Source organism: Paragemmobacter ruber (assembly GCF_009908315.1).
Taxonomy (GTDB): Bacteria; Pseudomonadota; Alphaproteobacteria; order Rhodobacterales; family Rhodobacteraceae; genus Paragemmobacter; species Paragemmobacter ruber.
Genome location: NZ_JAAATW010000001.1, coordinates 1,573,942 through 1,630,218 on the forward strand (window position 1 = coordinate 1,573,942; position 56,277 = coordinate 1,630,218).

The 56,277-nt window shown below is 65.1% G+C and carries 56 protein-coding genes, 1 tRNA gene and 1 riboswitch (2 of these 58 cut by a window edge); of the genes, 19 read left to right on the top strand and 38 right to left on the bottom strand.

Annotated features, from left to right (window positions below):
• Positions 1-1,148, top strand: the final stretch of a protein-coding gene (infB, locus tag GU920_RS07705; protein WP_161766331.1) for a translation initiation factor IF-2. Its footprint begins 1,447 nt before the window's first position; the window shows 1,148 of its 2,595 coding nt (coding positions 1,448-2,595); its start codon lies off the left edge, out of view; it ends in the stop codon at positions 1,146-1,148.
• A gap of 70 nt (positions 1,149-1,218) precedes the next feature.
• Here infB and GU920_RS07710 read toward each other — a convergent pair whose 3' ends face one another.
• From GU920_RS07710 to GU920_RS07725, 4 genes are all read right to left on the bottom strand, one after another.
• Positions 1,219-1,374 carry a hypothetical protein gene (locus GU920_RS07710; protein ID WP_161766332.1) on the bottom strand — a complete coding sequence of 52 codons (156 nt, stop codon included), beginning with the start codon at positions 1,372-1,374 and terminating at the stop codon, positions 1,219-1,221.
• A 104-nt stretch (positions 1,375-1,478) separates the two neighbouring features.
• Positions 1,479-1,877: an 8-oxo-dGTP diphosphatase MutT gene (mutT, locus tag GU920_RS07715; protein WP_161766333.1), complete on the bottom strand. Its 399-nt coding sequence runs from the start codon at positions 1,875-1,877 to the stop codon at positions 1,479-1,481.
• On the bottom strand, positions 1,874-3,232 hold the full coding sequence (argJ, locus tag GU920_RS07720; RefSeq protein ID WP_161766334.1) for a bifunctional glutamate N-acetyltransferase/amino-acid acetyltransferase ArgJ: 1,359 nt from the start codon (positions 3,230-3,232) through the stop codon (positions 1,874-1,876). Before argJ ends, mutT begins: the two co-directional genes overlap by 4 nt.
• Before the next feature lie 17 nt (positions 3,233-3,249).
• The gene (locus tag GU920_RS07725; protein WP_161766335.1) at positions 3,250-4,110 is read right to left on the bottom strand and encodes a peptidylprolyl isomerase; all 861 of its coding nucleotides are present in this window, start codon (positions 4,108-4,110) and stop codon (positions 3,250-3,252) included.
• A gap of 179 nt (positions 4,111-4,289) precedes the next feature.
• On the opposite strand from GU920_RS07725, the gene secA reads away from it, so the two are divergent.
• The 3 genes from secA to GU920_RS07740 all read left to right on the top strand — a co-directional run bounded on the left by secA (position 4,290) and on the right by GU920_RS07740 (position 9,548).
• Positions 4,290-7,052, top strand: coding sequence for a preprotein translocase subunit SecA (gene secA, locus GU920_RS07730; RefSeq protein ID WP_161766336.1), 2,763 nt, complete (start codon positions 4,290-4,292; stop codon positions 7,050-7,052).
• 96 nt (positions 7,053-7,148) lie between these two features.
• Complete coding sequence (locus tag GU920_RS07735; protein ID WP_161766337.1) at positions 7,149-8,024, top strand: hypothetical protein; 876 nt, start codon at positions 7,149-7,151, stop codon at positions 8,022-8,024.
• Between the two features lie 15 nt (positions 8,025-8,039).
• The gene (locus GU920_RS07740) at positions 8,040-9,548 is read left to right on the top strand and encodes an OmpA family protein (protein ID WP_161766338.1); all 1,509 of its coding nucleotides are present in this window, start codon (positions 8,040-8,042) and stop codon (positions 9,546-9,548) included.
• Here the strand turns inward: GU920_RS07740 and radC are convergent.
• From radC to dnaK, 3 genes are all read right to left on the bottom strand, one after another.
• Positions 9,520-10,290, bottom strand: a complete 771-nt coding sequence (gene radC / locus GU920_RS07745) for a RadC family protein (protein WP_161766339.1) — start codon at positions 10,288-10,290, stop codon at positions 9,520-9,522. The two genes, GU920_RS07740 and radC, sit on opposite strands and share 29 nt — an antisense overlap.
• 107 nt (positions 10,291-10,397) lie before the next feature.
• Positions 10,398-11,549, bottom strand: coding sequence for a molecular chaperone DnaJ (dnaJ, locus tag GU920_RS07750; protein ID WP_161766340.1), 1,152 nt, complete (start codon positions 11,547-11,549; stop codon positions 10,398-10,400).
• Between the two features lie 77 nt (positions 11,550-11,626).
• Complete coding sequence (gene dnaK / locus GU920_RS07755; protein WP_161766341.1) at positions 11,627-13,534, bottom strand: molecular chaperone DnaK; 1,908 nt, start codon at positions 13,532-13,534, stop codon at positions 11,627-11,629.
• Positions 13,535-13,723: 189 nt separating this feature from the next.
• Between dnaK and GU920_RS07760 the strand changes: the two genes are divergently transcribed.
• The gene (locus GU920_RS07760; protein WP_235933110.1) at positions 13,724-14,359 is read left to right on the top strand and encodes an alpha-ketoglutarate-dependent dioxygenase AlkB; all 636 of its coding nucleotides are present in this window, start codon (positions 13,724-13,726) and stop codon (positions 14,357-14,359) included.
• On the opposite strand, the gene GU920_RS07765 is transcribed toward GU920_RS07760, so the two are convergent.
• Positions 14,337-15,110: an ABC transporter permease gene (locus GU920_RS07765; protein ID WP_161766342.1), complete on the bottom strand. Its 774-nt coding sequence runs from the start codon at positions 15,108-15,110 to the stop codon at positions 14,337-14,339. The two genes, GU920_RS07760 and GU920_RS07765, sit on opposite strands and share 23 nt — an antisense overlap.
• 205 nt (positions 15,111-15,315) lie before the next feature.
• Here GU920_RS07765 and cysQ point away from each other — a divergent pair, with 205 nt between their 5' ends.
• The 8 genes from cysQ to GU920_RS07805 all read left to right on the top strand — a co-directional run bounded on the left by cysQ (position 15,316) and on the right by GU920_RS07805 (position 23,888).
• Positions 15,316-16,110 carry a 3'(2'),5'-bisphosphate nucleotidase CysQ gene (gene cysQ, locus GU920_RS07770; RefSeq protein WP_161766343.1) on the top strand — a complete coding sequence of 265 codons (795 nt, stop codon included), beginning with the start codon at positions 15,316-15,318 and terminating at the stop codon, positions 16,108-16,110.
• Entirely contained in the window at positions 16,107-16,553 is a 447-nt protein-coding gene (locus GU920_RS07775; protein WP_161766344.1) for a hypothetical protein, read from the top strand. The genes cysQ and GU920_RS07775 overlap by 4 nt, the downstream gene beginning before the upstream one ends.
• Positions 16,550-17,338: a 3-deoxy-manno-octulosonate cytidylyltransferase family protein gene (locus GU920_RS07780; RefSeq protein ID WP_161766345.1), complete on the top strand. Its 789-nt coding sequence runs from the start codon at positions 16,550-16,552 to the stop codon at positions 17,336-17,338. Before GU920_RS07775 ends, GU920_RS07780 begins: the two co-directional genes overlap by 4 nt.
• Before the next feature lie 244 nt (positions 17,339-17,582).
• On the top strand, positions 17,583-18,476 hold the full coding sequence (gene galU / locus GU920_RS07785; RefSeq protein ID WP_161766346.1) for a UTP--glucose-1-phosphate uridylyltransferase GalU: 894 nt from the start codon (positions 17,583-17,585) through the stop codon (positions 18,474-18,476).
• A 17-nt stretch (positions 18,477-18,493) separates the two neighbouring features.
• Positions 18,494-19,519 carry a glycosyltransferase family 2 protein gene (locus GU920_RS07790; protein ID WP_161766347.1) on the top strand — a complete coding sequence of 342 codons (1,026 nt, stop codon included), beginning with the start codon at positions 18,494-18,496 and terminating at the stop codon, positions 19,517-19,519.
• Positions 19,520-19,736: 217 nt separating this feature from the next.
• The gene (locus GU920_RS07795) at positions 19,737-20,747 is read left to right on the top strand and encodes a glycosyltransferase family 2 protein (protein WP_161766575.1); all 1,011 of its coding nucleotides are present in this window, start codon (positions 19,737-19,739) and stop codon (positions 20,745-20,747) included.
• Complete coding sequence (locus GU920_RS07800; RefSeq protein ID WP_449301111.1) at positions 20,744-22,486, top strand: DUF5927 domain-containing protein; 1,743 nt, start codon at positions 20,744-20,746, stop codon at positions 22,484-22,486. The genes GU920_RS07795 and GU920_RS07800 overlap by 4 nt, the downstream gene beginning before the upstream one ends.
• Before the next feature lie 4 nt (positions 22,487-22,490).
• Entirely contained in the window at positions 22,491-23,888 is a 1,398-nt protein-coding gene (locus GU920_RS07805) for a nodulation protein NodH (RefSeq protein WP_161766348.1), read from the top strand.
• Positions 23,889-23,894: 6 nt separating this feature from the next.
• Here GU920_RS07805 and GU920_RS07810 read toward each other — a convergent pair whose 3' ends face one another.
• The 11 genes from GU920_RS07810 to thiB all read right to left on the bottom strand — a co-directional run bounded on the left by GU920_RS07810 (position 23,895) and on the right by thiB (position 32,174).
• Entirely contained in the window at positions 23,895-24,359 is a 465-nt protein-coding gene (locus GU920_RS07810) for a PTS sugar transporter subunit IIA (RefSeq protein ID WP_161766349.1), read from the bottom strand.
• Positions 24,360-24,396: 37 nt separating this feature from the next.
• On the bottom strand, positions 24,397-24,975 hold the full coding sequence (gene hpf / locus GU920_RS07815; protein ID WP_161766350.1) for a ribosome hibernation-promoting factor, HPF/YfiA family: 579 nt from the start codon (positions 24,973-24,975) through the stop codon (positions 24,397-24,399).
• A 250-nt stretch (positions 24,976-25,225) separates the two neighbouring features.
• Positions 25,226-25,969: an LPS export ABC transporter ATP-binding protein gene (gene lptB / locus GU920_RS07820; protein WP_201744064.1), complete on the bottom strand. Its 744-nt coding sequence runs from the start codon at positions 25,967-25,969 to the stop codon at positions 25,226-25,228.
• Between the two features lie 14 nt (positions 25,970-25,983).
• Entirely contained in the window at positions 25,984-26,484 is a 501-nt protein-coding gene (gene lptA / locus GU920_RS07825) for a lipopolysaccharide transport periplasmic protein LptA (protein WP_161766352.1), read from the bottom strand.
• A 23-nt stretch (positions 26,485-26,507) separates the two neighbouring features.
• Positions 26,508-27,122: an LPS export ABC transporter periplasmic protein LptC gene (lptC, locus tag GU920_RS07830; RefSeq protein WP_161766353.1), complete on the bottom strand. Its 615-nt coding sequence runs from the start codon at positions 27,120-27,122 to the stop codon at positions 26,508-26,510.
• A complete protein-coding gene (locus GU920_RS07835; protein WP_161766354.1) occupies positions 27,122-28,087 on the bottom strand; it encodes a KpsF/GutQ family sugar-phosphate isomerase in 966 nt (321 codons plus the stop codon). The genes lptC and GU920_RS07835 overlap by 1 nt, the downstream gene beginning before the upstream one ends.
• Positions 28,068-28,682 carry a ribonuclease D gene (locus GU920_RS07840; RefSeq protein ID WP_161766355.1) on the bottom strand — a complete coding sequence of 205 codons (615 nt, stop codon included), beginning with the start codon at positions 28,680-28,682 and terminating at the stop codon, positions 28,068-28,070. Before GU920_RS07840 ends, GU920_RS07835 begins: the two co-directional genes overlap by 20 nt.
• Positions 28,683-28,817: 135 nt before the next feature.
• A tRNA-Leu gene (locus GU920_RS07845) sits at positions 28,818-28,902 on the bottom strand.
• A 65-nt stretch (positions 28,903-28,967) separates the two neighbouring features.
• Positions 28,968-29,666, bottom strand: coding sequence for a thiamine ABC transporter ATP-binding protein (locus GU920_RS07850; protein ID WP_161766356.1), 699 nt, complete (start codon positions 29,664-29,666; stop codon positions 28,968-28,970).
• Complete coding sequence (locus tag GU920_RS07855; RefSeq protein WP_161766357.1) at positions 29,653-31,209, bottom strand: ABC transporter permease subunit; 1,557 nt, start codon at positions 31,207-31,209, stop codon at positions 29,653-29,655. The genes GU920_RS07850 and GU920_RS07855 overlap by 14 nt, the downstream gene beginning before the upstream one ends.
• On the bottom strand, positions 31,185-32,174 hold the full coding sequence (gene thiB / locus GU920_RS07860) for a thiamine ABC transporter substrate binding subunit (protein WP_161766358.1): 990 nt from the start codon (positions 32,172-32,174) through the stop codon (positions 31,185-31,187). The genes GU920_RS07855 and thiB overlap by 25 nt, the downstream gene beginning before the upstream one ends.
• A gap of 36 nt (positions 32,175-32,210) precedes the next feature.
• Positions 32,211-32,311: riboswitch (TPP riboswitch) on the bottom strand.
• Positions 32,312-32,511: 200 nt separating this feature from the next.
• Between thiB and aroC the strand changes: the two genes are divergently transcribed.
• Complete coding sequence (gene aroC / locus GU920_RS07865; RefSeq protein ID WP_161766359.1) at positions 32,512-33,612, top strand: chorismate synthase; 1,101 nt, start codon at positions 32,512-32,514, stop codon at positions 33,610-33,612.
• 9 nt (positions 33,613-33,621) lie between these two features.
• On the opposite strand, the gene GU920_RS07870 is transcribed toward aroC, so the two are convergent.
• From GU920_RS07870 to GU920_RS07880, 3 genes are all read right to left on the bottom strand, one after another.
• Positions 33,622-34,500, bottom strand: a complete 879-nt coding sequence (locus tag GU920_RS07870; protein ID WP_161766360.1) for a DMT family transporter — start codon at positions 34,498-34,500, stop codon at positions 33,622-33,624.
• Positions 34,501-34,569: 69 nt separating this feature from the next.
• Positions 34,570-34,857, bottom strand: a complete 288-nt coding sequence (locus GU920_RS07875) for an HU family DNA-binding protein (protein ID WP_161766361.1) — start codon at positions 34,855-34,857, stop codon at positions 34,570-34,572.
• Between the two features lie 160 nt (positions 34,858-35,017).
• Entirely contained in the window at positions 35,018-36,496 is a 1,479-nt protein-coding gene (locus tag GU920_RS07880) for an AMP nucleosidase (protein WP_161766362.1), read from the bottom strand.
• Positions 36,497-36,623: 127 nt separating this feature from the next.
• On the opposite strand from GU920_RS07880, the gene GU920_RS07885 reads away from it, so the two are divergent.
• The 3 genes from GU920_RS07885 (at position 36,624) to GU920_RS07895 (ending at position 39,582) form a co-directional block, all read left to right on the top strand.
• A complete protein-coding gene (locus GU920_RS07885) occupies positions 36,624-37,463 on the top strand; it encodes an SDR family oxidoreductase (protein ID WP_161766363.1) in 840 nt (279 codons plus the stop codon).
• A 235-nt stretch (positions 37,464-37,698) separates the two neighbouring features.
• Complete coding sequence (locus tag GU920_RS07890) at positions 37,699-38,694, top strand: TerC family protein (RefSeq protein WP_161766364.1); 996 nt, start codon at positions 37,699-37,701, stop codon at positions 38,692-38,694.
• Positions 38,695-38,760: 66 nt separating this feature from the next.
• A complete protein-coding gene (locus GU920_RS07895) occupies positions 38,761-39,582 on the top strand; it encodes an ion transporter (RefSeq protein WP_161766365.1) in 822 nt (273 codons plus the stop codon).
• A gap of 40 nt (positions 39,583-39,622) precedes the next feature.
• Here GU920_RS07895 and GU920_RS07900 read toward each other — a convergent pair whose 3' ends face one another.
• The 8 genes from GU920_RS07900 to GU920_RS07935 all read right to left on the bottom strand — a co-directional run bounded on the left by GU920_RS07900 (position 39,623) and on the right by GU920_RS07935 (position 46,278).
• Positions 39,623-40,396, bottom strand: a complete 774-nt coding sequence (locus tag GU920_RS07900; protein WP_161766366.1) for a hypothetical protein — start codon at positions 40,394-40,396, stop codon at positions 39,623-39,625.
• Between the two features lie 73 nt (positions 40,397-40,469).
• Entirely contained in the window at positions 40,470-42,383 is a 1,914-nt protein-coding gene (dxs, locus tag GU920_RS07905) for a 1-deoxy-D-xylulose-5-phosphate synthase (RefSeq protein ID WP_161766367.1), read from the bottom strand.
• Between the two features lie 28 nt (positions 42,384-42,411).
• Positions 42,412-43,281, bottom strand: a complete 870-nt coding sequence (locus GU920_RS07910; protein WP_161766368.1) for a polyprenyl synthetase family protein — start codon at positions 43,279-43,281, stop codon at positions 42,412-42,414.
• Complete coding sequence (locus tag GU920_RS07915; RefSeq protein ID WP_161766369.1) at positions 43,278-43,517, bottom strand: exodeoxyribonuclease VII small subunit; 240 nt, start codon at positions 43,515-43,517, stop codon at positions 43,278-43,280. Before GU920_RS07915 ends, GU920_RS07910 begins: the two co-directional genes overlap by 4 nt.
• On the bottom strand, positions 43,514-44,434 hold the full coding sequence (locus GU920_RS07920; protein ID WP_161766370.1) for a histone deacetylase family protein: 921 nt from the start codon (positions 44,432-44,434) through the stop codon (positions 43,514-43,516). The genes GU920_RS07915 and GU920_RS07920 overlap by 4 nt, the downstream gene beginning before the upstream one ends.
• A gap of 77 nt (positions 44,435-44,511) precedes the next feature.
• Positions 44,512-45,006, bottom strand: a complete 495-nt coding sequence (locus GU920_RS07925) for a hypothetical protein (RefSeq protein ID WP_161766371.1) — start codon at positions 45,004-45,006, stop codon at positions 44,512-44,514.
• 73 nt (positions 45,007-45,079) lie between these two features.
• A complete protein-coding gene (locus GU920_RS07930) occupies positions 45,080-45,781 on the bottom strand; it encodes a response regulator (protein WP_161766372.1) in 702 nt (233 codons plus the stop codon).
• Positions 45,778-46,278, bottom strand: coding sequence for a MarR family winged helix-turn-helix transcriptional regulator (locus GU920_RS07935; protein WP_161766373.1), 501 nt, complete (start codon positions 46,276-46,278; stop codon positions 45,778-45,780). The genes GU920_RS07930 and GU920_RS07935 overlap by 4 nt, the downstream gene beginning before the upstream one ends.
• Before the next feature lie 163 nt (positions 46,279-46,441).
• On the opposite strand from GU920_RS07935, the gene GU920_RS07940 reads away from it, so the two are divergent.
• Positions 46,442-47,308 (top strand): branched-chain amino acid aminotransferase, encoded by an 867-nt coding sequence (locus tag GU920_RS07940; protein WP_161766374.1) that lies wholly within the window; start codon positions 46,442-46,444, stop codon positions 47,306-47,308.
• A gap of 6 nt (positions 47,309-47,314) precedes the next feature.
• On the opposite strand, the gene GU920_RS07945 is transcribed toward GU920_RS07940, so the two are convergent.
• From GU920_RS07945 to GU920_RS07955, 3 genes are all read right to left on the bottom strand, one after another.
• Positions 47,315-47,491, bottom strand: coding sequence for a hypothetical protein (locus tag GU920_RS07945; protein WP_161766375.1), 177 nt, complete (start codon positions 47,489-47,491; stop codon positions 47,315-47,317).
• 111 nt (positions 47,492-47,602) lie between these two features.
• Positions 47,603-48,601 carry a dimethylarginine dimethylaminohydrolase family protein gene (locus tag GU920_RS07950; protein WP_161766376.1) on the bottom strand — a complete coding sequence of 333 codons (999 nt, stop codon included), beginning with the start codon at positions 48,599-48,601 and terminating at the stop codon, positions 47,603-47,605.
• A 90-nt stretch (positions 48,602-48,691) separates the two neighbouring features.
• Positions 48,692-49,120: an organic hydroperoxide resistance protein gene (locus tag GU920_RS07955; RefSeq protein ID WP_161766377.1), complete on the bottom strand. Its 429-nt coding sequence runs from the start codon at positions 49,118-49,120 to the stop codon at positions 48,692-48,694.
• A gap of 113 nt (positions 49,121-49,233) precedes the next feature.
• Here GU920_RS07955 and GU920_RS07960 point away from each other — a divergent pair, with 113 nt between their 5' ends.
• Positions 49,234-49,671, top strand: a complete 438-nt coding sequence (locus tag GU920_RS07960; RefSeq protein ID WP_161766378.1) for a MarR family winged helix-turn-helix transcriptional regulator — start codon at positions 49,234-49,236, stop codon at positions 49,669-49,671.
• On the opposite strand, the gene GU920_RS19315 is transcribed toward GU920_RS07960, so the two are convergent.
• From GU920_RS19315 to gltB, 5 genes are all read right to left on the bottom strand, one after another.
• Entirely contained in the window at positions 49,668-49,835 is a 168-nt protein-coding gene (locus GU920_RS19315) for a hypothetical protein (RefSeq protein WP_201743995.1), read from the bottom strand. The genes GU920_RS07960 and GU920_RS19315 overlap by 4 nt on opposite strands.
• 80 nt (positions 49,836-49,915) lie before the next feature.
• Positions 49,916-50,950, bottom strand: a complete 1,035-nt coding sequence (gene queG / locus GU920_RS07965) for a tRNA epoxyqueuosine(34) reductase QueG (protein ID WP_161766379.1) — start codon at positions 50,948-50,950, stop codon at positions 49,916-49,918.
• 83 nt (positions 50,951-51,033) lie between these two features.
• Positions 51,034-51,699, bottom strand: a complete 666-nt coding sequence (gene fzlA / locus GU920_RS07970; protein ID WP_161766380.1) for an FtsZ-binding protein FzlA — start codon at positions 51,697-51,699, stop codon at positions 51,034-51,036.
• A gap of 73 nt (positions 51,700-51,772) precedes the next feature.
• Positions 51,773-52,510 (bottom strand): monofunctional biosynthetic peptidoglycan transglycosylase, encoded by a 738-nt coding sequence (gene mtgA / locus GU920_RS07975; protein ID WP_161766381.1) that lies wholly within the window; start codon positions 52,508-52,510, stop codon positions 51,773-51,775.
• Between the two features lie 153 nt (positions 52,511-52,663).
• Positions 52,664-56,277, bottom strand: the 3' portion of a protein-coding gene (gene gltB, locus GU920_RS07980) for a glutamate synthase large subunit (protein WP_161766382.1). 925 nt of this gene lie beyond the right edge of the window; only the last 3,614 of its 4,539 coding nucleotides appear in the window; its start codon lies off the right edge, out of view — the gene reads right to left on this strand; its stop codon occupies positions 52,664-52,666.

The following is a 56,277-nucleotide window of genomic DNA, read 5'->3' on the forward strand; positions in this document are numbered from 1 at the left end:
TTCGCACCGATCTGCTGCAGCATGAGGTGGTCGTCGAACAGATGTCAGGCGAAGTGCAGGATGTCGAGGTTTCGGCCAAGACGGGCAAGGGTCTGGACAACCTGCTGGAGGCGATCGCCCTGCAGGCCGAAATCCTTGAACTCAAGGCCAACCCGAACCGCGCCGCCATGGGCGCCGTGATCGAGGCCAAGCTGGACGTGGGTCGCGGGCCTGTGGCCACCGTGCTTGTCCAGAACGGCACCCTGCGCAAGGGCGACATCTTCGTTGTGGGTGAAAAGTGGGGCAAGGTCCGCGCACTGATCAACGACAAGGGTGAAACCGTCCCCGAGGCCGGTCCCTCCGTCCCGGTCGAGGTGCTGGGTCTGAACGGCACGCCCGAAGCGGGCGACGTTCTGAACGTCGTGGAAACCGAGGCGCAGGCGCGCGAGATCGCGGATTACCGTGAAAAGGCCGCCAAGGACAAACGCGCCGCTGCCGGTGCCGCCACGACGCTGGAACAGCTTATGGCCAAGGCCAAGGCGGATGCTGACGTGGCCGAACTGCCCGTTCTCGTCAAGGCGGATGTGCAAGGGTCGGCCGAGGCGATTGTTCAGGCTTTGGAAAAAGTCGGCAACGATGAGGTGCGCGTTCGCGTGCTGCATTACGGCGTGGGTGCAATCACCGATTCCGATGTCGGTCTGGCCGAGGCGTCCAAGGCCCCGATCATCGGCTTCAACGTGCGCGCCAATGCCACGGCCCGCAACGCGGCCCAGCAGAAGGGCGTGGAGATCCGCTACTATTCGATCATCTACGACCTGATCGACGACATCAAACAGGCCGCCTCTGGCCTGCTCAAGGCGGAAGTACGCGAAAACTTCATCGGCTACGCACGCATCCAGGAAGTGTTCCGCATCACCGGCGTCGGCAACGTCGCGGGTTGCCTTGTCACCGAAGGTGTGGCCCGCCGCTCGGCCGGTGTGCGCCTGCTGCGCGACAACGTGGTCATCCACGAGGGCACGCTCAAGACACTCAAGCGCTTCAAGGACGAGGTCAAGGAAGTCCAGTCCGGGCAGGAATGTGGTATGGCCTTCGAACGCTACGAAGACATCCGCGCGGGCGATGTGATCGAAATCTTCGAACGCGAAGAGGTGCAGCGCACGCTTGCCTGATGGCAGCAGCGCCTGAAAACGAAACAGGCCGGGCAGCGATGCCCGGCCTGTTTCGTTCGCGCGGTGGTGATCAGTTGGCGCTGGCCATCTCCCCCTTGGCCGGTGCAACGGGCAGACCGACGAAGGTCTTTTCATCCACGCGCACCATCAGCTTTCCATCCGAAAGCTGCCCAACAAGAATCCCCTGCACCGACACGCAGCTACCGATCGTGATTGTTCTAAGCATACTGTTCCCCCCATACGGAAAGAAAGATTAATACGAATTGTTGCCAAATCCAGAACAATTCTGTCCGCGTCGGGGGTAAGCCGAGAAATTTCGTATAGATTGCGCTACAGCCAATCCCGCAGGATCGGGATCAGCGGAATGTCCGCCGGTGGCATCGGGTAATCCCGCAGGTTCTGCGCCCGCACCCAAGCCAGACGCTGGCCTTCGCGCCCCTGCACGATTCCCTCCCACTTGCGGCAGGCGAACAGCGGCATCAGCAGGTGGAACCCCTCATAGCTGTGGCTGGCAAAGGTCAGCGGTGCCAGGCAGCTGGACCAGGTGTCGATCCCCAATTCTTCCTTCAACTCGCGGATCAGCGCGGCCTCGGGCGTCTCGCCCGGTTCCACCTTGCCGCCGGGAAACTCCCACAGGCCGGCCATGGATTTCCCCTCGGGGCGCTGCGCCAGCAGCACCCGGCCCTCCACATCAATCAGCGCGACGGCCGAAACCAGAACGACCTTCACGAACGGTAATCCGCGTTGATCTCGATATACCGGCTGGTCAGATCGCAGGTCCAGACCGACCGCTTCCCCCGGCCCAGCCCCAGATCCACCCCGATCACCAGTTCCTCGCCGCGCATATAGGCCGCGCCGTCCTCTTCCCGATAGTCGGGGTTGCGCCAGCCCTTCTGCGCCACAAGGATATCGCCGAAACGGATTGTCAGCCGGTCACGGTCGGCCTCGGCCCCCGATTTGCCCACGGCGGCGACGATGCGCCCCCAGTTCGGATCCTGCCCCGCGATGGCCGTCTTCACGAGCGGCGAGTTCGCCACGGCAAAGGCCACCCGCGCGGCATCGGCATCATCCTTTGCCCCGGTCACCCGCACCTCGACAAACTTCGTCGCACCCTCGCCATCGCGCACCACCTGATGCGCAAGATCCATCATCACGCCCCGCAGCGCCGCCTCAAAGGCCTTGGCGACCGGTCCCTTCACCTCGGCCGCAGCCGACTGCCCCGTCGCCGCGACCAGCAGCGTGTCGGAGGTTGAGGTATCGCTGTCCACGGTGATGGAGTTGAAGGTCGCATCCACATTCCGCGACAGCATCTTTTGCAGATTGGCCGCCGAAATCGTTGCATCGGTAAAGATATAGACCAGCATCGTCGCCATATCCGGCGCGATCATGCCCGATCCCTTGGCGATCCCGGCGATGCGGATCTCGCCGCCATCGCCCTGCACGATGGCAGAGGCGCCTTTGGGAAAGGTATCCGTGGTCATCATCGCATGGGCGGCCATCTCGATGGCATCCTCACGCAGATCGGCCACAAGGGCCGGGATCTGCGAGGTGATCCTTTCAAAGGGCAAAGGCTCGCCGATCACCCCGGTAGAGGACGAGAACACCCTGCTCGCCGGTATCTCCAGTGCTTCGGCCACGCCCCCGGTCACGGCGGCGACGGCCGCATCGCCCACCTTGCCCGTAAACGCGTTGGAATTGCCGGAATTCACGATGATCGCCGCGCCCGCACCGCCAGGCACCTTCATAGCCAGCTTGGCCTGGCAGTCCCGCACACAGCCCGACCGGGTGGAAGACCGCGTGAACACGCCCGCCATCGCCGTTCCCGGCGCCAACCGCACCAGCATCACATCCTTGCGGTTCTGATAGCGCACCCCCGCCTCGACCGCGGCAAACTCCACCCCTGCGATCACAGGCAGCTTGGGAAAACCATCCTTCGGGGCCAGCGGCGATACGGGCTTGGCCTTCTTCTTCACCGGGGCGGCCGTCAGCGCCGCCCCGATCTCTTCTCCCATCACACGGGCCTTCAGCTTGCGGACCTTCTTCTTCAGCGCCCGCGCTTCTGCCTTCCAATCGGTCTTTGCCATCGGCCCGTCTCCCGGTTTTACTTGTCCAGCAGAGTTGCATCCCGAAGCAGGGCCGGGTCAATACCCTCGCCGGGGCGGGTGATCTCGGCGGCGCCGGTCAGTTCCGCCAGCTTCGCCTCGACTGCCTTTTGCTCGATCTCGGCCGCCAATTCCTCGCGCACCTCGTCAATCGTGGGCTTGGTGGCATCGCGCACCTCGTTCACCTTGATCAGGTGCCAGCCAAAATCCGTCTGCACCGGGTCGGTCACCGTGCCGGGCGTCGCCGCCACGACCGCCGCCTCGAACGGGGCCACCATCATGCCTAGCCCGAACCAGCCCAGATCGCCGCCATTCACCGCCGAACCGGTATCGCTGGAATTGGCCTTGGCCAGTTCCGCGAAATCCGCCCCGCCGTCGATCTGCGCCTTCAACTCCTTGGCCTTCTCCTCGCTGTCCACAAGGATGTGCTGCGCCGAATATTCCTTCGATGCCGGGGCATTGGCGTATTTCGCGTCATAGGCCGCCTGCAGCGCCTCATCCGTCACGGCCGCATCCACGATCTCTTGCAGCGCCTTGCCCGCCAGATAGCTGCGCGCGTCGGTGCGCATCCACAATTCATCGCGCTTCGTCGTGCCGGCGGCGGCAACCGACTGCTCCAGCGCCGCCTGCTGGATCGCCTGATCCATCAGCCCGGTGAACAGCATGTCATCGGGCAGCGCCTGATACTGCGGCGGCAGCTTTTCCCGCAGGATGATCAACTCGCCCAGCGTGATCTCCGTGCCGTTCACCGTGGCCACTACCGTATCGGCTGTGGCCGCGGCGTCATCCTGCGCCAGTGACGGCAAGGCCATGGATCCGGCAAGCAAAAGCCCCGCCCAGAACCCGCTATGTTTCGCCATCTCACCTTCTCCTGATCGGGCCGCTTCCCTCAGCGACGTTGACTATCCCCGGCCTGTCCCTTATTTCGCGGGGGTCGCGTGCGACGGGGCCTGCCGGGCCACTTGGCTCTTCTATGGAAGGCGTTGGGGTCGGGCAAGGCCACTGCCTCACACGATGATGTCAGGTAGGCGGAGAAAACATGCTGGGTCTTGGAACACTTGCACGGAAGGTGTTCGGAACGCCGAACGACCGCAAGGTGAAGTCGGTTCGTCCCCTCGTGGCGAAGATCAACGCGCTCGAGCCGGAATTCACGGCGCTGAGCGATGACGCGATCAAGGCAAAGACCGCCGAATTGCAAAAGCGCGTGCAGGAAGGCGGCGAAAGCCTGGATGCCGTGCTGCCCGAAGCTTTCGCCAACTGCCGCGAAGCCGCGCGCCGCGCGCTGGGCCTGCGCGCCTTTGACGTGCAGCTGAAAGGCGGCATCTTCCTGCATCAGGGCAATATCTCGGAAATGAAGACGGGCGAGGGGAAAACCCTCATGGCCACCTTCCCCGCCTATCTGAACGCGCTGGCGGGCAAGGGCGTGCATGTCGTCACCGTCAACGACTACCTCGCCAAACGCGACGCCGAATGGATGGGCAAGGTCTACGCGGCCCTCGGCATGACCTGCGGTGTCGTCTACCCCTATCAGGGCGATACGGAGAAGCGCGCCGCATATCGCTGCGACATCACCTATGCGACGAACAATGAACTGGGCTTTGATTACCTGCGCGACAACATGAAAATGTCGATCGAGGATATGGCCCAGCGCGGCCATTTCTTCGCCATCGTGGACGAGGTTGACAGCATCCTGATCGACGAGGCGCGCACGCCCCTCATCATCTCCGGCCCGTCGCAGGATCGCAGCGACCTGTATCAGAAGGTCGATGCCCTGATCCCGCTCCTGCGGGACGAAGATTACAAGATCGACGAAAAGACCCGCACCGTCACCTATACCGAGGACGGGAACGAAAACATCGAAAAGCTGCTGCAGGAAAACGGCCTGCTGCCAGAGGGCCAGTCGCTTTACGATCCCGAAAGCACCACGCTGGTTCACCACGTCTCACAGGCGCTTAAGGCGCACAAGCTGTTCCACAAGGATCAGCAATACATCGTCCGCGACGGCGAGGTGATGCTGATCGACGAATTCACCGGCCGCATGATGCGCGGTCGCCGCCTGTCCGAAGGCCTGCATCAGGCGATCGAGGCCAAGGAACACGTCACCATCCAGCCGGAAAACGTGACGCTCGCCAGCGTGACGTTCCAGAATTACTTCCGCCTTTACGAAAAGCTGGCCGGGATGACCGGCACCGCCCAGACCGAGGCCGAGGAATTCATGGAAATCTACGGCCTTGGCGTGGTGGAGGTTCCCACGAACCGCCCCGTCGCGCGCCTGGACGAACATGACCAGGTCTACCGCACCGCAAAAGAAAAGTACGAAGGCATTGTCCGCACGATCCAGGGGGCGCATGAAAAGGGTCAGCCGATCCTTGTCGGCACCACCTCCATCGAAAAGTCGGAACTGCTGTCGGGCATGCTGACCAAGGCCGGCATCGCCCATAACGTGCTGAACGCGCGGCTTCACGAACAGGAAGCCAAGATCGTGGCCGATGCTGGCCGTTTCGGCGCTGTGACCATCGCCACCAACATGGCCGGTCGCGGCACCGACATCCAGTTGGGCGGCAATGTCGAGATGAAGGTGATGGAGGCTATCGCCGCCGATCCCCACCTTCACCCCGATGAGGTGCGCGCCCGCATCGAAGCAGAGCACGCCGAGGAAAAGGCCAAGGTCATCGCTGCCGGGGGCCTGTTCGTGCTGGGCACCGAACGCCACGAATCCCGCCGCATCGACAACCAGCTGCGCGGCCGCTCGGGCCGTCAGGGCGACCCGGGCCGATCGTCCTTCTTCCTGTCGCTGGAAGATGATCTGATGCGCATCTTCGGGTCTGACCGGCTGGATTCAGTGCTCTCCAAGCTTGGCATGAAGGAAGGCGAGGCGATCGTTCACCCGTGGGTCAACAAATCGCTGGAACGCGCGCAGGCCAAGGTCGAAGGCCGCAACTTCGACATCCGCAAGCAGCTTTTGAAATTCGACGATGTGATGAACGATCAGCGCAAGGCGATTTTCGGCCAGCGGCTGGACATCATGCAGTCCGACGACATCAACGACATCGCTGGGGACATGCGCCAACAGGTGGTGGAAGATCTGGTTGATTTCCACATGCCGCCGAAAACCTATTCGGATCAGTGGGATATCCCGGGCCTTGTCACTGCGGTCAAGGAAAAGCTCAACCTTGATCTGCCGATTGGCGACTGGGCCAACGAGGAAGGCGTCGATCAGGACGTGATGCGGGAACGCATCGCCGAGCGGTCCGAGGCTGCGATGGCCGAAAAGGCCGCCGCCTTCGGGGCCGATACGATGCGCAACATCGAAAAGCAGGTCCTTCTGCAGGCCATCGACAGCAAATGGCGCGAACATCTGCTGAAACTGGAACACCTGCGCTCTGTCGTGGGTTTCCGGGGCTATGCGCAGCGCGACCCGCTTTCCGAATTCAAGACCGAAGGCTTCATGCTGTTCGAATCCATGCTGAATTCGCTTCGTCAGGAGGTGACGCAGAAACTGTCGCTGATCCGCCCGATGACCAAGGAAGAGCAGGACGCGATGATGCAGCAGATCCTTGCCCAGCAGCGCGCCGCGCAGGCGGCCGCCCCGGCCGCGGCACCGGCCCCTGCTGCAGCGCCCGCGGCGGCAGCGGCACCCGCCACTGCAGCCGCTGGCGCAGGTGTCGCTGTGGCCGAAGCCGCCGCACGGTCCGGGTTCGATCCGGCCAATCGCGCGACGTGGGGGAACCCGTCACGCAATGATCCCTGCCCCTGCGGTTCGGGTCTGCGGTTCAAGCACTGCCACGGGGCGAATGACTGATCGGCGCACCGTTTCGTAAATTGCCACAATCCTGCCCCGTGCAGGACGCGATCCCGTGGCACCTGACGCATCTGTAACGGTGCGTCAGGGGCTGACATGGATCGTAAACGTAGTTTCATCATGGCGGGTGGCACGGTGCTTCTGGCGCTGGGCGCCGGTCAGTACATGCAATCGGGAACCGCGCAGTCATCTGCCGCCATGGTTCCAGTCCCACAGGTCGCTCCGCCGCCACCCCTGCGGCAGGCCGCAGGCACACCCCTTGGCGCGCATGATCCGATGCCGCCCATGGCCGCCCCGCAGGTAACGCCGGTCGCCTTGCCGACCGCAGCGTCGGCCGATGCCCCTGCGCCAGAAGCAGGGGCCGCCCTGCCGCGTCCCACGCCCATGGCCGACACCTGCCCGATCGCGCTGGATGCCTTCGCCACCGCCGATGCCGTGCTGTCCATCAGCCTTGCCGCCCCATGCCAACCCAATCAAACCGTCGTACTGGCCCATGCGGGCCTTGCCGTCACCTATCAGACCACCGCTACGGGTGCGCTCTTTGCCGATATCCCGGCGCTGGATCCGGCAGGGGTTTTGTCGATCCGCTTTCCCGACGGGCAGTTGGCCGAGGTGGCCGCGCCGGTGCCTGAAGTGGCCAGCCTGCGCCGTCTGGCCGTGCAGTGGATGGAAGGCGACACCTTCAACCTCACCGGCGCCGGTCCTGTGACCACCCTCGGAACGCTCTCCGGCCCGGTCCCGATGCAGGCCCGCCTCATCGACCTGCCCGACACGACGGCGCCCCTCGCCATCGAGGCCGAGGTGACCGCCCGCACCTGCGGACGCGAACTGCTGGGTGAAGTCCTGTTCAGCGAAGGCGGCCGCGTCACGCGCGCCGACCTCACCCTCGCCATGCCCGAATGTGACGGGGCCGGCGGTTTTGTGGCCTTGAATAATCCCCTGCCGGACATGAAACTCGCCGCCGCAAGGTAAGGGCGGCGGATTGGAATGCAGCGTGTCTGGTGGTGTGCGGCGGCGGTTACGGCCTGTCTGGTGGCGTCGGGGGCGTGGGCACAGGATGTGACGCTGACCGCGCGCGACGGTGGCCTGGCGCTGACCGGCACACTGCAGGGCTGGGATGGTGAGTTCTACCGCATCGAAACGGAATACGGCGCACTGACCGTGGACGGGCAGGGGGTCATCTGCGATGGTCCCGGCTGCCCCGATCTGACGGCGCCCCGTATCCCCGTTCGTATCGTCGGCGAAGGCGATCCCGGCCGTGCCTTGCTGCCGCCGCTTGTGGCGGCCTTCGCCCGCGCGCGGGGTCTCGATCATGTGGTTGACGGTGATGCCACCATCCTCACCGATCCCACCACGGGGCAGGTTCTCGCCGAGTTTTCGTTTCAGCCCATGGATCAGGACAGCGCCCGCGCGGCGCTGATGGCCGGGCGGGCCGAACTCATCCTTTCCGCCGGGACAGAGCCGGATCTCGGATCGCGGACGCTGGCGCTGGATGCGCTGGTGCCGATCATCGCCGCCGATAACCCGGTGGCGCAGCTGTCCTCTGCCGATCTGGCCCGCGCCCTTTCGGGCGAGGTGCAGAACTGGTCTGAAATCGGTGGCCCCGACATGCCGCTGGTCCTGCACGGCCTGCCTGCCACCAACGGCCTGCAACGTGCCCTGTCGGGGCGGCTGGGGCGGGATGTGGTCGCCAGCGTGATCCATCCGGATTTCAACACCCTCGCCGCCGCCGTCGCCCGCGACCCATGGGCGCTGGCCGTCACTGCGCGCGCCGTGGCAGGCCCCGCCCGGATCGCGACCCTGACCGATAGCTGCGGCTTCCCCCTTCTGCCCACGTCCCTCGCCGTCAAGGCCGAGGATTACCCCCTTGCCCTGCCGCTGCACCTGCTGACGCCCCGCCGCCGCCTGCCGCTCATGGCGCGCGAGTTTCTGGAGTTTCTGAACCTGCCACAGGCGCAACAGGTTATCGCGCAGCAGGGATATGTGGACCGCCAGCCGGAACGCCAGCCCATGACGGCGGATGGCCTTCGCCTGATCAACGCAATCCAGGGCGCAGGCGCCGAAACCACGCTTGCCGATCTGAAGCGTCTGGTCGATGTGATGGACGGCGCGGATCGCCTGTCCTTCACCTTCCGCTTCGAGGATGGGTCCAGTACGCTTGACGCCCATTCCCGCACCACGTTGGAAGATCTTGCCCGCCTGCTCGAAGCGGGCGGCTTCACGGACGAGACGCTGATCCTCGCGGGTTTCTCCGATGGGTCCGGCGCCGCCGAGGCAAACCTCTCCCTATCCCAAACGCGGGCGGAAACCGTTCAGGCCGCCCTGCAGGCCGCGGCCCCCGGGCTGGAAGCGGACCGCCTGCCACAGATCATGGCCTTTGGCGAGGCGCTGCCCATGGCCTGTGATGAAACTGGGGCAGGCCGCCGCCTGAACCGCCGGGTGGAGCTTTGGCTGCGCCCCGATTTCCTCAGATCAGACGTTCCGCCCGCAGACTGACCTCACGGCTTTTGCCGATGATCAGGTGGTCGTGCAGCGTGATGCCAAGCACCGAACAGGCCTGCACGATCTGGCGTGTCATCTCGATATCCGCCGCCGATGGGGTAGGGTCACCCGACGGGTGGTTGTGAACAAGGATCAGCGCCGAAGCACCTAGTTCCAGCGCGCGTTTCACCACCTCACGCGGATAGACCGGCACATGATCCACGGTCCCCTTCGCCTGTTCCTCATCGGCGACCAGCACGTTCTTGCGATCAAGGAACAGGATGCGGAAATGTTCCTGCTCGGCATGGGCCATGACCGTGTGGCAATAATCCAAGAGCGCGTTCCAGGATGAAAGGACTGGGCGCTGGATCACCCGCGACCGGGCCATGCGTTGCGCAACCACTTCCATCAGCTTCAACTCCATCACCACGGCGTCGCCCACCCCGTGCACCTGCAACAGCCGTGCGGGCGAGGCAGAGGCGACCCGGGCCAGATCCCCGAACGTATCCAGCAGCCGCCGCGCCAGCGGTTTGACGTCCTGCCGCCCGATGGCACGGAACAGGATGAGTTCGAGAAGCTCATACTCCGCGACGCCCTGACCGCCACTTTCCATGAAGCGCATCCGCAGCCGTTTGCGATGGTCGGCGATATAGCTGGGCAGCCGTCCCGTCAGAGGTTGGGCCGTGACAGCCTCATCCTCATCCCCGATGGGGAAGAGCGGAAGCGTTGCCTCATGGAACTGGTGCTGCGGTTTCATGCGGACAATTTGCCCCAAACTCATGAACACGCCCTTAACGCGATCCCGCCCATGCAAAGGGGGCGACGGTCACCCGTCGCCCCCCCCCTTTTCCGCCGCTGGTGGGATCAGCTTTTCATCCCGTCCCAGAAACCCTTGACCTTGGAAAAGAAACTTTTCCCCTCGGGGTTGTTCTCTTCGCTCAGCTTTTCGAACTCTTGCAAAAGCTCTTTCTGCCGCGCCGTCAGGTTGACGGGTGTCTCAACCGCCAGTTCCAGCACCATATCCCCGAGGCCGCCGCCGCGCAGGGCGGGCATCCCCTTGGCGCGCAGGCGCATCTGTTTGCCCGTCTGCGCGCCGACCGGCACCTTCACGCGGCTGCGGCCCCCGTCGATGGTGGGTACCTCCACCTCGCCGCCCAAGGCGGCGGTCGTGATGCTGATCGGCACACGACAGAACAGATGGATCCCGTCGCGCTGAAAGATCGGATGCTCGCGCACCTCAATGAAGATGTAGAGATCGCCCGAAGGCCCGCCCCGCAGCCCTGCCTCGCCTTCACCGGCCAGCCGGATGCGGGTGCCCGTCTCCACCCCGGCGGGGATGTTGACGGAAAGCGAACGCTCTTTCTCGATCCGTCCCGCGCCGCCGCAGGACCGGCAGGGGTTCTTCACGATCTGGCCCATGCCGTTGCAGGTGGGGCAGGTGCGTTCCACAGTGAAGAAACCCTGCTGCGCCCGCACCTTGCCCATGCCGGAACAGGTGGGGCAGGTGACAGGCTCCGCCCCGCCTTCCGCCCCGGTGCCACGGCAGGTGTCGCAGGCCACAGATGTGGGGACGTTGATCGTCTTCTGGACGCCCTGATAGGATTCCTCCAGCGAAACCCGCAGGTTGTAGCGCAGGTCCGATCCGCGCTGCGCGCGCGACCGTCCGCCGCCACCGCGGCCGCCCATGAAATCGCCGAACAGGTCTTCGAACACATCCGAAAAGGCGCTGGCGAAATCGGCATTGCCGCCGCCGAACCCCGGACCGCCGCGCCCACCGCCGCCCATGCCGCCTTCAAAGGCTGCATGGCCATAGCGATCATAGGCGGCCTTGCGGTCGGCGTCCTTCAGCACATCATAAGCCTCGTTCACTTCCTTGAACTGGGCCTCGGCATTCGGATTGTCCGAATTCCGGTCAGGGTGAAGCTCCTTGGCCTTCTGCCGATAGGCCTTCTTCAACTCTTCGGCTGAAGCTCCGCGCGCCACGCCGAGGATTTCATAGTAATCTCGTTTTGCCATTCGGGACAAAATCCCCTCTCAGAACCGGGTGGGGGCGGTTCGTTGCCGAACCGCCCCCTCTTCCGATTCACGCGGTGTCACTTCCGCTTGTTTTCGCCCAGATCCTCGAAGTCCGCATCGACGATGTCGTCATCCACCGGACGCGGCCCATCTTCTTCGGCCCCGCTGGCCTCGGACTGGCTGGCCTTGTAGATCGCCTCGCCCAGCTTCATCGCGGCCTCGGTCAGGTTCTGGATGCCGCCCTTGATCTTGCCGACATCCTCGCCCTTCAGCGCCTCTTCCAGCGGCTGCATCGCCAACTCGATCGCTTCCACGGTCGAGGCATCGACCTTGTCGCCATGCTCGGTCAGCGACTTCTTTGTCGAATGCAGCAGGCTTTCGCCCTGGTTCTTGGCTTCTACCAGTTCGCGCCGCGCGCGGTCAGCCTCGGCATTCGCCTCGGCGTCCTTGACCATCTTTTCGATGTCCTCGTCGCTGAGGCCGCCCGACGCCTGGATCGTGATCTGTTGCGTCTTGCCGGTGCCCTTGTCTTTCGCGCTGACGGACACGATGCCGTTGGCGTCGATGTCGAAGGTCACTTCGATCTGCGGCATGCCACGCGGTGCCGGGGGGATGTTCTCAAGGTTGAACTGGCCCAGCATCTTGTTGTCTGCCGCCATCTCGCGCTCGCCCTGGAACACCCGGATCGTCACGGCGTTCTGGTTGTCCTCGGCGGTCGAGAAGATCTGGCTCTTCTTCGTCGGAATCGTGGTGTTGCGGTCGATCAGCCGGGTGAACACGCCACCCAGCGTCTCGATCCCAAGGCTGAGCGGCGTCACGTCCAGCAGGACCACGTCCTTCACGTCACCCTGCAGCACGCCCGCCTGAATCGCGGCCCCGGCGGCCACGACTTCATCGGGGTTCACGCCCTTGTGGGGTTCCTTGCCGAAGAACTTCGTCACTTCCTCGATCACGCGCGGCATCCGCGTCATCCCGCCGACCAGCACCACCTCGTCGATATCGCTGGTGGTCAGACCGGCATCCTTCAGCGCAGCAGCGCAGGGCTTCATCGACTTCTTGATCAGGTCATCGACAAGGCTCTCCAGCTTCGCCCGCGTCAGCTTCACCACAAGGTGCAGCGGCTGCCCGGTGTTCTTGTCCATCGAAATGAACGGCTGGTTGATTTCCGTCTGCTGGCTGGACGAAAGCTCGATCTTCGCCTTCTCAGCCGCTTCCTTCAGACGCTGCAGCGCCATCTTGTCCAGCGTCAGGTCGACGCCATGCTCTTTCTTGAACTCGTCCGCCAGATAGCTGACGATCCGCATGTCGAAATCTTCACCGCCAAGGAACGTGTCCCCGTTGGTGGATTTCACCTCAAACAGGCCATCGTCGATCTCAAGGATCGTGATGTCGAAAGTGCCGCCACCAAGGTCATAGACCGCGATGGTGCGGGTTTCCTTCTTGTCCAAACCATAGGCCAGCGCGGCCGCCGTCGGTTCGTTGATGATCCGCAGCACTTCCAGACCGGCGATCTTGCCTGCGTCCTTGGTCGCCTGACGCTGCGCGTCGTTGAAATAGGCAGGCACCGTGATCACGGCCTGCGTCACCGTCTCGCCCAGATAGGATTCGGCGGTTTCCTTCATCTTCTGCAGGATGAAGGCCGAGATTTGCGACGGCGAATACTTCTCGCCCCGCACCTCAACCCAGGCGTCGCCATTGCCGCCGTTGATCACCTTGTAGGGGATGTTCTTCTGATCCTTCGTCACCGCCGGATCGTCATGCCGGCGCCCGATCAGGCGCTTCACGGCAAAGATCGTGTTGGCGGCGTTCGTCACGGCCTGCCGCTTCGCCGGCTGGCCCACCAGTCGCTCGCTTTCCGTGAAAGCGACGATCGAGGGCGTGGTGCGCGCCCCTTCCGAATTTTCGATGATCCGGGGCTGCGACCCATCCATGATGGCCACGCAGGAGTTCGTGGTCCCGAGGTCAATCCCGATGACTTTGGCCATGATATGCTACCTCTTCTTTCGGCGATGTTTTGGCGCTGGACCCTTGCAAGGCATCCAGCCCCGATCCCAAGTGCATCCGGGGCAGGCGGCCCGCCCACATCCCGGCCTGCGCTGTATATAAGGGGGGTGTCGGGGGCCTGCAAGCGCCTGCCCGGGTGGAAAGTCGTACCAATACGAAGGAATGTCTCGATGGAACCAGCCATGGCCGAACCGATGGAAATCAGGGGGTTTCGCTACTGGCCGGGGCTTCTCGATGCTGCGGCGCAGGCCGCGCTCGTGGCGGAACTGCGGGCCGTTGTCGCGGCGGCGCCGCTTTACGCCCCGGTCACGCCCGGGGGCCGCCCGATGAGCGTGCGGATGACTTCGGCTGGTCGTCTCGGCTGGGTGACCGACAGGCGCGGCTATCGCTATGAGGCCGCCCATCCATCAGGCGTGGCATGGCCGCCGATCCCGGCATCGGTGCTGGCGCTCTGGCATGGTCTGACGGGCCTCGACCGCGCGCCCGACTGCTGCCTTGTGAACTTCTATGGCGAAGGGGCGAAGATGGGCCTGCATCAGGATCGGGATGAGGGCGATTTCACCTTCCCAGTCCTGTCCATCAGCCTGGGGGATGAGGCGCTCTTCCGCGTCGGCGGCACCGATCGCCGCGATCCGACCGAAAGCCTTTGGCTGCGCTCTGGCGATGTCCTCTTGATGGGCGGCGCGGCGCGCCTTGCCTGGCACGGGATCGACAGGCTGCGCTTCCGGTCCTCGCGCCTTTTGCCCGGGGGCGGCCGCATCAACCTGACGCTGCGGGTGGTCGCTACTTCCCCATCGTCCAGCTGATCGAGGCGCGCTTGCCCGTGTAATACTCTCCGATCAGGCCCAGTGTGACGCAGGTCAGCATCACATAGACCGGGTATTCGATGCTGGTGTAACGCGGCGCATAGTTCAGGAACAGAAAGCCCCGCCCCTGATCAATGGTGTGGAACAGGGGGTTCCAGTCGAAAAAGGACAGCACGATTGTCGGCATGGCATTGGCGACAAACATCTTTCCCGACGCGATCATGTTGATCCGTGCATAGACCGTGGCCAGCGTGCCGAAAAACCTCGGCTGCCACGGCGATGCCGCGCGGAACAGCATCCCGACACTGATTCCCGTGGCCCAAGCCAGCAACAGCATCGCGACGGTGCCCACCGGATCGTCAAAGGTCAGCGGGTTGATCACGGCGTGATAAATGAACAGGATGATCGCCGCTGAAAACACCTGAATGTACAGCGCCCCCAGCGCGGCTGACGACACCGCGATCAGCGTGTTCATTGGCGCGTGCTTCATCATCGCCGATGTGGGGCCGTCCGCCTTCATCACGCTGTTCATCGTCTTGACATGCGTCATGAACATAAACACGCCCGACATCAGGAACAGGATGTAATCCCCGCGTATGGCGTTGGGCCGCGCCCCGGCAAAGGTGAACATCAGATAGAAGCCGACGATCATGAGCGTCGACTGCACCACGTTCAGGACCAGCCCGATCACTGCGCTCGTATGGCTTTTCCGCACGTTGTGGACCGCGCCATGGAACACCAGTTCCAACATGCCCAGCGCCGTCCTCGACCGTGTCCGCCTGACTTCCGCCTGAAACCGCACGCCTGCCGATCCTCGAAATTCTGCCCGCAGCCCATTGATGTGGCCCGCGCCTGCGCCGGGAAACCTTGCCCTTGTCGTTGCGTCGGATGATAAGGCGGCCCAGTGTCCAGTTCAACTGTGGCGTCCCTTCCGCCACAAAGATGCGAGGTATTCTATGCAGTTTGATCACCTGATCCCCGTCATCCGCCGCCTTGCGCTGCAGGCCGGGGATGCGATCCTCGCCATCTATGAAAGCCCGGATTTCGAGGTGAAGTCGAAATCCGACGCCTCCCCCGTCACCGAAGCGGATGAAGCGGCCGATGCCCTCATCTCTGCCGGGCTGCGCGCGGCCTTTCCTGACCTGCCCCTCATCACCGAAGAACAGGCCGACAGCCATGCCCTGTCCGCTCGCACCTTCCTGATCGTGGATCCGCTGGACGGGACAAAGGAATTCGTCCAGCGCCGCGGCGATTTCACCGTCAACATCGCCTATGTGCAGGATGGCGTGCCCCTGCGCGGGGTCGTCTATGCCCCGGCCAAGGGGCGGCTGTTCTACACCCTGCCCGATGGCACCGCGGTAGAGGAGACGGGCGCCTTCGACAAGGAAACCCCCGGTCCGGTCACGGCCCTGCGCGTCTCCACCCCTGACAATGCCGCGCTGATGGTCGTGGCATCCAAGTCGCACCGCGATCAGGCGACGGATGACTACATCGCCCGCTATGCCGTGCGCGACATGACCTCGGCCGGGTCCAGCCTGAAATTCTGCCTCGTGGCCACCGGAGAGGCCGATCTCTACCCCCGTCTCGGCCGGACGATGGAATGGGATACGGCGGCGGGCGATGCCGTGCTGCGCGGGGCAGGGGGGCAGGTCGTGCGTTTCGACACGCACCAGCCGCTGGAGTATGGCAAGCCGGGCTGGGACAACCCTTTCTTCATCGCCTTTGCCCCCGGCGTGGATCTGCGCAAATGACCCTGCGCCGCGGCCTTGCCCTTTGCGCGCTGCTGGCCACCCCGGCGCAGGCCGATTTCATCGACACGACATGGACCGTGACCGCCTTCACCGGCGAGGCATGGTTCATTGATCCCGATGCGTTGACCGGCGCCACCCAGTACTTCGAGGCAGGCTTTGCCGAAGGCGCCTTCTACGGCTGCGATTTTGCAGGCCAGTCTGCCACCTACACCAGCTACGACCCGGCCGCCTTCTTCGAGAATCCGGAATTTGCAGCCTTCGCCGCGCTGGAAGACACGCGCCTGACCGGGGCTTCCACCCTCTATGTCCACCGCATCACTTGCGAAGGACAGGGCGACCCTGCCGCCCGTCGCGTCCTTTATCCCTTCGTCACGACCGATGGCCGCGACGTGGCCTTCTACCCCTTCGAAGGCGGCATCTTTACGCTGGAGCCCGACCGTTGACCGTTCTCATCGCCATTCCCGCCCGCTACGCCTCATCCCGCTATCCCGGCAAACCGCTGGTCGAGTTGAACGGTCCCGACGGGCGCAAATCGCTCATCCGCCGCTCGTGGGAGGCGGCGATGGCCGTGCGCGGTGCCGACCGCGTGGTGGTGGCCACCGATGATGCCCGCATTGCCGATCACGCCACGGCCTTCGGGGCCGAGGTGGTGATGACCTCCACCGCCTGCCAGAACGGCACCGAACGCTGCGCCGAAGTGGCGGCAAAGCTGCCCGGCTTCGACATCGTTGTAAACCTGCAGGGTGACGCCCCCCTCACCCCGGCCTGGTTCGTCGAAGACCTGATCGCCGGGCTTAATGCCAACCCGCAGGCCGAAATCGCGACCCCGGTCCTGCGCTGCGATGGCGCGATGCGGGCCAAGCTGCTGGAGGATCGCCGCCACGGGCGCGTGGGCGGCACCACCGCCGTGTTCGGCGCGGGTGGGCGCGGGCTGTATTTTTCAAAGGAAGTCATCCCCTTCACCGGGCGCGACTATGCCGATGACGAACCCACCCCGGTCTTTCACCATGTCGGCGTCTACGCCTACCGTCCCGCCGCCCTTGCCGCCTATCCCAGCTGGCAGGTGGGCCCCCTCGAGACGCTGGAAGGTCTGGAGCAGCTTCGCTTTCTGGAAAACGGCCGTTCCGTCCTCTGCGTGCAGGTCCAGGCGCGGGGGCGCCAGTTCTGGGAACTCAACAACCCCTCTGACGTCCCGGTGATCGAGTCGATGATGGCCGCCATGGGTTAATGCCTGTTTTTCGGGCGCAACCGCCGCTGAACGGCCAAATGCCGCCGGATTTTGTGATGCTTTTTCGTGCAGATCAAAGGGACGCTTGCGCTGAAACGCGCCGCGCGTTAGCGGCTGCGAGATAAGGTGTCAGCAGGAAATCGCTGTTATTCTGCCATAATGCTGCAATATGTGGCATGAGATACCAAGTAGTGGGTTCCGATGTTACAACCCCGTTGGACGCGGGTAAGAATTGGGTGAAGACATGAAGATCAAGAAGGTCACAAAGGCAGTTTTTCCCGTGGCCGGGCTGGGAACGCGGTTCCTGCCAGCCACCAAGTCGATCCCGAAAGAGATCATGACGCTCGTCGATCGCCCGTTGATCCAATATGCGATTGATGAGGCCCGCGCAGCAGGCATCAAGGAATTCATCTTCGTCACCTCGCGCGGGAAATCCGCGCTTGAGGATTACTTTGACAGCGCCCCCGAACTGGAAAGCGCCCTGCGCAAATCCGGCAAGGAAGACCTTCTTGAGGTGCTCAAGGAAACCAACATGGATTCGGGCGCCATCGCCTATATCCGCCAGAACCGTCCCATGGGTCTGGGCCACGCCGTCTGGTGCGCGCGCCGCCTGATCGGGAACGAACCCTTTGCCGTGCTCTTGCCCGATGACGTGATCGCCGCTGAAAAGCCCTGCCTCCAGCAGATGGTCGAGGCGTATGAGCAGACCGGCGGCAACATGGTCGCCGCGATGGAAGTGGCGCCGGAAAAAACGAAATCCTACGGCGTGCTCGACATTGCCGATGACATGGGCGCCATCGTCAAGGCCAAGGGCATGGTGGAGAAGCCTGCCCTGGGAACGGCACCCTCGAACCTCGCCGTGATCGGCCGCTACATCCTGTCGCCGCAGGTGCTGACCAACCTCAACAAGGTCAAGCAGGGCGCGGGCGGTGAAATCCAGCTGACCGATGCCATCGCGCAAGAGGTGGATGCCGGTGGCGTCTATGGCTATCGCTTCCGCGGTCAACGCTACGATTGCGGCTCCAAGGCGGGCTTCCTGCAGGCAACCGTCGCTTTCGGCCTGTCGCGCCCTGATCTGAGCGAAGAATTCTCGTCCTATCTGCATGAGATGATCGCGCTGCAGAAAGCCGCGCAGTAACCCGACGCGGGGGTCCTTTGACCGCCGCGCCGCGTGATCTTTTTGCCGCCTATCGCCTGCGCTGGAAACGGCGCAGGTTTCTTGCCCGCGCTTTCGCGCGCCGCCGCGAACTCAATCCCCTTAACGACCGCACCGCCACGATCCGTCAGGGCGATATTCTCGGCTTTTCCACCGTGCGGAACGAGGCCGTCCGCCTTCCGTGGTTTCTCGATCACCACCGGCGCCTTGGCGTTGCCCATTTCCTGATCGTCGATAACGGCAGCGATGACGGCACGACCGATTTCCTTGCCGCCCAGCCAGACGTGTCGCTCTGGGTGACGCAGGCCTCATACAAGGCGTCGCGCTTCGGGATGGATTGGATGAACTGGCTCCTGATGCGCCACGGTCACGGGCACTGGTGCCTTACGCTCGATGCCGACGAACTGTTCATCTATCCCTACCATGACAGCCGCGACCTGCGCGCGCTGACGCAGTGGCTGGATCGGCAGGGCCGCCCGATGCTGGGCGCGATGATGCTCGACCTCTATCCCAAGGGGCCGGTGGGCGATCACCCCTACCGGGCGGGCGAAGATCCCTTGGCCGCGCTCCACTGGTTCGATCCGTCAGGCTATGGCATCCGCGTCCAGCAACCGATGGGCAATCTCTGGATTCAGGGCGGCCCCCGCGCGCGCGCCTTCTTTGCCGCCGAACCGCGCCGCGCGCCTACGCTGAACAAGGTGCCGCTGGTGCGCTGGCACTGGCGCTATGCTTACGTGAATTCCACCCATTCCCTGCTGCCGCCCCGCTTGAACCGGATCTACGAAACCGACGGGTCCGAGGCACCGTCGGGCCTTCTGCTGCACACGAAATTTCTGCACACGGTGGTGGACCGCGCCCGCGTCGAACAGGCGCGGGGCGAGCATTTCTCCAACTCCGCCCTCTATGACCGCTACTACGACGCGCTGACCGAAAACCCCGATCTCTGGTGTCCCCACTCCCGCCGTCTTACGACATGGCGCGCGCTGGAATCCATGGGGCTGATGTCGCGCGGTGGCTGGCTGTGATGCGTGGCATTTGCATCAATCCGGGGGCAACGAACTATACCAATGTCTAGCAATTGTTTACTTATGCCGACCCAAATACTAAGCTTATCCACAAGATGTGGCTGGGTAAGCGCCGGGACCCCCGCATGAAGGCAAGGAAACCGGGCGACAGATTGGGTGCGTGCTGCTGTCGGCGCCGGAACGGGCGGTGCGGTGGATTGGAAAGCGGGCAGGTTCGGTGGGATTGATCGGGGCATATCGTCTGCGGCTGCGCCGAAGGAGCCTGCATCTGCGCGCTTGGGTAAAGCGGCGCGAAATGACGAATGTCGTGAATCGCACGGGCGCCATCCGGGGCGATTCCATCATCCTGCTCTGCACGCTGCGGAACGAACGCATCCGCCTGCCCTATTTCCTGCGCTATTACCGCGATCTGGGGGTGAACCACTTCCTCTTTGTCGATAACGGATCAGAGGACGGGTCGGCCGAATATCTGCAGCAGCAACCCGACGTGTCGCTCTGGTCCACACCGGGCAGCTATCGCAAGTCCCGCTTCGGGATGGACTGGATCACCGCGCTTCAGCGCAAGTATTGCCACGGGCATTGGACGCTTGTCGTCGATCCGGACGAATTCCTCGTCTACCCCTTTTGCGAAACCCGTCCCCTGCGCGCGCTGACGGATTGGCTCGATACTTCGGGCATCCGGTCCTTCTCGGCCATGATCCTCGACATGTATCCCAAGGGGCCGATGGATGCCCAGCCCTATCGCGAAGGTCAGGATCCGTTCGAGATCGCGCAGTGGTTCGACAGCGCGAATTATTCGGTCAAGCGCAACCCCGGCAACGGCAACCTCTGGATTCAGGGCGGGCCGCGCGCCCGTGTCTTCTTTCCCGAAGACCCGATCAAGGCGCCCGCGCTGAACAAGATCCCGCTGGTGAAATGGAACCGCGCCTATGCCTATGTCAGTTCCACCCACATGCTGATGCCGCGCGGGCTGAACCTCGTCTATGACGAATGGGGGGGCGAAAAGGCTTCGGGCTGCCTGCTTCATGCCAAGTTCCTCGACACCTTCGCCGCCAAGGCCGAGGAAGAGCTGAAGCGTGGCCAGCACTACGCCGACAGCGCCGAATACCGCGCCTATCGCGACGGTCTGAAGGCCCAGCCAGACCTGTGGTGCAAGTGGTCCGAGAAATACATCAACTGGCGGCAGTTGGAGATTCTGGGCCTGATGTCCAAGGGGAACTGGGCATGACCGACGGGCGCACCGATCTCGTCGCTCCGCAGCCGCCCAACGGCACGCTCGGCTTTGTCATGCTCAGCCACACCGCGCTGCACCGCGCGGCAGATACCGCGCGGCACTGGGCCGAACGCGGCTGTCCGGTGGTGATCCATGTCGACAAGCGCGTTCAGAATTGGAGCGTCGAGAAACTGCAGGCCGATCTTGCCGATCTGTCCAACGTCCGCTTCTCGGAACGCTTCGCCTGTGAATGGGGGACATGGGGCATCGTGGCCGCCACCCAAGCCGCGACCGAGGTCATGCTGGCCGAGTTTCCGTCGGTCCGCCACGTCTACCTCGCCTCCGGGTCCTGCCTGCCGCTGCGCCCGGTGAAGGAACTCATCGCCTATCTCGATGAACGCCCCCGCACCGATTTCATCGAATCCGTCACCACCGAAGAGGTGGGCTGGACAATCGGTGGCCTGAACATGGAACGCTTCACCCTGCGTTTCCCCTTCTCCTGGCGCACGCAGCGCTGGCTGTTTGACCGTTACGTCGCGCTGCAGCGCAGGGTCGGATTTCAGCGCACCATCCCCAACGGCATCGTCCCCCATCTGGGCAGCCAGTGGTGGTGCCTGACCCGCCAGACGCTTTCCGCCATCCTGCAGGGCCCGGACCGCGCGCTCTATGACCGCTATTTCCGCCGGGTCTGGATCCCCGACGAAAGCTATTTCCAGACGCTGGTCCGGCAGGTTTCGGCCAATGTGGAAAGCCGCTCGCTCACGCTGTCCAAGTTCGATTTTCAGGGCAAGCCGCACATCTTCTATGATGATCACCTGCAACTCCTGCGGCGGTCGGATTGCTTTGTCGCGCGCAAGATCTGGCCCCATGCGAACAAGCTCTATGCCACCTTCCTGTCCGACGATGCTGAAGGGCAGGCGGGCGGCGAACCCAATCCGGGCAAGATCGACAGGCTATTCTCCAAGGCCGTTGAACGCCGCGTGAAGGGCCGCCCCGGCCTTTACATGCAAAGCCGTTTCCCCAATGAACATTGGGAAAACGGGCGCACTGCCGCACCCTATTCGGTGTTTCAGGGCTTTTCCGACGTGTTCGAGAATTTCGAAGGCTGGCTGGGCAAGGTCACCGGCACCCGCGTGCATGGCCATCTCTTCGCGCCCGACCGGGTGGAATTCGCGGGGGGCGAGGCGGTGTTCAACGGCGCCCTGTCCGACAGTGCGGCCCTGCGCGACTACAATGCCAAATCCTTCCTTGCCAACCTGATCTGGGCCACCCGCGGCGAACGGCAGTGCTTCCAGTTCGGGCCGGGCGACAATCAGGAACTGAACTGGTTCATGGCGCTGGATTCCAACGCCCAGATCTCCGTCATCTCGGGCGCATGGGCGGTGCCGCTGTTCAAATCCAACCTGAACTTCACAGACATCCGCCGCGAAGCGGCGCGGTTGCAGAAGATCGAACTGGAACATCTCTCCGTCCTGCGCCACGGCGCCGCCAAGGCGCGCATCCGCATCTGGAACCTGGCCGAGTTCATCGAAAATCCGATGGAACCCCTGCAAACCATCGTCGATGAGATCAGCCCCCGCTCGCTCCGCCGCCTGACCGAAGCGCCGCGCCTGACCGATCTCACCGGGTTCGGCCAGTTCCTGCAGAACCTGCGCAATCAGGGGATGCAGCCTGTCCTGATGGGCGATTTTCCCGTCACCAACGACTCCCGCCCCTCCGATTCCCGAAGGGGCCGCCCCTACCTTGTGAAGTGATCCAGTGACCCGCCCGTTCGACAGTTTCGTGATGTTCGCCGAAATGCGGACAGGTTCCAATTTCCTCGAAGCCAACCTGAATTCCCTGCCGGGCGTTACCTGCCATGGCGAGGTGTTCAATCCCGTCTTCATCGGCCGCAAGGATCAGACCGAATTCCTCGGCGTCACCCTTGCCCAGCGCGAGGAAGACCCCGCCCTCCTTCTGCGCCGGATGCGGGAACGCACCCCCGGTCTGTCAGGCTTTCGCTATTTCCACGATCACGATCCCCGCATCTTCGATCTGGTGTTGGAGGATCCGCGCTGCGCCAAGATCGTGCTGACGCGCAACCCGGTGGAAAGCTATGTCAGCCTGAAGATCGCCCAGGCGACCGGTCAATGGAAACTGACCAATCCGAAGAACCTCAAACAGGCCAAGGCGCGGTTCGATGCCGCGGAATTCACCGATCATCTGGATCAGGTGCAGCAGTTCCAGATCCGCCTGATGCGCGCGCTGCAGGCGCGGGGACAGACGGCCTTCTACATCGACTATGACGACATCCCCGATCTGGCGGTGCTGAACGGTCTTGCCGCCTTCCTCGGGGTCGATGCCCGGCTCGAGGCGGTGGACAGCAGCCTCACCGTCCAGAACCCCGAACCGCTGTCAGACAAGGTGACCAACCCCGCCGCGATGGAACAGGCGCTGTCGCGGCTCGACAGGTTCAACCTGTCGCGCACGCCCAATTTCGAACCGCGCCGCAACGCGGCCATTCCGGGTTATGTCGCCGCCCGCAGCACGCCGATGCTGTTCCTGCCCATCAAGGGCGGCCCGAATGACCCCGTGATCGGATGGATGGAATCGCTCGGCGGGTTGGAGCGTGATTTCACGCACAAGACCCTGCGCCAGTGGAAGCGCGCCCATCCCGGCCATCGCAGCTTCACCATCCTGCGCCATCCGCTGGACCGCGCGCATCGCGCCTTCTGCGCGCTGGAACAGGGCGGGTTGCAGGGCGAACAGCGCAACATCCTCGCGCGTGTCCATTCCGTGCATCTGCCGCGCCCCGGCACCCCCTTCACCGATCCCGTCGAACGTCGGGCGGCCTTTCTGGCCTTCCTACGGTTCCTCAAGCGCAACCTCGCCGGCCAGACGGGCTTTCGCACCGATGCCGGATGGGCCAGCCAGTCGGCCACGCTTCAGGGCTTTTCGCTGTTCCAGCCCCCCGATCTGGTGCTGCGCGAAGACACGCTCGCCGAAGGTCTGGCCTTTCTCTGCGCCGAACTGGGATGCCCCGCGCCGGATCTGCACCTTCCCCGCGACGCGACGGATGCCGCGCTCGACGCGATCCGCGATGGCGAACTGGAAGAGGCCGCCCGCGACACCTATCAGCGCGACTACCTCGCCTTCGGCTTTTTCGCGAAACGCTGACCGCGCTCAGGCCGCCTGCGTTGACCGGGCTTCCGTCAGGATCGCATAGATCTTGGCGGGGTCACTGTTGGCCCGCAGCTTCGACACCACGGCCTGATCGCGCATCGTGCGGCTGACCAGCGCCAGCGCCTTCAGATGATCCACGCCCGAATCCTTCGGCGCGAACAGCCCGAACACCAGATCGACAGGCTGCCGATCCACGCTGTCATAATCCAGCGGCTTCTCCAGCCGGATGAACACGCCGCGGATCTCTTTCAGATCCTCCAGCCGGGCATGGGGCAGGGCGATGCCATGCCCCACGCCGGTCGGCCCCAGACTTTCGCGCTCCTGCAACCCGTCGATCGCGATGGCGCCGCTCATGCCATAGGCTTGCGCGGCAAGTTCCCCAAGCTCCTGAAACAGGCGCTTCTTGCTCGTCAACTGACCGACGACCCGAACGGCCCCCGGAATCAATAGCTTGGAAAGTTCCATCAGCGGTCGTCGTTCCTGTGCCGCGCGACTGCGGGCGTCATTTTGCGTTGCGCGGGTCGATCCAGCCGATATTCCCGTCGTCCCGACGGTATACGACATTCACGCCGCCATGTCCTTCATTGCGGAACACCAACATCTTCTGACCCGCCAGTTCCAGCTGCATCACCGCTTCGCCGACGGTGATCGAAGGAATCTTCGTCTCCATCTCGGCGATCACGATCGGTTGCGCCAGATCCGAATGGTCGTCCTCGTCGGGCTCCTCAGATGGCGCGAGGATATAGGACGAACCTTCGGCGAACTCAACCGGTGCTGTCCGGGCGCTGTGATGGTTGCGCAGGCGGCGCTTGTAGCGGCGCAGCTGCTTGTCCATCTTCTCGCGGCAGGATTCGAAAGCCGCATAGATTTCGGTGGAATGGCCCTTTGCCTGCGCTGTCAGGCCGGTCGACAGGTGGATCGTGGCTTCGCAGACATGTTCATGCGCGGCGCGGGAAAAGATCACCACGGCATCCGTCGGGCGCTGGGCGTATTTTTCAACCACTTCGCCCAGTTCGGCCTTCACATGCGTCTGAAGCGCCTCCCCGATGTCGATCTGTTTGCCGCTGATCTGGTATCGCATGGTGCGTCCTCCGCTTGAAAACGGTCCGGCCGTGCGCCTTGGCACGGGCGAACCCCTGTAATTCTGACGTGGTACCGAAGGGGCGATCCTGCAAGGCGGCCAGCCGTCACGGCGGCGGCAACTGCAGATCGGGACAGGGCGAATGGCGCACTCATCCCCGTCATTTGGCATCCGGCCATGCCGTCTTGTCAACAGCAGCGTTGGGATGGGTCCGCGCCGCGCCAATGCGGCCCGGGCGCACGCGCGGGGATCAGCCGATGCGGAAATTCTGCCCCAGATAGACGCGGCGCACCGTCTCGTCGCGCACCACCTCGTCGGTGGTCCCGCTCATCAGCACCTTGCCGTCATGCAAGATATAGGCGCGATCCACGATCTCGAGCGTTTCGCGTACGTTGTGATCGGTGATCAGCACACCGATGCCGCGCCCCTTCAGATCCTGCACCAGATGCCGGATCTCGCCCACGGCGATCGGGTCCACCCCGGCAAAGGGTTCGTCCAGCAGCAGGTATTTCGGATCAGCCGCCAGACAGCGCGCGATCTCCACCCGCCGCCGCTCCCCGCCCGAAAGCGCCAGCGCAGGCGCGCGGCGCAGGTGGGTGATCGAGAATTCCGACAGCAGTTCCTCCAGCCGCTCGCGCCGCTTGTGGCGGTCGGAATGGGTGATCTCCAGCACGGCAAGGATGTTGTCCTCGACCGACAGGCCGCGAAAGATCGAAACCTCCTGCGGCAGATAGCCGATCCCTAGCCGCGCGCGGCGATACATCGGCAGCGCAGTCACATCCCGCCCGTCGATCAGCACCTCGCCCCCTTCCGGCGTCACCAGCCCCGCAATGGCATAGAAGCAGGTCGTCTTGCCCGAACCGTTCGGTCCCAGCAGCGCCACCACCTCGCCCCGGTTCAACTGCATGGAAACGTCGCGGATCACCGGCCGCCGCTTGTAGCTTTTCCGCAGATTGCGGATCGACAGCCCGGCGGAACCGGCGGTCACCGTCAGATCCGGCCCGCCCCTCACGGATTGGCCTTGCCGGGAACGAACACGGTCTGCACCCGCCCCTCCATGCTGCCGGTCCCGGCATCGAGGTTGTACACCAGCCGGTTGCCCGAAATCGTGGTCTGCCCCTGCGTCAGCAGGACATCGCCCGTCATCACCACCTCGCCCGTGGCGATGGTATAGACGGCGGCATCCGCCTCGGCTGCATCGGTGGGGCTTGCAAACATCACCCGCCCGTCCAGCAGCACCTTGGCGATCCCCTGCCCATCGGCCAGATACTCGATCCGCGCCGTCCCGGCGGAGATCGTCATCTCGCCCTGCTTGACCTGCACATTGCCCGAGAACGTCGCCTGTCCAGTGCCCTGATCCACGCTCAGGCTGTCGGCCGTCACCTCGACGGGCAGCGATGTATCCTGCCGCAATCCGGTCAGGTTGATGCTGGTCTGGGCCAGGGCCTCCGCGCCCGTCACCGGCAACAGCGCCAAAATCAGCATCAAGGCGCGCAGGGCGGCGGGCATGGCTTCCTCAAATCGGTCGGGGTCTACTGTGCCGGTTGATATACCAGCTTCACCGCGCCGTTGAAAACCAGAAGATAACCCGTCTTTCCAGCCCCCGCCTCTGACAGCTGCATGGATTGGGCGGTGATCCGCCCTCCCGGCCCATCGGCCACCACCGGCGCGGTGGATTGCACATCCGTCATATCCAGCCGGGCGCGCATGCCATCCGACGTCACCCGATAGCCCGAACTGTGATCCAGCTGCACATTGCCGGTAAAGGTGATCTCGCCCCCGCCCGGCGACATCTGCGCCGTCTGGGCGACCAGATCGGTGCGCTGGCCGTCGGGTGTGGTCAGACGCGCCTGCACGCCCTTGGCCTGCGCGCCCGTGGCGCCTTCCTCCGCCGGTCGCGCCTCGGCCGCCGTCACCTCCAGCGCGGCGCCATCCGTAGTGGTGCCGGCATAAGTGGGCGCGGTCATCCGCGGTTCGCGCAGCCGTTCTTCCACATCCACCTCGGCATAGGGCAAGGCCTCATCCGGGTTGATGCGGTTGGAGATCAGGAACAGCATCGACAGGATCGCCAGCGCCGTCAGCGGCAACAGCACCTTAAGCGCCGCCACCAGCCGCGACCAGCCATCCCGCGCGGCCGGCCCCGCCATCACGCGATCCCGGCGCGCAGGCAGTCGTGGATATGCAGCAGCCCGGTCACGGTCTGGCTTCCCTCGGGGTCCACCACGAACAGGCAGGTGATCTTCTTGTCGTTCATGATCCGCACGGCCTTTTCTGCCAGCGCCTCAGGTCCAATGGTCCGTGGCGCCGCCGTCATCACATCCCCGGCCGACAGATCCAGCAAACCCGCCATATGGCGGCGCAGGTCGCCATCGGTGATGATGCCCTGAAGATATCCCTCGCCATCCGTCACGCCAACCACGCCGAACCCCTTGGCCGACATCGTCAGCAAAGCCTCGCTCATCGGGGCGTCATGGGCGATCAGCGGCGCCTCTGCATGCATCAGGTCGCGCACCCGCGACAGCCGCGCGCCCAGTTTCCCGCCGGGGTGGAACACGCGGAACTGGTCCGGCGTAAAGGCCCGATGCTCCATCAGCGCGATGGCCAGCGCATCCCCCAGCGCCAATGTCATCGTCGTCGATGTCGTGGGCACGATCCCCGTCTCGCAGGCCTCGGGCGCGGGCGGCAAGAGCAGCGCCACATCCGCCTGCTTCAACAGCGTCGATTCGGCCCGTCCCGCCACACCGATCAGCGGGATGTCGAACCGCCGCGTATGCGCCACGATATCGGCCAGTTCCGGCGTCTCGCCACTGTTCGACAGCACCAGCGCCACATCGCCCCGCATCACCATGCCCAGATCGCCATGGCTCGCCTCGGCCGGATGCACGAATTGCGCAGGCGTGCCGGTGCTGGCGAATGTCGCCGCGATCTTGCGCGCCACATGCCCCGATTTGCCCATCCCCGACACGATCACCCGGCCCTCTGCCCGAAGGATCAGGTCCACCGCCGCCGAAAAGGCCCCGTCCAGCCCGTCCGCCAGCATCGCCAGCGCCTCCGCCTCGCGCCGGATGACGCGCTGGCCCGTCGCCAGAAAATCAGTGGTGGAAGAGGTCATTGGGTTCTTCCCATCCCAGCAGGTCCAACTCCGCCCGCGTGGGCAGGAAATCAAAGCAGCGCTGCGCCAGATCCATCCGTCCCTCGCGGATCAGCCGCGCCTCAAGCTCTTCCTTCAGCCGGTGCAGATACAGCACATCCGACGCGGCATATTCCTTCTGCGCCTCGGTCAGGTCCGCCGCACCCCAATCGCTGGTCTGCTGTTGCTTGGATACGTCCACGCCCACCAGTTCCAGCAGCAGGTATTTCAACCCGTGCCGGTCGGTGAAGGTGCGGATCAGCTTTGATGCGATCTTCGTGCACCAGACGGGCGCGGTGGTCACGCCAAAGGCGTTCTTCAGCGCCGCGATGTCGAACCGCCCGAAATGGAACAGCTTCACCACGGCAGGGTCGGTCAGCAACCGTTCCAGATTGGGCGCCGACCGTTGCCCGCGCGCAATCTGCACCAGATGGGCGTTCCCATCCCCGGACGAAAGCTGCACGACACACAGCCTGTCCCGCCGCGGGTCCAGCCCCATCGTCTCGGTGTCGATCGCCACGACCGGGCCAAGATGCAGGCCATCGGGCAGGTCGTTCTGATGCAGGAAGATGGCCAAGGCAGATGTCCTTTCGGCAGGTCTCCGGCGTGCAATACCCACGCGCCGGGCAGGGGTCAACGGACGGGGGGCGACGAACCCGGGCAAAACACAAAGGGCGCGGCCTTGCGCCCGCGCCCTTTCGTCAAATCGACATGGTGCCCAGAAGAGGACTCGAACCTCCACGCCTTGCAGCGCTGGTACCTGAAACCAGTGCGTCTACCAATTCCGCCATCTGGGCCCAAGTCGATGGAGGGCTACCTAAAGAAGGCCGCCGATGGTGTCAACGGGCGGCGCAAAGATTCTTCACCCCGCCCCCAGATAGGCCGCCAGCGCGGGCGGCGGGTCGGCAAACAGCGCCGGCGTCGCCACGGGTGGATGCGCCCGCCCGTCGGCCACCAGCATCGTCACATCGGCAAAGCGCCGCGCATCCTGCGGGTCATGCGTCACCATCAGCACGGTCGCCCCCGTCTGCGCCGCCACCTCCCGCACCAGCGCCAGCATTTCGGCCTTCAGCGCAGGCCCCAGCGCGGCAAAGGGTTCATCCAGCAAAAGCACAGGCCGCGCCCTGAGCAGCGCGCGCGCCAGCGCCGCCCGCCCCTGCTGCCCGCCCGACAGCTGCCCTGGCTTGCGCCCGCCCAATCCCTCTAGCCCTGTCCGCACCAGCGCCTCCGCGATCCGCGCCTGCGCCGCCGCATCCATCCGCCCGTCCGGCGACAGGCCGAGCGCGAGGTTCCGCTCCACCGTCAGATGCGGGAACAGGTTCTGATCCTGAAACAGGATCGTCACCGGCCGCTGCCCGGGCGGCAGGCGGGTGATGTCCGCCCCCTCCCACAGCACGCGCCCGGCCTGTGGCGCGACAAAGCCCGCCACCGCATTGAGCAGCGTGGATTTCCCCGCCCCCGACGGCCCCACCACAGCGCAAAGCGCGCCCTTCGGCAGGGTCAGATCTGCCTCCAGACGAAACCCCGCCGCCGCCAGCACAAGATGGTCAAGCTGCAACATGGCGTCCGATCCTGTCAAAGATGGAGAAAAGCGCAAAGGACACCGCCATCAGGATCAGCGCCGCCGCCGCCGCCGCTGCCATCCGGTAACTGCCCATCAGCCCGTGGATGAACAGCGGCAGCGTGGCGTTGTTCTCGGCGGCGAACAGGGTGATCACCCCCAGATCGCCCATCGACAGCGCCGCTGTGATTCCTGCACCAAATCCCAACGGCCGCGCAAGGCAGGGCAGGGTGACCAGCCGGAACCGCGCCCCCCGCGTCAACCCCAGGGCCTGCGCCAAACGATCATGCCCCTGATGCAGCGCCCGCGCCTCGGGCAGCAGAAGGCGATAGGTATAGGGCAGCGCCAGCGTGGCATTCACCGCAACCGTCACCGGCAGCGCCATAGCCGAAGGCGGGGCAACGCCCCGCAGCGCCAGAAACAACCCCGTCCCGATCACCAGCGAAGACGCAGCCAGCGGCAAGGTCGCCGCCGCGTCGAACATGCGATGCCCCGCCGCCTGCCGCGCCGCCGCCAGCGCCAGCACCAGCGCCGCCCCCGTCGTCAGCGCTGTCGTCGCCAAGGCCACCGCGACCGACCGCAGCGTCGCCGGGATCAGGCCCGCCGGCAACTCACCCAGTCCGGCCAGCCCCCGGATCATCAGCGCCCCCAAGGGCAGCATCAGGAACCCCGCCGCCACGGCAATGGCCAGCACATCCATCCCCCGCCGCCACCCGCCCGGCGCAGGCATCTCCACCCGCCGCCCCATCCCGGTGCCAAAGCCCGTGTCGCGGATCAAGGACCAGCCCAAAGCCAGCGCCGTCAGGCACAGGGCGAATTGCAGCACCGCCAGCGTGGCCGCCCGCTCCGGCGCGAAGTCGAACCGCAGCGCCTGATAGATCGCCAGTTCCACCGTCGTCGCCGCAGGCCCGCCGCCCAGCGTCAGCGCTACCGTGAAACTCGTCAGGCAGATCGCAAAGACCGTCAGCATAACCCCGGGCAATGTGGCCCGCAGCATCGGGCCTTCCAGATGCCGGAACTGCGCCCCCGGCGTCAGGTCCAGCGATTGCGCCAGCCGGAATCGCTCGGCCGGGATTGCCTGCCAGCCCAGAAGCAGCATCCGCGTGGCCAGCGGCAGATTCAGGAACACATGCGCCAGCACCACGCCATGCAGCCCATAGATCGACAGGCGCGGCAGCCCCAGCGCCACCAGCCCGTCATTCACCACCCCGGCCCGGCCGAACACCGCCAGCAGGCCCAGCACCGCCACGATCACCGGCAGCAGGAAGGGCGCGCCCATCAAGGTGATCAACGCCTCCCGCCCGGGAAACTGCCGCCGCGCCAGCGCCCGCGCCACCGGCACCGCCAGCAGCCCCGAAAATGCCGCCGACAGCGCCGCCTGCGTCACGGTGAACCGCACCGCCGCCCAATCCGCCGCGCCGGGCCGTGCCGCCCCGGCATGGCCCAGCACCACGGCGACCGTGCCCAATGTCATCGCCCCCAGCAGGGCGGCGACCAGCGCCGCCCCGACAGGTGGCTTCAGCGCGCCAGCGCGGCTTGCCATTCGGCCAAGGCCCCGTCGCGCAACGCCGCGGCCTCATCCGGCGGCAGAAGCAGCGAAGTCACGGGCGTGATCAGCGTCTCGAACCCCGCAGGCAACCCCGCCGCCGGCGTCACCGCCGGATACATCCAGTTGGTCGTCGGGATCACCGCCTGAAACGCCTCGGTCCCCATGAAGGCGAGGAAGGCATCCGCCAGCTCCGGCTGATCCGTCGCCGCCAGCTTGCCCGCCACCTCGACCTGCAGGTAATGCCCCTCGGTGAAGGGGGCCGCCGCCTTGGTCGCGTCCTCTTCGGCGATCAGGTGATAGGCGGGCGATGTGGTATAGGACAGCACCATGTCCGCCTCGCCCTCCAGAAACAGCCCATAGGCCTCGGACCAGCCGGGCGTCACCGTCACGATATTGTCGGCCAAGCCCTCCCAGATCGCCCCGGCCCGGTCGCCATAGGCGGCCTTGACCCACATCAGAAGGCCAAGGCCGGGCGTGGAAGAGCGGGGATCCTGAATGATGATCTTCACTTCCGATGCCGCCAGTTCCTCAAAGCTCTTGGGCGGTGTGGCAAGCTTGGTCTTGTCATGCACGAAGGCAAACCAGCCCCAGTCATAGGGCAGGAAGACCGGGTCATCGAAGGTGACGGGCAGGGTGTTTGTCCAGCCCTGCCCGTGCGGCGCGAACAGCCCGGTGGCGGCGGCGGCCGTAGTCAGGTTGGTATCCAGCCCCAGCACGATATCGGCATCCGAGGCCGCCCCCTCCATCTGGATGCGCGCCAGCAGCGCCGCGCCATCGCCTGCGGCGACGAATTGCAGATCGCAGGCGCATCCCGCCTCGAACGCCTGCTCGATCGCCGGGCCGGGGCCCCATTCGGCGGTGAAGCTGTCATAGGTCAGAACGGTGAGCACGGGCTTGTCCTGCGCCGCAGCCATGGTGGCAACGGTGGCAAAACCCAGCGCAAGGATCGAAGTTTTCATGTCTTCCTCCATGTGCGACGGGACAGGTCGGGGATGGAGTGATCCATGCACCTTCCCTCCGCCGGTATGATCCGGTTCAGGTTCAACGGGTCCGCTTTCGCATCTCAGCCTGTCGCCAGGCACCCCGAGGTAGCCGCGAAGATAGGCGAGGGCCCGGCAGGCGCAAGCAGAAATCGGGGGGGGCAAACTGGCCCCCCCGAACCCCCCCTGCACCCTGCCTTCGAGCGCCGCGTCGGGCGGAGGCGGCGCCCCGGGTATTTTTGCCAAGGTGAAAGGGCTTTGCGCGCATCCCTTGATTGGCCTATGGACAGGGCCGAACCAGACGGAGCAGGCAGGCATGTCCTTCAACACCTTCGGCCACATCTTCCGCGTCACCACATGGGGCGAAAGCCACGGCCCGGCGCTGGGTTGCACGGTGGACGGGGTGCCGCCGGGCGTGGCGCTGCGCGAGGCCGACATCCAGCCCTGGATGGACAAGCGCAAGCCCGGGCAGAACAAGTTCACCACCCAGCGCAAGGAACCCGACGAGGTCCGCATCCTGTCAGGCGTGTTCGAAGGCGTGACCACCGGCACGCCCATACAGTTGATGATCGAAAACACCGATCAGCGGTCGAAGGATTACGGCGACATCGCCCAAGCCTTCCGCCCGGGCCATGCCGACATTACCTATCACCAGAAATACGGCCTGCGCGATTATCGCGGTGGCGGGCGGTCCAGCGCGCGCGAGACCGCCGCGCGGGTGGCAGCAGGGGCCGTGGCCCGCGCCGTGCTGGCGCGTCTGGTGCCGGGCCTGCGGATCACGGGCTATATGGTGCAGATGGGGGTGAAGGGGATCGACCGGGCGCGGCTCGATCTGGCCGAGGTGGAGAAGAACCCCTTCTGGTGCCCCGATCCCGTGGCCGCCGCCGACTGGGCGGCCTATCTGGATGACCTGCGCCTATCGCACAATTCGGTGGGCGCGGTGATCGAGGTGGTGGCCGAAGGCGTTCCCGCCGGTCTCGGCGCGCCGCTCTATGGCAAGCTCGACAGCGACCTCGCCTCGGCGATGATGTCGATCAACGCGGTGAAAGGCGTGGAGATCGGCGACGGCATGGCGGCGGCGGCGCTTACGGGCGTCGAGAATGCCGATGAAATCCGCATGGGTGATGCGGGCCCGGAATTCCTGTCGAACCATGCGGGCGGCATCCTTGGCGGCATCTCGACCGGGCAGCCGGTCGTCTGCCGTTTTGCGGTGAAACCCACCTCGTCGATCCTGACCCCGCGCCGCACCGTTAACGCGCGGGGCGAAGAGATCGACCTTGTCACCAAGGGCCGCCACGACCCCTGCGTCGGCATCCGCGCCGTCCCGGTGGGTGAGGCGATGATGGCCTGCGTGATCCTCGATCACCTGCTGCTGGACCGTGGGCAGACCGGCGGGGTGCGCGGCCGGATCGGCTAGGTGGATCTGCTAGGCGGGGCGGCGGCTCATCTGCACCGCCAGAATCCCGCCCGCCACCACCGCGACACCGATCCCGTCCAGCAGACCCATCCCTTCGCCCAAGAGCAGCGCCGCGATCAGCGTGCCGAAGAACGGGTTGAGGAAATGGAACGTCGCCGCCCGCGTCGCGCCGATCCGCCGCACCAGCACGAACCAGATCAGCGTCGCCGCCAGACCGGGGATGAACAGCTGATACAGGAAGGCCAGCGCCAGTTCCGGCGTCGGGTTCACGCGCCACGTCTCCAGCCCCGCCGACAGCACGGCCAGAACCGCCGCCCCTGCCAGCATCTGCAACCCCACCACCATCAAGAGCCCCGCCAACCCGCCCTCGCTGCCCGAGGCCGAACGCAGCGTCATCGTCGCCACGGCAAGCGCCAAGGCCCCCAGCACGCACAGCACCACACCCAGGGGATCGGCCCCACCGGTCAACCGCGTGCCCATGATCAGCGCCACGCCCGCAAATCCTGCCGCCAGCCCCGCCAGCCCCAGCGGTGGCAGCCGCTCCCCCCGCAAGACCCATGACAGCGCGGCCACCATCAGGGGCATCGACGCCGCGATGATCACCGCCAGCGATGCGTCCACCCATTGCAGGGCCACGAAGTTCAAACCCAGATAGGCCGCGTTCTGCATCACCCCGAAAATGGCGACCGAACGCCACTGCGCCGCACCCAGCCGAAACCGCGCCCCCATCGCCCAGGCGATCGCGATGGCCAGCAGCCCCGACAGCGCAAAACGCAACGCCAGCGCCGCCAGCGGCGGCGCATCCGCCACGATGATCCGTGCCGTGGCAAAGGCGGAAGACCACATCAGGCTGAAGATCAGCCCCATCCCAAGGGCGCGCAGGTCCATATGTCATCTTTCCAAAGAACAAGGGCCGCCCGTTTCGGGGCGGCCCATCATGCGGCGATCGGCCTGCAATCAGGCGTTGACGCTGTCCTTCAGCGCCTTGGCGATCGAGAACTTCACCTGCTTGTCGGCGGGCTTCGTCACAGTCTCGCCGGTGGCCGGGTTGCGGACCTGGCGTTCCGGGCGGGCGCGGCAGACGACCTTGCCCAGACCCGGCAGCGTGACGGCGCCGCCCGCGGCCACTTCGCGCGCCACGACAGAGGCGATCGCGTCCAGCGCGGCGCCCGCTGTCTTCTTGTCCGAACCCATCTGGTCGGCAAGGGCGGCAACAAGCTGGGTCTTGGTCATCGGTTTCGACATGTGTTGTTCCTTCGTTTACTGGTCCCGCAGTCAGGCGGGGATGTCCCTGTCCGAGAAGTGACTGTCGTCGCTAAAATCTGTTTTGCCGAACAAATCAAGCGCATTCTGTCCCCTTTTCCCCCTTTACCGGGAGAGACATGGCGGAAATATGCCGTGTCCGTCAGAGAAACGCCGTTTCATCAAAACTCCGCAGCTTGCGGCTGTGGATACGCTCGATAGGCATCGCGCGCAGCATCTCCATGGCCCGGACGCCGATCTGCAAATGCCGCGCAACCTGCGTCTTGTAGAACTCTGACGCCATGCCGGGCAGCTTCAGTTCGCCATGCAGCGGCTTGTCCGACACGCAGAGAAGCGTGCCGTAAGGCACACGGAAGCGGAAGCCGTTCGCCGCGATGGTCGCGCTTTCCATGTCCAGCGCGATCGCGCGGGATTGCGACAGGCGCTGCACCGGGCCGGACTGATCGCGCAACTCCCAGTTGCGGTTGTCGATGGTGGCCACCGTCCCTGTCCGCATGATGCGCTTCAGTTCATACCCTTCCAGTTGGGTCACTTCCTCGACCGCATCCTCCAGCGCGATCTGGATTTCCGCCAGCGCCGGGATCGGCACCCAGACCGGCAGGTCGTCGTCCAGAACGTGGTCCTCGCGCAGATAGGCATGGGCGAGGACGAAATCGCCAAGGCTCTGGCTGTTGCGCAGCCCCGCGCAATGCCCCACCATCAGCCAGGCATGGGGGCGCAGCACGGCGATGTGGTCGGTTGCCGTCTTGGCGTTGGATGGCCCCACCCCGATATTGACCAGCGTTATGCCCTGCCCATCGGCCCGCTTCAGGTGATAGGTCGGCATCTGTGGCATCTTCGCGGGGTGGTGCAGCGCCGCATCCGCCGTCTCGATCACCTGATTTCCCGGCCCGACAAAGGCCGTATAGCCCGAAGCAGGATCGCCCAGCACGGCCCTTGCATAGGCCTCGAACTCATCGACGTAGAACTGATAGTTCGTGAACAGCACATGGTTCTGGAAATGCGCCGCATCCGTGGCGGTGTAATGCACCAGCCGGGCCAGCGAATAATCCACCCGCTGCGCCGTGAACGGGGCAAGGGGGCGTGACCCGTCGGCATGCACCTGCCGGGTGCCGTTGACGATGTCATCATTGGTCGTGGCAAGGTCCGGCACATCGAACACGTCGCGCAGGGAGAACTCCAGCACGCCCTCCTGCGGGACGGAAACCTTTGGGTTGCCCGCCACCGCGAAATGCACCGGGATCGGCGTGTCGGACGCACCGATCAGCACCGGCTGGCCGTGGTGCCGCACCAGAAGCTCGATCTGCTGGATCAGATAGTTGCGAAACAGGTCCGGCCGCGTGACCGTGGTCGAATAGGTGCCCGGCTCGGCCACATGGCCAAAGGACAGGCGCGAATCCGTCTTCACATGGCTTGTCGTCGTCAGCCGGATCTCGGGGTAGAAGGCGCGGATGCGCGATGCGGGCCGGTGCCCGGTTACCGCGCGGGTGAAATGCTGCGACAGGAAGGTTGTCGCCGCGAAATACAACTCTTCCAGCCGGTCCACGGCGGCCACGGCATCCGTGAACGCCTCCGCCTCAGGGGTGTCCGGGCTCAGGATCAGGTGGGAATCGTCGGTCATGTCGTTGTTCTTGTTCATTCGGTGCTCGTAATTTGATCACGCATCTAATCCGAAACCGCCCTGTCTGCGCAAGTAAAGGCTTTGCAACAGCTTGCACCGCCGCCCGCGTCACGAAATAGTCGCCGCCATGAAAACGCTCCTCTCCATCGGCCACGGCTATTCCGCGCAGGCGCTGGCCCGCCTTCTCGTGCCGCAGGGCTGGCATGTGATCGGCACCACCCGCAGCGACGACCACGCCCGCGCCTTCGCCGCTGACGGGGTAGAGCCGCTGTTCCTGCCCGGCTCGCTTGAGCCGGCACTCGGGCGGGCGACCCACATCCTCACCTCGGTCGCCCCCGATGCCACGGGTGATCCGATCCTGCGCGATCATGCCGATGCCTTGCGCGCCGCGCGGCCGCTCTGGGTGGGCTACCTCTCCACCACCGCCGTCTACGGCGATCATCAGGGTGGCTGGGTGGATGAAGACACCCCCCTCACCCCGGCCACGCCGCGCGGTCAGGCCCGGGTTGCTGCGGAAACGGCATGGGCGCGGCTCGGCCTGCCCCTGCACATCTTCCGCCTTGCGGGCATCTATGGCCCCGGACGCGGCCCGTTCGAAAAGGTCCGCGACGGCACCGCCCGGCGCATCCTCAAACCCGGTCAGATCTTCAGCCGGATCCATGTCGATGACATCGCGCAGGTGGTGGCCGCCTCCATGCAGCGCCCCGATCCGGGCGCCGTCTACAACGTCTGCGACGATGATCCCGCCCCGCCGGAAGACGTGCTCGCCCATGCCGCCACGTTGCTGGGCCTGCCGCTGCCGCCTGCCATCCCCTATGACGAGGCCGACCTCACCCCCATGGCCCGCAGCTTCTATGCCGAAAGCAAGCGCGTCCGGAACGACCGGATCAAGCGCGATCTCGGCATCACCTTGCGCTACCCCACCTATCGCGACGGGCTCGCCGCCCTGCTGGACAGCGAAGCCTGACCAACGCGCCTCACGCCGGGTGCCGGGCGCCCAAATCACGCAGGCGTTACTTTTTCCGCCCGACGGGGTTGAAATGTGGCATCCCATGCCCACCTTCCCGCTGCGGGCCGGGCCCCTCTGACGCAGATCGCGCCATGTCGGACCGCATCGAGTGCGTCTCGATGTCATGCCCGGACCTGTGATCGGCGGACTTCCAGACGCGTTATGTTTGACATGTCAGGAAAGGCCCACGGGGATGGAATTCCTTTACCTTTTGTTTCTGGGCAAGCCGCTTTGGATGTGGCTGCTCTTCATCACGTTGGTCATTGCGCTGCTGGCCTTCGACCTCGGCGTTCTGCACAAGGACGGCGACCATGAGATCGGCGTCGCCGAAAGCCTGAAGCTGTCGGCGATGTATATCGCGCTGGGCCTGGGCTTCTCGGGCTTTGTCTATTGGCAGATGGGGTGGGAACCGACGGCCCATTACCTCACCGCCTTCGTTGTGGAAAAGACGCTGGCGATGGACAACGTCTTTGTCATCGCGCTGATTTTCACCTTCTTCGCCATTCCCCGCGCCTATCAGCACCGCGTGCTGTTCTGGGGTATCCTCGGCGTGATCGTGCTGCGCGGCATCATGATCGGGCTGGGCGCGACCATCGTCGCCTCCTACTCATGGGTGCTCTACATCTTTGCGGTGTTCCTGATCTTCACCGGGATCAAGATGATGTTCGTGGGCGACAATGAACACAACATCGCCGATAACCCGGTGCTGAAGTTCATCAAGCGCCGCTTCCGCGTGACCGAGGAACTGCACGGCAACAACTTCTTTGTCCAGAAGCCCGATGCCGGGGGCAAGATGGTGCGCTATGCCACGCCGCTCTTCATCGCGCTTATCCTGATCGAAATCGCCGATCTCGTCTTCGCGGTGGATTCGGTGCCTGCGGTCTTCACCATCACCACCGATCCCTACATTGTCTACACCTCGAACATCTTCGCCATCCTCGGCCTGCGCGCGCTCTACTTTGCGCTGGCCGCGATCCTGCATCGCTTCGCCTATCTGAAATATGCGCTGTCATTGCTCTTGGTGTTCATCGGTTCGAAGATCTTCATCGCCGACCTGATGGGTTGGGAAAAGTTCCCGCCCAGCTGGTCGCTCGGGATCACCTTCGCCATCCTGACGGCGGGTGTCGTCTTCTCGCTCTGGAAGACGAAGGGCGACGCCAAGCACGATCTGGCGAAACCGGCCGAGTGAGGCTACTCCAACAAACGCCCGGGCCGAAAGGCCCGGGCGTTTCGATTCCATCAAGACAGGCCCCCGATGACCGCCCTGCGTTCCCAAGTTGCCGCTTTCCTCGACCGCCCCGCCGTCACCCGCTTCATCCTTGCGGTGATCCTCTTCAACGCGGCTATCCTCGGGCTTGAAACCTCCAAAACCGCGATGGCCGCGGCGGGGGACACGATCCTGTTCCTCGACAGGCTCTGCCTTGCCATCTTCATCCTCGAACTTGCGCTAAAGCTTTTCGCCCTTGGCGGGCGCTTCTTCCGTTCGGGCTGGAACATCTTCGATCTCGCCGTCGTCGGCGTGGCCCTGCTGCCCGCCAGCGGCGGCCTGTCGGTGCTGCGGGCGCTGCGCGTGCTGCGGGTGCTCCGCGTCATCTCCATGGCGCCCAGCCTGCGTCGCGTGGTCGAAGGCTTCCTCCGCGCCCTGCCGGGGATGGGGTCGGTCCTTCTGCTGACGCTGATCCTCTTCTACGTCTCGGCCGTCATGGCGACCAAGCTGTTCGGGACAAGCTTCCCGGACCGCTTCGGCGATCTCGGCGCCACCGCGCTGACCCTGTTTCAGGTGATGACACTGGAAGGCTGGGCCGATGCCGTCGTCCGCCCGGTGATGGAGGTCTACCCCTACAGCTGGATCTTCTTCATCGGCTTCATCCTTGTGACGACCTTCGCCGTCATCAACCTGCTGGTCGGCCTTGTGGTGAACGCCATGCAAGAGGCGGCCGAGGCCGACAAACCCGACGATGCCGCGATGCGCCATGCCGAACTGCTGGCGCGCATCGCGGCGCTGGAGCAGCGCCTTGCCGATCGGCTGCAACCCGACGCGCAGATCAGCGATCCGGCACCGGGTCCCCGCGCCTAGTGGGGGCGGGGCGCCCCGCCCCACCCTCCGGGCGGCGCGATCACGGCACCAGCACCGACCACCCGCAACGAGAGGCAAGCTGTTCCACCGGGCTTGACGTCTCGACCGCCATCTCCGTCAGGATCTTCGCCGCCCGGCGGTTTCGCAAATGGCCGCGCCACAGGTGCAACCCGGATCGGCTGATCTTGGTCACGGCGGTCTGCAAAGGCAGCCTGTCCTGCCATTTGCGCTGCATGAACCTGTAGGCCGCGTCAAAATCACCATCCAGCGCCAGATGCGACTTGTCGTTGTGGATGCACGGCAGCGCCCCGGCATAGGCACCGCGTCCGGCCGCAAGCGCCGTCTGGACAATGTCGGTGCCGTACATGTGCCAACTGCGCAATTCCGGATCAAAGCGCACCCCGCTGTCGCGGCGCAGAACGATCAGCAGCTCGTCAAAAGCCTGCACCGGCACCGGGTCAAGCGGCACGCGCCCCACGATCGACCCAAGGGATGAAGACCAGACCGGTCCGTAAGACTGGCCATCCAGCCCGACGCCGAAACTGCCGAACACGGCCCAATCTTCTGGCAATTCCGCGATGCGCGCCCTCAGAAGATCGTCCCAACCCTGGGGCAGATAGACGTCATGATGGGCGAAGACGATGATCGGGGCGTCCGTCTCGTCGATGGCGGCATTATAGGCAAGCGCCGCCGAAGGCGCGTTCGTCTGCACGACCAAGGGCAGGGCGCCATCGCGCACGGCGGGCGATTTCCCCAGATTTTCGGCCAGCGTCTTCGGCGAATGGCTCGCACAGGCAAGGACGATGTCGCTCATGACCGGGCCACGCGCGGTTTGGCAAGGATCGTCAGGAACGGCTCTTCAACAATCAGGGTCAAGGACGGCCTCTTCATCTCCGCTTGGCCAACATGCCGATGCCCAAGGTTTCCAGAACCTTATCACCGATCTGCGCCGCATCCATCCCGGCCACCTGATACATCCGCTCCGGGCTTGCCTGATCTATGAACTCATCGGGCAGCACCATGCTGCGATATTTCAGCCCCTGGTCGAACACCCCCTCCTCGGCCAGAAGCTGTGCCACATGGCTGCCAAAGCCGCCCACTGCGCCTTCCTCGACCGTGATCAGGGCCTCATGGTGCCGCGCCGCGTTCAGGATCAGATCCCGGTCCAGCGGCTTGGCAAAGCGCGCATCAATGACCGTCGGCGCGATCCCGCGCTGGGCCAGCGCCTCGGCGGCCTTCACCACCTCGGCCAGCCGCGTGCCAAAGGACAGGATCGCCACGCGCCCGCCTTCGCGGATCACCCGGCCCCGCCCGATCTCCAAAGGCACACCGCGCGCGGGCATGTCGCAACCCACCCCTTCGCCACGCGGAAAGCGGAATGCGATGGGCCCGTCGTCATGGGCCACGGCCGTGGCCACCATATGCACCAGTTCCGCCTCATCCGCCGCCGCCATCACCACGAAGCCCGGCAGATTGGCAAGGAAAGCCACGTCGAAACTGCCCGCATGGGTCGCCCCATCCGCGCCCACCAGCCCCGCCCGGTCGATCGCAAAGCGCACGGGCAACCGCTGGATCGCCACGTCATGCACCACCTGATCATAGCCGCGCTGCAGGAAGGTGGAATACAGCGCACAGAACGGCTTCATCCCCCCCGCCGCCATCCCCGCGCTGAACGTCACCGCGTGCTGCTCGGCAATCCCCACGTCGAAACAGCGGCGCGGAAACCGTTCTGCAAACAGGTTCAACCCCGTGCCATCCGGCATCGCCGCCGTCACGGCCACGATCTTTTCGTCCCGCTCGGCCTCGGCGATCAGGCTCTGCGCGAACACCTTGGTATAGCTCGGCGCGTTCGACACCGCCTTCGCCTGCACGCCGGTCAGCACGTCGAACTTGCCCGTCGCATGGCCCCGGTCCCGCGCGGCCTCGGCCGGGGCATAGCCCTTGCCCTTCTTCGTCAGCACATGGATCAGCATCGGCCCCGTCGCCCGCGCCTTCACCGTGCGCAAGACCGCCAGCAACTGGTCCAGATCATGCCCGTCGATGGGGCCCAGATAGGAAAACCCCAACTCCTCGAACAGCGTGCCCCCCACGGCCATGCCTTTCAGCATCTCCTTGGCCCGCCGCGCCCCTTCCTGAAACGGCTCCGGCAACAGGCTCATCGCGCCCTTCGCCGCCGCCTTCAGATCCTGAAACGGCGCCTCGGCATAAAGCCGGGACAGATAGGATGACAGCGCCCCCACGGGTGGCGCGATGCTCATCTCATTGTCGTTCAGGATGACGAACAACCGCTTCTTCAGATGGCCTGCGTTGTTCATCGCCTCGAACGCCATGCCAGCGCTCATCGACCCGTCACCGATCACCGCGATCGCATCGCCCGCATCGCCGCCCAGATCGCGCGCCGCCGCAAAGCCCAGCGCCGCACTGATCGAGGTCGAAGAATGTGCCGCCCCGAACGGATCATAGGGCGACTCGCTGCGTTTGGTGAACCCCGACAGCCCGCCCTCCGTCCGCAGCGTGCGGATACGGTCGCGCCGCCCGGTCAGGATCTTGTGGGGGTAACACTGATGCCCCACATCCCAGATCAGCTTGTCGCGCGGCGTGTCGAACACGGCATGGATCGCCACCGTCAGTTCCACCACGCCCAGACCCGCGCCCAGATGCCCGCCTGTCACCGACACGGCGGAAATCGTCTCGGCGCGCACCTCATCGGCCAGTTGCCGCAACTCGCGGTCCGACAGGCCCTTCATATCGGTCGGCTGATGCACCCGGTCCAGCAGCGGGGTCTTGGGTCGGTCGGTCATACTGCCCTCCAGCGGGCCACGGGGCGCTTCACATCTCGCGGCTGATAACGAAGCGCGCGCAGGCAATCAAGTTTACCGCCCGCGCGCCATAAGGCGAAAGATGGCCCGCCGCCGCGTCGATCAAAGCCCCCGCGCGCGCTTTTGCCGCGTCCAGCCCCAGAAGCGATACGAACGTCGCCTTCCCCGCATCGGCATCCTTCTGCAACCGCTTGCCGGTCTTGGCCACGTCGCCTTCGACATCCAGCACATCGTCCCAGATCTGAAAGGCCAAGCCCAGCTTTTCGGCATAGGCGCGCAGGGGCGCAGGGTCCGCCCCGGCGATCACCGCCCCCGCTTCGGCCGACCAGCGGATCAGCGCCCCGGTCTTGCCCGCCTGCAACGCGGTGATGTCCTCCAGCGTCAGCGGCGCCACCGCCGTCTCGGCGGCAATGTCCAACGCCTGGCCCAGCACCATCCCTTCGGCCCCGCTCGCACGCGCCAGCCCGGACACCAGCGCGATGCGCACATCCCCCGATCCCAGCGCCGGATCGGCCAGCAACTCAAAGGCCAGCGTCTGCAACGCATCCCCCGCCAGCACCGCCGTCGCCTCATCCCATTTCACATGGACGGTGGGTTGGCCACGCCGCAGATCATCGTCATCCATGCAGGGCAGGTCATCATGGACCAGCGAATAGGCATGCAGGGCTTCCACCGCTGCCGCCGCACTGATGGCCTGCGCATCCGGCAGCCCATGCATCCGCGCGCCCTCCAGCACCAGAAAACCGCGCAGCCGCTTGCCCCCGCGCAGCGCATAGCGCATCGCCTGCACCACGGGCACCTCGGCCCGGCCCTCCAACGCGGCCATCAGCCGCGCCTCGATGGCCGCGGCATCCCGGGCCAGAACCTCCGAAAAGCTCACATCCCCTCCGCCGGGGTCGTGCCGACAACGCGGCCCTCCTGCGCGCGGATCAGTTCCACCTTCTCTTCCGCCGCCTTCAGCTTGGCCGCGCAATGCGCCTTCAGCGCCGCGCCGCGCTCATATAGGGCGATGCTCTCCTCCAGCGCCACCTCGCCGCGTTCCAGCTGGTTCACCACCTGCTCCAGCGCGGCCATCGCCTCTTCGAAACTCATCTCGGATACGGCTTTCCCGGTCATCTGCTCCGCTCCTCAAGCACGCCCACATGCGCGGCGACCGACGCCGCCAACGCTTCCAGATCATATCCGCCTTCCAGTGTCGAGACGACCCTCCCCCCCGCATGTCGCGCGGCCAAATCGCACAGCCGCCCCGTCAGCCAGGCATAATCCTCCGCCTGCCACTCCAGATTGGCCAGGGGATCGGCGGCATGGGCATCGAACCCGGCCGAGATCAACAGAAACTCCGGCGCGAAATCCTCCAGCGCGGGCAGGATCACCCCCTCATAGGCCGCCCGCATCGCCGCCCCGCCCGTCCCCGCCCGCAAAGGCACATTCACGATCTGCCCCTGCGCCCCCCGCTCCTGCGGGCTGCCGGTGCCGGGATAAAGCGGCATCTCATGGGTCGAGGCGAACATCACCCGCCCCTCCTCCCACAGCAGATCCTGCGTGCCATTGCCGTGATGCACATCGAAATCCACCACCGCCACGCGGGCCAGCCCGTGATGGTCCAGCAACCGCTTCGCCGCAATCGCCACGGTGCCGAACAGGCAAAACCCCATCGCCGTCGCTGTCTCCGCATGATGCCCCGGTGGCCGCCCGGCGACAAAGGCCGCCCGTGCCTCCCCCGCCATCACCGCATCCACCGCCGCGCAGATGCCGCCCACGGCGCGCAGCGCGGCATCCAGCGACCCGGGCGACAGGATCGTGTCGCCGTCCAGCGCCACGAACCCCGCCTCAGGCACCGCCCGCCGCACCTTCGCCAGATAAGCTGCCGGGTGACAGCGCAGCACCTCCGCCTCCGCCCCCAGCGGGCAATCGCGGCGCACGACGTCCAGCCCCGCCAGCCCCCGCTCCACCGCCGCCAGACGCTCCACCCGCTCCGGGTGGCCCGGCGGGGTCACATGGCGCGCGCAATCCTGATGTGTGTAGACCAGCACCCTCTCCGCCTCTCGCTTTGCTCAGGTCAGGGCGAAGGGGGGTCCGGGGGGGACGCATGTCCCCCCCGGCCTTCGCCTCAGCCCTGCTCGTCCTGGCACTCCAGCACCGCCGCCAGCCCGGCCATCGTCCCTGTCAGGTCGATGGCCATGACCTCGGCCCCGTCGTGATACATCGTCATCGTCTGCCGCTCGGCGATCGACATGAAGAAATCCACATTGTCGAACACCACATCCGCCCCGGGCACGCCGTCCAGATACATGCCCCGCGCCTCGCCCTCGAACGCCTCGCCGTCCAGATCGAAACGGATCGGGTACAGCTTGCCCTCCTCGATATCGCCCCAGGCTTCGTTGAAGGCTGTCACATAGCCCGTGCCCTTGGTCGCATCCAACCCGATCCGCACCACCGACCCGTCCTCGAACGCGCTCTGGATCAGGCAGCCATTGCCCAGCGTGGGATCAATCATCACGTCCCAGTAATCCGACGCCCCCCACGGCATAAGGCTCTGCGCCCCCGCCGTTCCCGCCGCACCCAGCACCAGCAGCGCCGCCACCGCGATCCTTCCGTGAAACATGCCAACCTCCTAAGAACACCACACCGCCGCAGTCCTATCAGCCCCGCCCGGTTCTGCGACAGGGAAATCGTCCTCAGTCCGGTTGCAGAAGATACCCCTCGCCGCGCACCGTCTGCAGATAGCGCGGCACCTTCGGGTCATCCTCGATCTTGCGCCGCAGCCGCGTGATCTGCACATCCACCGCCCGCTCCTGCGCGCCGCCCTCGTCGCGCCCCAGATCGCCGGCCAGCTTCTCGCGGCTGATCGCCTGCCCCGGCTGGGCCGCGAACATCCGCATCAGCGCCGCTTCCGTCGCCGTCAGCCGCACGGGATCGGCCCCCCGCCACAACTCGCCCCGGTCCATGTCATAGCGCACCGCGCCCAGATGCAGCACCTTGGGGGCAGGGGGGGCCACCTGCACCTGCGGCACCCGCCGCAGGATCGCGTTGATCCGCAACAGCAGTTCCTTCGGCTCAAAGGGCTTGACCAGATAATCATCCGCCCCCGCCTCCAGCCCCTCGATGCGGTTCGCCGTCTCGCCCCGCGCCGTCAGCAGCAGGATCGGCACCGCCATCCGCCCCCGCAACTCGCGCGTCAGAAGGATGCCGTCCTCGCCGGGCATCATCACATCCAGCACGATCATGTCGAACTCCAGCCCCGCCAGCAGCCGCCGCGCCTGCGCTGCGTCGCGTGCCACCGTGACCAGATAGCCGTTGCGCATCAGGAACTTCTGCAAAAGGCCCCGGATGCGTTCGTCGTCATCGACGACCAGAAGATGTGGCTGCGGTTCGTTCATTTCTCCCCCTCGCGCAGCGATTGATACTGCCGCCGCATCTCCGGGTCCATCATCGCCTCAAGCACGGTGCGAAATCCCTGCACCGCGGCCGGTCCCGCCGCCCGATAGGCCGCCCGCATCCGGGCGCGCTGGGCATCCGACAACTGCCGCTCCAGCTCTTGCCCCTTGGCCGTCAGATGCAGGTTGCGCTCGCGCTTGTCGTCCTTGCCCACGCGCGCCTCCACCAGACCATCGTCGATCAGCGTCCGCAGCACGCGGTTCAGGCTCTGCTTCGTCACCCCCAGAATCCCCAGCAGGTTGGAAACCGTGGTCCCGGGCGAACGGTGGATGAAATGGATCGCCCGGTGATGGGCGCGCCCGTAATCCATCCCTTCCAGAATACGGTCCGGGTCCGCGGTGAACCCGCGATAGGCAAAGAACATCGCCTCGATTCCCTTGCGCAACTGCTCGTCGGTCAGAAACAGCAGGCTTTCCCCGCCGGTATTGCCTTCGGCCATGCTCACCCCTCGCCGTCGCCCCGTCCCGTCACCCCGAATTTACGTCAGCCTTGTTGACTTTCCAAGAACCAACTGCTAGCTCGACACCAGTTTGACGCAACTTTATGTCCACCTTGGACCTAATCGGCGCAACATTCGCAAATTCATCCCTTGGGAGTGGGACATGGCCAGCTATGACGATCGCGACGGGTACATCTGGATGGATGGCAAACTGGTGGAATGGCGCGGGGCCAATGTCCACATCCTGACCCATGCCCTGCACTACGCCAGCGCGGTGTTCGAAGGCGAACGCTGCTACAATGGCAAGATCTTCAAATCGACCGAACATTCCGAACGCCTGCGCACCTCGGGCGAGTTGCTCGACATGCCGCTTCCCTATTCGGTGGAAGAGATCAACGCCGCCAAAGAGGCAGTGCTCAAGGCCAACAACCTGACCGATGCCTATGTCCGGGCCATCGCCTGGCGCGGCGCGGGCGAAGACATGGGCGTGGCAAGCAAGCGCAACCCGATCCGCCTCGCCGTGGCCTGCTGGTCCTGGGGCAATTACTACGGCGACGCCAAGATGAAGGGCGCCAAGCTCGACATCGCCAAATGGAAGCGCCCCTCGCCCGAAACCATCCCCCACGCCGCCAAGGCCGCCGGTCTCTACATGATCTGCACCATGTCCAAACACGCGGCCGAGGCGAAGGGTTGCTCGGACGCCATGATGTTCGACTACCGCGGCTACGTGGCCGAGGCGACGGGCGCCAACATCTTCTTCGTCAAGGATGGCGAAGTGCACACCCCCATCCCCGACGCGATCCTGAACGGCATCACCCGGCAAACCGTGATCGGGATGCTGCGCGACATGCAGATCAAGGTGCACGAGCGCCGGATCGAGGCGTCCGAGCTTGAAGGGTTCGAACAGTGCTTCCTCACCGGCACGGCGGCCGAGGTCACGCCGGTGGGCCAGATCGGCGACTACAACTTCGAGGTCGGCGATCTGACCAAGCGCATCTCGACCGAATACGAAAAGCTGGTCCGCGCCTGATCCGCATCACGCCCGCAGGCAGATCGTCAGCCACAGGCAGACAGCACCGCAGACGAAGGCGAAGGTTGCCCCCGCAACCTTCGCCTTTTCATTTCTGGGGCGTCGCAGCACCCGTCCCGCACCGGGATCGGCAGCGCCCGCCTCTGATCGGGTCAGACCCAGAAAGACCTGCGGCCCGATCATCCGCGCAAGGGCGCGGCGGATCCGTCTGGCAACTCCTTTCCTGGCCCTCCGCATGGCGCATCCCGTACGGGCCGATGCGCCCGGCGTGCAGCCCAGACCTTTCGATCCGCTTCACACCCCATCCCGGATCAAGGGCGTGGTGGAACAATGCAGCCCGCCCCCGTTCTTCTGCACCTCGGCATAGGGGATCGTCACCCAACTCACCCCAGCCGCTGCCAGCCGGTCCAGCGTGCGATTGGTGGCACCCTCGGGCATCAGCACCTTGCCCGGCGCGATGGCCAACGAATTCACGATCCACCCGTTATCCGCGGGGTCCGTCTCGATCCACCGGATCCCCCGCGCCCTCAACTCTTCAAGGAATGAAAACGGCAACCCCATCGGGTTCAGGATCGCCAGATCGCGGTCGATCATCAGGAAACTCACATCCAGATGGATGTCATAGCCCACCAGATCCACGATCAGCAGTTCCACCCCCTGCCGCGCCAGCACCTCGCGCACCTGTTCGGCCCCGTCGCGGTTCACCCGCACCCCCACGCCGATGGCGCAGGTCCGGGCGTTCAGCCAGGCAAAACTGCCGCCCTCCATCACACCCGTGCCGTTGATCGTGCGCAGGATCGGCACGCCCAGCCGCCCCAGCGTGCGGGTGATCGCCAATTCCTCGCCCCGCCGGATGCGCGCGCCCATCCGGCAGATGATCGCGCCCCCCTTCACCATGATCAGCGGATCGCGGGTATAGACCTGCTTCAGCCGGTTCCCCGCCTCGCCATCCACATAATGGACAACCACCCCCTCCGCCTCCAGTGCCGCGACAAAGGCTGCATGCTGGGCCTGCATCAGCGGGATGTCGGGCGGCGTGTCCGATTGGTAATACCACCCCACCGCCGGATCCCCGAAAGACCCGATCTCCGCCAACCGCTTCGACGGGTCCACAACCCCCATCTCCGGTCCCGGCCGGTGCATCAGGATTTCGCGGATGCGGCCCACATCATTGTCGATCCCCCAGACCTTGCCCCATGTCGCCGCCAACTCGCCCGGGTCTTCAAATCCCGGTTCCGCGCCCGCGGCAAAGGTCTTGATCGTCTGGGTATAGATCCAATGCGGATTGCTCATGACTGGCCCCTTCCTGTTGCAGGGCACAGCCTAAGGCGGCACCCCGCAAGGCCGCAAGGCGGCTGCGGGGTGCAAATCACCGGCGCCCGATCAGGCGATTACCGTTTCCACGGTGATGTTGCCCTTGGTCGCGTTGGAATAGGGGCAGATGAAATGCCCGCGCTCGGCGATCTTCTCCGCCACCGCGCGCTCCACCCCCGGCAGGGTCACCACCAGCTTCACATGCAACCCGAACCCGCCATCCGACCGCGGCCCGATCCCCACATGGGCGTTCACCGTTGCATTGTCCGGCACCGTCCCCAGCTTCTCGCTGCTCGCGGCAAAGCGCATCGCGCCAAGGTAACAGGCCGCATAGCCCACCGCGAACAACTCCTCCGGGTTATGCCCCGCGCCCGATCCGCCCAGTTCCTTGGGGCTGGTCATCGTCACGGTCAGCTTGCCATCCACCAGCTTGGCCACACCATTGCGCCCACCGCCGGTGGCCTGTGCTTCGGTCCAGTATTTCGGATCCACAGACATCTTGAGCCTCCTTGTAATTCCTACGCGATTAAATCGCACGCGATCATTCTAGCGCGCCCTGCGGCAAGGGTCAACCGCTTGCCGTTTCATCGCGCGCGATATAATCTTCGGCCATGAGCGACCACCCCATCCCGCCCCCACCCCAGATGCTGTGCTTCGCGCTCTATTCCGCAGGCCATGCCATGCAGGCCGCCTACAAACCCCTGCTCGATCCGCTCGGCCTCACCTATCCACAATACCTCGTCCTCGCCGCGCTCTGGGATCGTGACGGCCAGACCGTCGGTCAGCTTGGCGCCACCCTCTTTCTGGAAAGCAACACGCTGACACCGCTCCTCAAGCGGCTGGAACAGGCCGGATGGATCAGCCGCGGCCGCGACAAGGCCGATGAACGACAGGTCCGCCTCCACCTCACGGATGCCGGTCGCGCGTTGCAGGACAAGGCCGCCCCCGTGCCGCTCTGCTTTCTCGAAAACACGGGCCTCAGCGCCGATCAGGCGACCGACCTGCGCGATGTCCTCGCCATCCTGCGCGACAGGCTCCGCCGGCGCTAGGCCATCCGCCCCCGCTCGATCCGCAGGAACTGCAACAGCCGCTGTCCCCCCGCTGCGCCGCGCGGGCGGTGCCATGTCTCGCGCGGGGTCCGCGACAGCCGCATAAACTGCTTCACGCGGCTGCCCGTCGACGGGCTGCGCTTGTCGGCAACATGCTTGCTCATGCCATCCTCCATGACAGGTCGGATCATCAGCCTAACACCGAATCCCCGCTTCCCGAAACCCTGCCTTGGCGGGCCCCGGTTCAGGACAGGCGGTCCACCGCCCAGCTTGCCGCCTCCGCCACCGTCGGATCGGCATCTTCCCGCAACCCTGCCGCCACGGCGCGCAAGTCCGGCATCCCCGAATTCCCGATGGCATAAAGCACATTGCGCACGAACCGATCCCGCCCGATCCGCTTGATCGGGCTGCCCGCGAACCTCGCCCGGAACCCCGCATCGTCCAACACCGCAAGTTCCGCCAATTCCGGCGCCCCCACGCGCGGCTGATAGCCGATCTCCGTCGCGGCTTTCGCAAACTTGTTCCAGGGGCAGACCGCCAGACAGTCATCACAGCCATAGATGCGATTGCCCATAAGGCCCCGCAGCCCCTCCGCCACCGGCCCGCGATGCTCGATCGTCAGATAGGAAATGCAGCGCCGCGCATCCAGCTGATAGGGCGCCGGAAAGGCCCCGGTCGGGCAGATGTCCAGACAGGCGGTGCACGTCCCGCAATGGCTCTGCTCGGGCACATCCTTGGGCAGATCCAGCGTGGTGAAGATCGCGCCCAGAAAGAACCAGTTCCCCAAATCCCGCGACAAAAGGTTGGTGTGCTTGCCCTGCCAGCCCAGCCCCGCCGCCTGTGCCAGGGGCTTTTCCATCACCGGCGCGGTATCGACGAAAACCTTGATCGCCTCCCCCGGTTCCGCCTGATCCAGAAGCCAGCGCCCCAGACGCTTCAACCGCCGCTTCACCAGATCGTGGTAATCCTTCCCCTGCGCATAGACGCTGACCGCCCCCCGGTCGCGCGCCTCCAGCACCGCCAGCGGGTCACCCGTGGGCGTGTAGCATTCCGCCAGCATGATCACCGATCGCGCCTCGGGCCACAGCGCCGCCGCGCTCCCCCGCCACGCCACCCGCTCGCCCATCCACGCCATCTGCCCCTGGCGCCCCTCGGCCAGCCACGCCGCCAGCCGCCCCGCCGCCTCCGGCACGGCATCGGGCGCGCAGATCCCCAGCGCTGCAAACCCCTCGGCCCGCGCCTGCGCCTCCAGCCTGTCCTTCAGGATGTCCAGCTTCATCTTGGCCCAAATACCCTCTGGGGGTGCGGGGGGCGAAGCATCCCCCGCCCGATTTTTCGCAGGAAAATCGTACCCGCCCGCCGTCAGAAATCCAGATCGGCGTAATGGGCAGGCGGCGGAAAGCCCGGCACCTGATCGGCCAGCAGCGTGCGGAAACAGGGGCGCGATTTCACCTTCGCATACCAATCCTTCACCGCCGCCGACCGGTTCCAGTCCACGTCCGAGATGTAATCAAGGCAGGACAGATGCGCCGCCGCCGTCAGATCGGCCAGCGTCATCACATCACCGGCCAGCCAGCGCCGCTGATCCAAAAGCCACCCCATATAGTCGAGGTGGTACTTGATCCGGCTCGCCCCGAACTTCACGTTCTTGCTGTCGGGGTAACCCTGACCCATCACCTTCTTGTTCACCCGCTCATACAGCAGCTTCGACGTCACTTCCTCATGGAACTTGTCGTCGAACCACGCGCACAGCCGCCGCACCTCATAACGCGCCTCGGGATCGCGCGGCATCAGCTGCGGGGTGGGAACGGCCTCCTCCAGATATTCACAGATGGCCTGGCTTTCCGACATCACCCGATTGTCCCAGCGCAGCACAGGCACCTTGCCCGCCGGGTTGCGGCGCAGGAAATCGGGCGAAGGCTCCCAGTACCGCTCTTCCACCAGTTCCACCTCCAGCCGCTTCTCGGCCAGCGTCAACCGCACCTTGCGGCAATAGGGTGACAGCGGAAAATGATAGAGACGGATCATCTGAAACGGGCATCCCGTGATGTCATGAAACGGTCAGACGTCTTTGCCCCGTCAGGGACGGGAATTCAACGGCTCATTCCTCGAAACAGGCCGCCCGGCCATCCGCCGCTATCGTTTCCGCGCCCCCGATGATCGCCCGCGTCCGCGACCGCACGAAATCCGACGGGTTCGATGCCGACCGCCCCTTGGGATCGGGCAGCACGGCGGCCAGACGCGCCGCCTGCGTGGGTGTCAGATCGCGCGCATCCACCCCGAAATGATGCTGCGCCGCCGCCTGCACGCCAAAGACGCCCTCATCGAACTCCGCCACGTTGAGATAGACCTCAAGGATGCGCCGCTTGCTCCAAACCGTCTCCACCACCGGCGTGATGAGCCCTTCCAGCGCCTTGCGCAGCCAGGACCGCCCATGCCAGAGAAAGACGTTCTTCACCGTCTGCTGGCTGATGGTCGATGCCCCCCGGTTCGACCCCTCTGCCACCGCCTCGCGGATGGCCGCCATGTCAAAGCCCCAATGCAGGCAGAAATTCGCATCCTCCGCCGCGACCGCCGACCGCGCCATCACCGGCGCGATCTCTTCGATCGGCACCCAGTCCCGCTCGATGCCGCCCAGCCGCAGCGACTCGCCCAGTTGATAGAAATTGATCGGCGGCGGAACGAAGGAAAACAGCACGATCAGCACGGCAAACAGCGCGGCCACCCCGCCCGCGATCCGTCCGGCCCAGCGCAAGACACGCCGCTTCAGCGGTGGCCGCACGGCAGGAGCGGCCGCCTTGCGCGGCTTTCGGACGGGTTTTTCGGGGCTGTCGGTCATTGCGGCACCATAGCCATGCAGAGGGCGGCGCGGTCAAGGCACGGCAGTCACCCCGCCGCCCCGCCCCCGCCCGCGCCTACGATTTTCCTTCGAAAAATCAGGCGCGGCGGCCCCTGAATTTTCGAATGGAAGTTCGTGGGGGCCGCCCTCACCTCACTCTGCCGGGACCTTCGCCACCTCGTCCGACAGGGGATGCGCCAGATGCGGCAACATCTCCTTGGGGCAGACCTGCAGGAAGTTGCGCTTCTCGCTCTCCCAATTGGCAAGGATCCGCTCGGCGATGCGCGAACCCGTCTCGGCAAGATGCACCTCGATCAGCCCGCGCAGCTGCGCCTCCCAATGCGGATGCCCGATGCCGCAGGTCAGGATCGACTCGAGGTTCATGAACTCTTCCGCCATCCCGTCGGGATCATAGACATAGGCCATCCCCCCGGTCATGCCTGCGCCAAAGTTCGCGCCGATCCGGCCAAGGATCACCGCAACGCCGCCGGTCATGTATTCACAGCCGTTCGACCCGCAGCCCTCGACCACCACCTTGGCGCCCGAGTTGCGCACCGCGAAGCGCTCACCCGCCCGCCCGCTGGCAAACAGATAGCCATCCGTCGCGCCATACAGCACCGTGTTGCCGATGATCGTGTTCTCCTCCGCCCGCAACGGCGAAGACATCATCGGCCGCACCGTGATCATGCCGCCCGAAAGGCCCTTGCCCACATAATCGTTGGCATCGCCCTGCACCTCGATCTTCAGACCGCGCACCGAAAACGCGCCCAGCGACTGGCCGCAGGATCCGGTCAGCTTCACCGTCAGATGGTCGGGCTGCAGGCTGTTGCGCATCCCGAACTTCTTCACGATATGGCTCGACGCCCGCGTCCCGATGGTGCGATGCGTGTTCCGCACCGCATAGGACAGCTGCATCTTCTCGCCATCCTCGAAGAACCGCGCGCCGTCGCGGATGATCTCGGCATCCAGCGTATCTGGCACCGCATTGCGCGGCTTCGACCGGTCATAGGTGATCTTCGATGCGCCATCGACCGTGATCAGCAGCGGGTTCAGGTCCAGATCATCCAGCGCCGCATGGCCCCGGCTCACCTGCGTCAGCAGGTCCGCTCGCCCGATGATCTCATCCATCGACCGCGCGCCGATCGAGGCGAGTATTTCCCGCACCTCCTGCGCATAGAAGGTGATCAGGTTCACCACCTTGTCGGCATTGCCGGTGAACTTGGCGCGCAGCGCCTCGTTCTGGGTGCAGACGCCCACGGGGCAGGTGTTCGATTGGCACTGGCGCACCATGATGCAGCCCATGGCGATCAGCGCGGCCGTGCCGATGCCATATTCCTCGGCCCCCATCATCGCGGCCATCACCACATCGCGCCCCGTCCGCAACCCGCCATCGGTGCGCAGCGTCACCCGCTCGCGCAGGTTGTTCATCGCCAGCACCTGATGCGCCTCGGTCAGCCCCATCTCCCAGGGCAGACCGGCATATTTGATCGAGGTCGCAGGCGACGCGCCCGTCCCGCCGTTATGGCCGGAAATCAGGATCACATCCGCCTTTGCCTTGGCCACGCCCGCCGCGATGGTGCCCACGCCCGAGGCCGACACCAGCTTCACCGTCACCTTGGCGCGCGGGTTGATCTGCTTCAGGTCATAGATCAGCTGCGCCAGATCCTCGATGGAATAGATGTCATGGTGCGGCGGCGGCGAAATCAGCGTCACCCCCGGCGTCGAATGGCGCAGCCGCGCGATCAGCGCCGTCACCTTCATCCCCGGCAACTGCCCGCCTTCGCCGGGCTTTGCCCCTTGGGCCACCTTGATCTCCAACTCCTCGCAGGCGTTCAGATACTCGGCGGTCACGCCAAAGCGGCCCGACGCTACCTGCTTGATCTTGGCGCTCGGGTTGTCGCCGTTCGGCTCCGGCACGAAATGCGCCGGGTCCTCGCCGCCCTCGCCGCTGTCCGACTTGGCGCCGATGCGGTTCATGGCGACGTTCAGCGTCTTGTGCGCCTCAGGCGAAAGCGCGCCAAGGCTCATCCCCGGCGTGACGAACCGCTTGCGGATCGACGTGATGCTTTCCACCTCTTCGATCGGCACCGGCTTGCCCAGCGTCTTGATGTCCAAGAGGTCGCGCAGATGGATGGGCGGGTTGGCCCGCATCGCCGCCGAATACTGCTTCCACAGGTCATAGCTCGCCCGGTCACAGGCCGATTGCAGCATGTGCATCGTCTGCGCTTCCCAGGCGTGCTTCTCGCCCGACCGCCGCGCCTTGTAGAACCCGCCGATGGGCAGCACATCTGCGCCCCCCAGCCAGCCCTTGGCATGCACCTCTTCCAGCTTCTGCTCGATCCCCGTCAGGCCGATGCCAGAGATGCGGCTGTGCATCCCGGGGAAATACTCCGCCACCATGGCCCGGCTCAGACCGACGGCTTCAAAGTTCAGCCCCCCGCGATAGCTGGAGATGACCGAGATCCCCATCTTCGACATGATCTTCAAAAGCCCGGCGTCGATGGCATCGCGATAGCGCCGCATCGCATCGGTCAGGCTGCCTTCCAGCAGCCCGCGCGAAATCCGGTCGGCAATCGAATCCTGCGCCAGATAGGCGTTCACCGTGGTCGCACCACAGCCGATCAGCACCGCGAAGTAATGCGGATCAATGCACTCGGCCGACCGCACATTCACCGAACAGAAGGTCCGCAGCCCCTTGCGCGTCAGCCAGCTATGCACCGCGCTGGTGGCCAGGATCATCGGCATCGGCACCCGGTCCGGCCCCTGATGCTGATCGGTCAGCACCAGATGCCCCGCACCCGACCGCACGGCATCCTCGGCCTCGGCCCGGATCCGCTCCAGCCCCTGCCGCAGATCATCCAGCCCCGGCGACACCGGGAAGGTGCAGTCGATAAAGGCCACCTGATCGCCGAACTGCTTCACCATCACGTCGAACTCGGCGTTCGCGATGAAGGGGCTTTCCAGAACCAGAATCTCTGTCTGGCTGGAGTTTTCATCCAGCACGTTGCGCAGGTTGCCGAATCGCGTCTTCAGGCTCATCACGCGCCCTTCGCGCAAGCTGTCAATCGGCGGGTTCGTCACCTGGCTGAAGTTCTGGCGGAAGAAATGGCTCAGCGGGCGATAGACCTTCGACAGCACAGCCGAAGGCGTGTCATCGCCCATGCTGGCCACCATCTCCTTGCCGTCTTCGGCCATCGGCGCCAGCACCTGCTCCAGCTCCTCCACCGTATAGCCGGCGGCGATCTGGCGGCGGCGCAGGTCAGGCCCGCTGAACAGGGCGCTTTCCGGCACGTCACGCAGCAGGCTGTTCAGATCGACGATCTTCTCGATCCAGTCGCCATAGGGCTGGCTCGCCGCCAGTTTGTCCTTCATCTCGGCATCGTGGTAGAGCTTGCCCTCCAGCATATCCACCGCGATCATCTGCCCCGGCCCCAGCGCGCCCTTCTCGCGCACCGTGGTTTCATCCACCGGCACCATCCCGGCTTCCGACCCCGCGATCAGCATCCCGTCCCCGGTGATGACATAGCGCATCGGGCGCAGCCCGTTCCGGTCCAGACCGCCGCAGACCCAGCGCCCATCCGTCATGGCCAGCGCGGCCGGGCCGTCCCACGGCTCCATCACGGAATTACAATAGGCATACATGTCCGCCCATGCCTTCGGCATGTCGGTCGTGGTCTTGGACCAGGCTTCCGGCACAAGCATGGTCTTCGCCATCGGGGCGGAACGGCCAGACCGCACCAGCACCTCGAACACCGCATCCAGCGCGC

Bases quoted from the DNA above. Each gene is read 5' to 3' on its own strand.
- GU920_RS07800 (WP_449301111.1), top strand. From the start codon at position 20,744: ATGACCGACGGGCGCACCGATCTCGTCGCTCCGCAGCCGCCCAACGGC.
- GU920_RS07740 (WP_161766338.1), top strand. From the start codon at position 8,040: ATGCAGCGTGTCTGGTGGTGTGCGGCGGCGGTTACGGCCTGTCTGGTG.
- thiB (WP_161766358.1), bottom strand. From the start codon at position 32,174: ATGAAAACTTCGATCCTTGCGCTGGGTTTTGCCACCGTTGCCACCATG.
- galU (WP_161766346.1), top strand. From the start codon at position 17,583: ATGAAGATCAAGAAGGTCACAAAGGCAGTTTTTCCCGTGGCCGGGCTG.
- GU920_RS07900 (WP_161766366.1), bottom strand. From the start codon at position 40,396: ATGAGCGACATCGTCCTTGCCTGTGCGAGCCATTCGCCGAAGACGCTG.
- GU920_RS07925 (WP_161766371.1), bottom strand. From the start codon at position 45,006: ATGTTTCACGGAAGGATCGCGGTGGCGGCGCTGCTGGTGCTGGGTGCG.
- GU920_RS07915 (WP_161766369.1), bottom strand. From the start codon at position 43,517: ATGACCGGGAAAGCCGTATCCGAGATGAGTTTCGAAGAGGCGATGGCC.
- GU920_RS07875 (WP_161766361.1), bottom strand. From the start codon at position 34,857: ATGTCGAAACCGATGACCAAGACCCAGCTTGTTGCCGCCCTTGCCGAC.
- GU920_RS07810 (WP_161766349.1), bottom strand. From the start codon at position 24,359: ATGGAACTTTCCAAGCTATTGATTCCGGGGGCCGTTCGGGTCGTCGGT.
- GU920_RS07765 (WP_161766342.1), bottom strand. From the start codon at position 15,110: ATGTTGGAACTGGTGTTCCATGGCGCGGTCCACAACGTGCGGAAAAGC.
- GU920_RS07960 (WP_161766378.1), top strand. From the start codon at position 49,234: ATGAGCGACCACCCCATCCCGCCCCCACCCCAGATGCTGTGCTTCGCG.
- argJ (WP_161766334.1), bottom strand. From the start codon at position 3,232: ATGGCAAAGACCGATTGGAAGGCAGAAGCGCGGGCGCTGAAGAAGAAG.
- dnaK (WP_161766341.1), bottom strand. From the start codon at position 13,534: ATGGCCAAAGTCATCGGGATTGACCTCGGGACCACGAACTCCTGCGTG.
- GU920_RS07710 (WP_161766332.1), bottom strand. From the start codon at position 1,374: ATGCTTAGAACAATCACGATCGGTAGCTGCGTGTCGGTGCAGGGGATT.
- GU920_RS07880 (WP_161766362.1), bottom strand. From the start codon at position 36,496: ATGACCGACGATTCCCACCTGATCCTGAGCCCGGACACCCCTGAGGCG.
- GU920_RS07940 (WP_161766374.1), top strand. From the start codon at position 46,442: ATGGCCAGCTATGACGATCGCGACGGGTACATCTGGATGGATGGCAAA.
- mtgA (WP_161766381.1), bottom strand. From the start codon at position 52,510: ATGACCGACAGCCCCGAAAAACCCGTCCGAAAGCCGCGCAAGGCGGCC.
- GU920_RS07885 (WP_161766363.1), top strand. From the start codon at position 36,624: ATGAAAACGCTCCTCTCCATCGGCCACGGCTATTCCGCGCAGGCGCTG.
- GU920_RS07930 (WP_161766372.1), bottom strand. From the start codon at position 45,781: ATGAACGAACCGCAGCCACATCTTCTGGTCGTCGATGACGACGAACGC.
- GU920_RS07945 (WP_161766375.1), bottom strand. From the start codon at position 47,491: ATGATCGGGCCGCAGGTCTTTCTGGGTCTGACCCGATCAGAGGCGGGC.
- dxs (WP_161766367.1), bottom strand. From the start codon at position 42,383: ATGACCGACCGACCCAAGACCCCGCTGCTGGACCGGGTGCATCAGCCG.
- GU920_RS07890 (WP_161766364.1), top strand. From the start codon at position 37,699: ATGGAATTCCTTTACCTTTTGTTTCTGGGCAAGCCGCTTTGGATGTGG.
- radC (WP_161766339.1), bottom strand. From the start codon at position 10,290: ATGAAACCGCAGCACCAGTTCCATGAGGCAACGCTTCCGCTCTTCCCC.
- GU920_RS07870 (WP_161766360.1), bottom strand. From the start codon at position 34,500: ATGGACCTGCGCGCCCTTGGGATGGGGCTGATCTTCAGCCTGATGTGG.
- GU920_RS07895 (WP_161766365.1), top strand. From the start codon at position 38,761: ATGACCGCCCTGCGTTCCCAAGTTGCCGCTTTCCTCGACCGCCCCGCC.
- fzlA (WP_161766380.1), bottom strand. From the start codon at position 51,699: ATGATCCGTCTCTATCATTTTCCGCTGTCACCCTATTGCCGCAAGGTG.
- GU920_RS07855 (WP_161766357.1), bottom strand. From the start codon at position 31,209: ATGGCAAGCCGCGCTGGCGCGCTGAAGCCACCTGTCGGGGCGGCGCTG.
- GU920_RS07725 (WP_161766335.1), bottom strand. From the start codon at position 4,110: ATGGCGAAACATAGCGGGTTCTGGGCGGGGCTTTTGCTTGCCGGATCC.
- lptA (WP_161766352.1), bottom strand. From the start codon at position 26,484: ATGCCCGCCGCCCTGCGCGCCTTGATGCTGATTTTGGCGCTGTTGCCG.
- GU920_RS19315 (WP_201743995.1), bottom strand. From the start codon at position 49,835: ATGAGCAAGCATGTTGCCGACAAGCGCAGCCCGTCGACGGGCAGCCGC.
- GU920_RS07775 (WP_161766344.1), top strand. From the start codon at position 16,107: ATGACCCTGCGCCGCGGCCTTGCCCTTTGCGCGCTGCTGGCCACCCCG.
- aroC (WP_161766359.1), top strand. From the start codon at position 32,512: ATGTCCTTCAACACCTTCGGCCACATCTTCCGCGTCACCACATGGGGC.
- GU920_RS07935 (WP_161766373.1), bottom strand. From the start codon at position 46,278: ATGGCCGAAGGCAATACCGGCGGGGAAAGCCTGCTGTTTCTGACCGAC.
- GU920_RS07735 (WP_161766337.1), top strand. From the start codon at position 7,149: ATGGATCGTAAACGTAGTTTCATCATGGCGGGTGGCACGGTGCTTCTG.
- GU920_RS07950 (WP_161766376.1), bottom strand. From the start codon at position 48,601: ATGAGCAATCCGCATTGGATCTATACCCAGACGATCAAGACCTTTGCC.
- GU920_RS07760 (WP_235933110.1), top strand. From the start codon at position 13,724: ATGGAACCAGCCATGGCCGAACCGATGGAAATCAGGGGGTTTCGCTAC.
- lptC (WP_161766353.1), bottom strand. From the start codon at position 27,122: ATGGCGGGGCCGGCCGCGCGGGATGGCTGGTCGCGGCTGGTGGCGGCG.
- GU920_RS07835 (WP_161766354.1), bottom strand. From the start codon at position 28,087: ATGACCTCTTCCACCACTGATTTTCTGGCGACGGGCCAGCGCGTCATC.
- dnaJ (WP_161766340.1), bottom strand. From the start codon at position 11,549: ATGGCAAAACGAGATTACTATGAAATCCTCGGCGTGGCGCGCGGAGCT.
- secA (WP_161766336.1), top strand. From the start codon at position 4,290: ATGCTGGGTCTTGGAACACTTGCACGGAAGGTGTTCGGAACGCCGAAC.
- GU920_RS07955 (WP_161766377.1), bottom strand. From the start codon at position 49,120: ATGTCTGTGGATCCGAAATACTGGACCGAAGCACAGGCCACCGGCGGT.
- hpf (WP_161766350.1), bottom strand. From the start codon at position 24,975: ATGCGATACCAGATCAGCGGCAAACAGATCGACATCGGGGAGGCGCTT.
- queG (WP_161766379.1), bottom strand. From the start codon at position 50,950: ATGAAGCTGGACATCCTGAAGGACAGGCTGGAGGCGCAGGCGCGGGCC.
- GU920_RS07850 (WP_161766356.1), bottom strand. From the start codon at position 29,666: ATGTTGCAGCTTGACCATCTTGTGCTGGCGGCGGCGGGGTTTCGTCTG.
- cysQ (WP_161766343.1), top strand. From the start codon at position 15,316: ATGCAGTTTGATCACCTGATCCCCGTCATCCGCCGCCTTGCGCTGCAG.